Origin of the sequence: Paenibacillus sp. GCM10012306 (assembly GCF_042649265.1) — a bacterium.
In the GTDB taxonomy this organism is placed as follows: domain Bacteria; phylum Bacillota; class Bacilli; order Paenibacillales; family Paenibacillaceae; genus Paenibacillus_AQ.
The window spans coordinates 258568-316238 of sequence record NZ_JBHRYW010000005.1; the positions used below are offsets into that span (position 1 = coordinate 258568).

Here is a 57671-nt window from a genome sequence, read left to right on the forward strand (position 1 = left end):
TTATCTCTACCGTCATTTCCCGGAGCAAAAATTCCATGTCATGGCTCGGGCGGAACGATTCATCTATGTGTCGCCCAAGGCTTTTCTGAACAGCAAATAGAACGATCAAATGTAATAGATAAGATAATGAAGCGGAACCCCCTCGAAGTAGTGAGGGGTTTTTTGCTGCGGTTACAAAAAGCGAGGAGGATCGAGGGGGAAGTTTGGAACTGTAGGAGCGCTATCTAATCTGGTTTCGATTTACATAGAATAAAAGTCACATAATCCTGAGCCACAAACCTTTATAATCACTAAGGTTGACCTTTAAAAGGTACTTATTATTTTGCAGGAGGACTTGTGAACATGAAATATAAATCCTTGGAGCTAGACAAACCGTTGACATACGAACTGGAGGGGCTGGAAGTTGGGGTCACCTCCAACTGTAATTTCCGCTGTGATTACTGCTGTGCTTACAACCGAAATGACGGGCAAAGTATTGATGGCAAGGAAGTGATTCGGATTCTGGAAGAACTGCCGGGGCTCAAAAGAGTACGTCTGTCCGGCGGTGAAGTGACGTTGAAATTTCAGGATTGCGTAGACATTGTCGCCTACTGTGCTTCCCGGGGGATTCAGACGCAGCTGAACTCCAATGGCAGTCTGCTGAGTGCCGAACGAATCAATCAATTGGTGCAGGCTGGATTGACCACCATACATATTTCCTTCAACTTCACTACGGCGGAGGCCTTTTCCAAGTATTATAATATCCACCCTAGTATCTATAAGAAAATCAGAGAGAATATCAGCCTTTTCGCGGCCACCCCGGTGGACACTGTACTGGAGACGCTGCTATTCAGCGAAACGCAGGATAACATGAATGAGATCAGCGATCACGTCTATGATATGGGGGTACGGACTCATGAGATTCAGAATAGCATCATCATGGGGCATACTGGCTGGAAAGCCATCGCTGCTCGGGAGCAGCTTAAGCAGGCCGTGAACGATTTGATTTCTCGTAAAAAAGACGATACCACGCTGTACTTTACTTGCATGGACCGTTTTATGGAGGAGATGGGCTTTCAGGAACAGCCGGGCGTGTATTTCCCGCACTGCATTGAGGGCAAAAAACAGCTCCATCTGCATGGCAATGGCGATATCCTGATCTCCGAACTCTGTCATCCAGTTATCATTGGCAACATCTATAATGGAACTGCGCTCAAAGATCTGTACAGCAACATGCCAGGACCACTGGCTCAATTTCTGGATAAGCAGCCTTGTCCAGCTAGGGATGCTTTGTTTCCCCAAGGTGTCTAAAGAACCGGATGATATTCCATAAGGTAGGATAAAAGACCAGGCAGGTCGGTGGAAAACACCGCCTGTTTTTTCATTAATTTAAACTTTGAAAACATTAAAATTTACATTTCGACAAAATATGATCTATTTTACTGTATTTCGACTTTATATATTCATTAATATGGACCCAAATCCGATAGTAATGGTAATAATAATGACTGCAACTATTGGATTCCTTAAAAGATTAGATCATGCCGGGAAGGGTGTCGAGTACGATGAAGATTCGAATAAAATTATCGATCATGCTAATTGCAATAACCCTATTTTCCACTTCAGTAATGGGTATATTCGCCTACAACAAGTCAACCCACACGATACTCAATCTTACAGAATCTTCAATGGAGCAAGTCACAGACAACAAAGCAGAGAATATTGAAATTATGATCGACAAGGAAAAGAAAAGTGTTGCACTGGTTGCCGGACAGACAGAAATTGCCGAACTGCTTCTAAAAGCAGGTAAAGGAGACATTCAGACCGGCGACCCTTTGCAGAATAAGGTGAACACTAGGCTGCAGGGCCTGGTGAAAGACGCCGGCAATCTGGAGCATATGTTTGTGGTCGATATGAATGGGACAATCGTCGGAGACAGTGACACAAAATTGCTAGGAGTTAGCGTGGGGGATAGAGCCTATACGAAAAGCGTACTGGCCACCGGTGAGCCGGTAATCAGCGAAACGCTGAAATCGAAATTAACGGGTGCCTTTATCATTGCTTTTGTCCACCCGGTGAAGAGTGACGGCAAAATGGTCGGGTTCATAGCCTCTGCCGTAACGACTGATAGCATCACACAATATTTGGACAACGCCAAAGCAGTTAATGCCCCGTCTTCTTATGCCTACCTCGTAGATGAGACAGGAATTATTCTCTATCATCCCGATAAGAGTAAAGTAGGAACCGCTGTGGAGAACGCACAAGTCAAATCTGTCGTAGAGCAAATCCAGGCTGGGGTTATACCAAAGGACGCTTCTGTGGAATATGTCTATAATGGTGTGCAGAAGAAAGCCTCCTTCACGGTGCTGCCAGATACTAAATGGACACTGGTATTAACGGGTGATATTCACGAAATCAAGCGACCAGTTGAAGCAATGACGAGGTTTATTTTGCTGCTTGGGCTGGGAATTCTGCTAGTCACTTTGCTCACTGGATTATGGCTGGCTCGTAGAATCTCGTCTCCGATTGTTAAGCTGACCGATATGATTAATCAGACGGCCAAGCTGGACTTGAAGTACGATGCACAATACGAGTATTTGGTTAAAAATAAGGATGAGACAGGTACCATTGCCAAGGCGATGTTTGAGACACGTGTAGTGCTTCGGGAGATGGCTGGCAGCCTGATTGCGATTTCGACCAAGGTGCTGGGCAACGCCGAGACTCTGGAGAAGCTATCGGTTGAGGTGCGTGAGAATGCGCATGATAATTCGACTACTGCTGAACAGCTGTCAGCGGGTATGGAGGAGACGGCAGCTTCGACCGAGGAAATGACGGCGGCCATCCATGAGATTGAGACCCATGTACATATGATCTCCGGCAGAGCCAGAGAGGGTGCAGAAGTGTCCAGCCAGATTACGCAGCGGGCGCTGGAACTCCAGCATGATGCGATGTCATCGACAGATAAGGCCAAAGCGATATATGAAACAGTACGTACCGATATGGAAAAAGCGATCGAGCGCTCCCACGCGATTGCGGAGATCAATGTACTGACGGATACGATTCTCTCGATTACAAGTCAGACGAATCTCTTGGCCTTGAATGCGGCGATTGAGGCTGCTCGTGCGGGAGAAGCGGGCAAAGGGTTCGCGGTTGTAGCTGGGGAGATCCGCAAGCTGGCCGAGAAATCCTCTGCCACGGCAGCTGGTATTCAGAGCGTTGTGCAGAATGTGTATTCTTCTGTTGAACAAATGAAAGATAACTCCGAGGCCATTCTTGCTTTTATCGACCAAAATGTTCTGGGGGACTACGGGCGGCTGATAGAGGTCAGCCAGCGCTATAATACGGATGCTCAGATGGTCAACGAATTGATGCATCAGTTCGAATCTGCCGCGGATCACTTGAGTGAAGGAGTCACGAGTATTACCGTTGCAGTGAATCAAGTGGCGGCCACAGTGAATGAAGGCGCGGTTGGTGTGCAGGATATTGCAATGAAAACGGCGGATATTGTGGAAAAGAGTTTTGAGGAAGCCGCAATGGCGGATGCTAACACACAGAGTGCCAAAGAAATGCTGGTTCTCGTTGAGAAATTTAAAATTTAGAACAGGCTGTTATATAAGAGAAATGGAAGAAGTAACAGATAGCGACAAGGCGTGAAAGTTGTTCTTGTAGCACTTGATGGGTTGTCGACTAGGTGTATTCTCTGATGAGATGTTCAGCTGTTTAAAAATAATGTGCACAAAAAAATGTGGAAAAAATGATGCGAAAACAATAGTGCGAAAACAATAATCCGACAAATAGAACATGGAGGTGCTCAGGAGATTCCTGACCCCGCCATGTTCTATTTGTGGTCGGCGCTCCCCTTTTTGGGCAAGTGAGCGCAAGGCAGGACAAGGTATGGGGAAGGAATAGTAAAGGATGGGCAAGGGATAGGCGAGAAATAGGTAAGAAATGGGCAAGTGATGGGGAGGGAATGAGTAAGGGATGAGTAAGGGATGAGTAAGGGGCAGTCAAGGGATAGGTAGCTAGAGCCACTCGGCCTTCAAGCGTTGCGAATCCGGTAAAAGCAAAAGAGGATGTCATGCAGCGCTTAAATAACAGGAAAAACTCCCGTTAATTGTTCGGAAATAGCGTGCTTCCCAAAAATAACTGGAAAAACTCCAGTTAATATCGAGGATACCCATCGATTTTCTTACAAGGTAGAAAATTAACTGGAGAATTTCCCGTAATTCGAGCAAAACCCTTGAAAGGGGAGAATTAACGGTACTTTTTCCTGTTAAATCTAAGCCTAGCTCAAAGCCAGCTTCAAATGTACTGCCTATTTGAAGAGGATCGTACCCTTTTGAGATACCCCCTTCTAATGAAAAGCTTATGCTGGTCTGGTTTCCGATGATTTGGAACATACTGTTAGCATAAGTGAGCATGTGGGCTGTCTTCACTGCACGGCAGACAGCGTGTACGCCGCGTTCTGGACAAGGGGTTGAAAGAATGTATGGGGTAATGCTAGTTGACGATGAGAAAAGTGTTCGCAGCAGCATCAAGACCAAGATTGACTGGAAGGCTGCGGGGTTTGAGATTGTGTCAGAGGCGGGAAGCGGGAGTGAGGCGCTCAAGCTGTTGAAGCGAAAGCCCTTGCCCCAGGTAATCATCTCGGATATGCGGATGCCACAGATGGACGGAATCGAATTCATCAGGATATGCAAGGAAAAGTACCCTGGTCTGCGGACAGTGGCGTTGTCGGGGTACTCTGACTTTGAGGATCTGCGGGAAGCCGTCAGACTTGGCGTGAAGGATTACTTGCTGAAGCCAGTTGCACGCGATGAATTGAATGCACTGCTTGCCAAGCTTGCGGTTGATCTTTACGAAGGACAAGGCTCTGCTCAGCCTACAAGGCTGAAAGCGAAATCTGTTGTACGAAGCGAGCAGCTATGGCTTCTGCAGGAGGACCATCTACTGCAGCTTGTGAAGGGGGAATGGTACAGCACAAGAGCTGTGAGGGAACGGCTTACGCAGCTGGGAATGGCGCCACTTGCCGGGAATGACCTGCGGGGACAGTTTGTGACAGTGGAGATGCATCTTCCGCCTATATGGGCAAAAGAACGGCAAGAACGGCGTGACTTGCTGTACCAAAGTTTTCAGAGGCTATGCCGTGAGACGGCGGCCAGGTGGAAAGGCGTTTATCCGTTCAGCGATCCGGGGAACCCCGCCTTAAAGTATTTCCTGATCGCTCTTAAGAAGGAGGCGGCAGATGAGGACAAGGCTGCCCGGTTCTTGCAGGAACTGCGAAAGACCTCTGGAGCAGAGTTGATGCTTGACAGTGCAGCAGGGATCGGAATGGAATTCAAAGGATTGAAGAACCTGAAGAATGGATTTGCATCGGCTTTATGGAACTGGGGACTGAGCAGGGAGCGCGATGCTGATTATAGGACAGATCTCCAGGCACTGCCGACATTCTCCCCGGGAACGGAACGAAAACTGGCAAACAGCATTGAGCATTACAAAATGCAGGCTGTCCGTGAGCAGCTGACGGAGATTTTTGAAGGTAAGGGTGTAGAAGAAGAGCGCTCTGCCGATGAGCATACCTTTCTGGCGCTACGAATTCTGCTGCTGCTGGTGGCTCTAGCTGGAAAGTATGCTTCTGGCGGTTCCTCGCTGCAGAAATATCTATGGAATGGACAGTCACTATTTTCGGGTCACCCCTCCGGTGAATGGTTACTGGAAGCGCTTAGCGAAAGAGCCCAGCATCTGATAGAGGAAGTGAAGAAGACTGAAGACCGGGACGGAGTGTTTTTGGTCGAGGCAGTCAGAAAGTATGTAGAGGTTAATTATGGTTACGGATTGAAGCTTCCAATACTAGCGAATAAGTATCATATGAATGAAGCAGACTTGTCACGACTGTTCAAGCAGCATGTCGGTTCCACATTGAACGACTATGTGGGTAGTGTGAGGGCAGCGAAGGCCGAACCATTCCTTCAGGAGAACGTACTGAAGCTATCCGATATTGCTATGACCGTTGGTTATGCCAGTCCAGATGAGTTCAGTATTGCCTTCAAAAAGCATTATGGCAAGACTCCCAAAGAGTACCGGGAGCGCTATTTCAAGATGCGTTCTGAGGCATAGGAAACTGGTTAGGGATCAAACCATCTCTATGGTTTGCAAAAATATATAGCAATCAGCGTAAGAGGTACAGGAGAAGTTCCTGTATCTCTTGTTGCTGTCGCTGGTCCCAAATGGTGGAACTACGAAAGTACCCCTAAGTATCATGTCCATCAGCTCAGCAATGTTTGGACCCCCAGCGGCTATCTCATGCAGGAGTGAGATCCGCAGGAACCTAGATCAGTTCATGAGCACCAGATCAGTTCGTGAGCACTAGGTCAGTTCATGAGCTACTAAGAGCAGCTATTTGGTGATTAAGTAGATGGCTTCATCCGGCGCAACGGTATATTCGCATTGCTCTTGCATATCCTTCAGCCGTACAATCCCTTCGCTAACTTCATTCTCCCCGATGAGAATCACATATCGGATGCCTTTGGTCGAGGCGGAAGCCAGCACCTTTTTGAGCTTACGTTTCCCGGTTTCAATTGTGGTACGGATACCTTCCACACGAAGCTGTGCTGCGGTGAGCAGCGCCTGCGCCATGGTATCGTCACCTATGGGGATAATCATGACTGAGGCGTTATTCTCCTCCATCGGACGTTCACCAAGGAGGGCCATAATCGATTCCATGCCAAAAGACAATCCAACCGTCGGGTACGCCATATCCTCCCGTTCAACCAGCTTTCCAATGATGGCGTCATATCTTCCGCCACCACCGAGACTGGAAGTGAAGGTGCCGGAGGCATCGAAAATCTCATATACCGTACCGGTGTAGAAGGAGAGGCCTCGAGACAGGAACGGATCGAACTGACAGGTCTCCTGCAGCCCTATCTTCGAGATCAGGGTCTGAAGGGAGAGTACCTCTACAGCGCCAGGTTGTCCGGTCAAGTTATACTTGCTACACAGTTGTTCAAAATCAGGATTTTCCATCCCGATCAATTCGAGAATGGCGGCGGTCGTATCATCGTTAAGCCCTTTGTCCGTCAGCTCACTCCTCACGCCAGCTGCGCCGACTTTTTGCAGCTTGTCTAGAGTCAACATCACCGATAAGCTGTCGGAGGCTGGGACGCCAAGGGCCTCCAGAATTTCACCCAGGAAGCGCCGGTTGTTCCATTTCATCACGACAGGGATCTCCAGCCTGCGGAAGACTTCGTTTGCGAGCTGCATCAGCTCGGCTTCTGCCTCCGGGCCGGAAATGCCGACGACATCGGCATCACATTGCAGGAATTCCCGTAGCCGTCCCCGCTTGACCGGACCGTCGCGGAATACTTTGCCGATCTCATAACGCTTGAAAGGCAGTTCAATTCCAGGATTCAGGGCAATCACTTTGGCGAAGGGAATGGTTAGGTCATAGCGAAGTCCTAATCTGCGTTCTCCTTGATCGCTGAGTTGATACATCTCTTTCAGAATCTCATCGCCCCCGGCGTACTTTGAGGTCAGCAGCTCAAGCTCGTTCAGCAAAGTAGTATCCATAGATTCATAATCATATAGTGCAAACTGTTCTTCGAGGAGGGCTTGAACTTTTTTCCGCAGCCGTTGTTCTTTTCCGAAGTAATCGTAGGTTCCTTTGACATTTTGCATGGTTGGCAGCTCCTTTGAATTGGCATAGTCATAAATTTAAAGAACAAAAAAACGCGCCGGACCTCTTGGTCCTGCGCGTTCGCATATGCCGCAGGGAGGCCAAACGCGAAAGCGTTAGCCCGCCCTGAATAGTTACAGGGGTGCTAACGCTGTTTGTAATAATGATGGAGTTGATTCAATATGAGGTTCGTTGTAGTAAGACACATGGTGAATCATCTCCCTTTCTTCGTAATTACAGCAGATTATAACGGATAATGTTAGGTCTTGCAAGTCAATACTTTTGATGTCGTCTCAATTAAGGTAGGCGAATGGCTGTGTGTAAGCTATAATGAGACGTCCATGTGAATCAACTTCATCATGCAGATTTCAATCCCGATAGGTGAAATATCTAGTTATACCTAAACCATGTACAACTAGATATCGATGATTAGACGCTCACTTATGGATTTATGAAATTGATTCATTGTACTATTATTTATAGCGAAAAGGGAGCGTACCCATGAACACCTCACACATTATTTCCCGCACAGAGGATTTTGTACAGGAGCAATTGGGCCAGGATACGACGGGCCATGATTGGTGGCATTCCGATAGAGTCAGAAATACCGCCTGTGCCATCGCGGCGCAGGAACAGGCAGACCCTTTCATCTGCGCCATGGCGGCACTGCTACATGATGTTGCCGACGAGAAATTGAACCCCTCCAAGAAAGCCGGAATGGAGAAGGTCCGCAATTGGCTTCTGTCCTGCATAGACGATCGTGGACAGATTGAACATATTCTCGAGATCATTGACACGATGTCTTACAGCGGTGGTGGGGGCGAACCGATGAAAACGCTGGAAGGGCGGGTCGTGCAGGATGCGGACCGTCTGGATGCACTTGGTGCAATCGGCATTGCCCGCACGTTCGTGTTCTCGGGTGCGAAGGGGCGCCCAATGCATGATCCCGGCCTGCCTCCGCGCGAGGAATCGCTGAAGGCGGAATACCGGGATTACAGTAAAGGAACGGCGGTTAATCATTTTTATGAGAAGCTGCTGAAGCTGAAAGACCTGATGAATACGCCTTACGGGCGTAAGCTGGCCGAGGAACGTCATGGGTTTATGCTTCATTTTCTAGATGAGTTCTACAAGGAATGGAATGCGGGCAGCTAGCTGCTACTTGGGTAAAGAAGAGGTTGAATGATGAGCGGATTACAATTTAAGGATTATGAACTACAAGAAGATATTTTAAAAGCGCTGGAAGCACTCTCCTATGCCACGCCTACAGAGGTACAGAGCAAGGTTATTCCCGTGGCGTTGACAGGGCAGGATCTGATCGTCAAATCACAAACTGGCAGTGGAAAAACAGCTGCCTTCGGTATTCCGGTCTGCGAACTGGTGGATTGGGCAGAGAATAAGCCGCAGGCGCTGATTCTGACGCCTACACGGGAGCTTGCTGCGCAGGTGCAGAATGACATTACCAACATCGGGCGCCTGAAGCGGATCAAAGCGGTAGCCTTGGTCGGCAAATCGCCTTTTGCCCCGCAGAAGATAGAGCTTACACAAAAAACGCATGTCGTCGTGGGGACACCAGGACGCGTGTTTGATCATATCGAGCGAGGCACATTGCCGCTGAATCGACTGAAATATCTTATTATTGACGAAGCGGATGAAATGCTTAACATGGGCTTTATTGAGCAAGTGGAGGCGATTATCCAGAAGCTACCGCAGGATCGGGTGACCCTGTTATTCTCCGCAACCTTGCCGGACAAGGTTAAGAACCTCTGTCGCAAGTATATGAATGAACCAGTGGATATTGAGATTCAGGCCAGCGGCATCACCACGGCGACGATCGAGCATGCGCTTATTGAAGTGAGACCGGCAGCCAAATTCTCGCTGCTGAGCGATCTTCTCACGGTGGAGAACCCGGACAGCTGCATTATCTTTTGCCGGACCCAAGAGCAGGTGAATGATCTGTTCCGCGGCCTGGCTGATCTGGAATACCCGTGCGACAAGATCCATGGTGGCATGATGCAGGACGAACGGTTTGAGGTTATGAATGCTTTTAAGAGAGGGCAGTTCCGTTACCTGATTGCCACCGACGTAGCCGCGAGAGGAATTGATATCGAGAATATCACTCATGTGATCAACTACGATATCCCGTTGGAGAAAGAAAGCTATGTTCACCGGACGGGCAGAACCGCTCGTGGAGGCAAATCGGGTAAAGCCATCACTTTTGTGACGCCGAATGAACATAAATGGGTGAAGGAGATTGAAGACTATATTGGCTTCAGTATTCCTGTGATGCCGGTTCCTTCTGAGGATGATGTGGTAGCAGCGCAGGAAGCGTTCGGGAAGAAGATCAACAGGCAGCCAGTGCGCAAGAAGGACCGGAGCGAAAGCTTAAGCAAGGACATCATGAAGCTGTACTTTAACGGCGGCAAGAAGAAGAAGCTCCGGGCGGTGGATTTTGTCGGCACGCTGGCTAAGCTCGATGGGGTGACTGCTGAAGATATCGGAATCATCACGATACAGGATAATGTAACTTATGTGGATATACTGAACGGCAAAGGTCCACAGGTGCTTCAGGCTATGCGGGAGACTACCGTGAAGGGCAAGCAGTTGAAAGTGCATATCGCGAAAAAATAAGCGCTGTACTGGTATTCCATAAGGTCAAGCTGGTCCTGGGCTATAGCCAGGACATCGTAATTTGACATCTGCGGAGGCTGTCTGTTTCCTGATCATTGTACAAAAAAATAGGTTAACCAGAAAGCTCTGGTTAACCTATTAAACCGAAGCTGTCCCGCGTTCCTGAAGATAACGCTGGGACAGCTTTTCTTTTGAGTAAAAGTTAATACTCTGTTGCATCTACTGAGTTATTGAACGTTAGGCGTTGAACTGCACCTGATGCAGACGGCTGTAAATTCCACCGGCATGAACCAGTTCATCATGACGTCCTTGCTCGGCAATACCGTCTTCGTTAACAACGATAATTCGGTCGGCATTCTTGATCGTCGTCAGGCGGTGGGCAATGACCAGGGTGGTCCGACCCACGGACAGCTCACTCAGTGACTGCTGGATTGCGGCTTCTGTCTCTGTATCAAGTGCAGAGGTGGCTTCGTCGAGAATCAGAATCGGCGGATTCTTCAGGAACATTCTCGCGATAGCCAGCCGCTGCTTCTGTCCACCGGACAGCTTCACGCCACGCTCGCCGATCACCGTCTCCATGCCCTCCGGCAGATTCTGAATCAGCTCTTCCAGATGGGCCCGGCGAGCGGCTTCCCAGATCTCAGGTAGCTGGGCATCGAGCTTACCGTAAGCGATGTTCTCGCGGATCGTGCCGGAGAAGAGGAACACATCCTGCTGTACAATCCCGATTTGCTTACGCAACGAGTTCAGCTTCAAGTCACGAATATCGATGCCGTCGACGGTAATCGCCCCTCCGGTGACATCATAGAAGCGGGGCAGCAGGCTGCAGATGGTTGTTTTGCCCGCACCGGAAGGACCGACAAAGGCAACAGTCTCTCCGGCCTTGACGTTCAGGCTGATACCCTTCAGCACTGGCCGCTGATCATCATAACCGAAGGTGACGTTCTGGAAGGCGATGTCACCGCGCAATGCACTAACCTCCACCGCATCCGGCTTGTCGCTGATGTCCGGCTCGGTGTCTATAATCTCCAAATATCTTTTGAAACCGGCGATGCCTTTGGGATAGCTCTCAATTACGGCGTTGATCTTCTCAATCGGGCGGAAGAAGACATTGGACAGCAGGATGAAGGCAACAAACTCACCGATAGCCAGTTCGCCCTGGATAAAGAACCAAGCGCCGCTGATCATCACCAGGATGGTAATGAGGCGGGTCATCATATAGCTGACGGACAAGCTTTTGGCCATGATTTTATAGGCTAGCAGCTTCGTGCGACGGAACATTTGGTTGTCTACTGCGAACAGCTCTTTTTCATGATCTTCATTAGCAAAGGATTGTACCACACGGATACCGCCGACATTGTCTTCAATGCGCGCATTGAAGTTGCCGACGTTGCCGAAAAGCTGGCGGTAGGTAGTGGTCATATTCCGTCCGAAGTAAATAATAACCCAAGCCATGATCGGGACGATGACGAAGGTAATGATGGCGAGCTTGAGATTGATGTCTGCCATCAGGATAAAAGCACCAACTAAGGTCATGACCGCGATGAAAATATCTTCCGGGCCATGGTGCGCCATCTCGCCGATATCATTCAGGTCGTTGGTAATCCGGCCGATCAGATGGCCGGTTTTGTTATTATCAAAGAAACGGAAGGATAATTTCTGAATGTGCTCGAACATTTTTTTGCGCATATCGGTCTCGATATTAATTCCCAGCATGTGTCCCCAATAGGTCACGATATACTGCATCACTGTATTGAGAGCGTAGATCGCCAGAAGCGCAACGCAGGCAATAAGGATGAGCGGCCAATTCTGGCCTGGGAGCAGGTCGTCTATAAATTTATTAACGGCCACTGGAAATGCAAGTTCGAGCAGCCCCGCGCCGACCGCGCAGGAGAAGTCGATGATGAACAGCTTTCTGTAGGGCCGATAATAGGATGCAAACCGACGGATCATCTTTCTTCACTCTTTTCTTTTATTTAATATATATAAGACGAACTTAAGATTTGAACGTATGGCTCGGTCGTCACTACGGTGGAATGTTTGGACTTCCGGTCGCTGTTATCCCCAGATTTCTTCTTTATAACCGCCTCTAGCGGTTGAAATCTGGCGATAAAGGCGAGCGCTTCGCTCCTCCAGTTCCAAACTTCCCCCTTCGTTCCTTCTCGCTTTTTGTTCTTTATCTTTTATTCATCTTATATAGGTGGGTTTATAACTGGATTAGCAGGTATAATCTCCATTATTAGGATACTAAAGAGGCATCTTTGATTTGTCAATGCTGTGTTTGGCGTGCACAAAGCGTATAATAGGTTGGGTTATGATCAATTCCTGTCAGGTTTGTGACCTGCGGGTATTTTTTTGGTCCCAAGGAGGAAATAACATCATGAACACAAGACAAGAACAAACAGCCACCGGCGTTAAAAAATCGGCATCCCGATCTCGAATGGACAACTGGCTGCTTATTCTGGGAATCATAATTGTAGCTGCGGCCCTGCGGGCTCCGTTTACTTCCGTTGGTCCGCTGGTCAAAACGATCCGTGACGATCTGGGCTTATCCAATACAGCAGCAGGGGCGATCACTACTTTGCCGCTACTGGCCTTTGCGTTGCTGTCCCCGTTTGCCCCCAAGCTGGCTCGCCGGTTCGGCCTGGCTAATGTGCTGGTTGCGTCAATGCTGCTGCTATCGATAGGTATTCTGATTCGCTCATCTGCGGGAACTGGAATGCTGTTTCTTGGCACGGCTATTCTTGGACTTTCTATCGCCGTCTGTAATGTATTGATGCCTGGGTTAATTAAAGGTAAATTCCCGCATAATACCGGATTGATGACCGGCATTTACTCTGTATCCATGAATTTGTGCGCCGCAATCGCTTCTGGTATCAGTGTACCGCTGGCTAGCGGGACCGGACTCGGCTGGAAAGGGACGCTGGCCATCTGGTTTGTCATAGCGGCTCTGTCCACGCTACTCTGGATTCCGCAAATCCGCAATCTCGAGCAGCGTTCCCCGGGAGCCGCTTCAGCTTCTGGCGGGAATCTGTGGCGCTCCAGTCTGGCGTGGCAGGTTACAATTTTCATGGGCCTGCAATCGCTGCTCTACTATGTTCTGATCGCCTGGTTCTCCGTGATTCTTGTGGAGCGGGGGATGACGCTAAGCCATGCCGGCTGGATTCTGTCTATTATGCAGCTTGCCCAGCTTCCGTTCACTTTTTTTATCCCCCTTCTGGCTGGACGCATGAAAAGTCAGCGCAGTTTCGTTATCGGCATCTTTGTTCTCTATATAGTAGGGATTGGAGGCGTGTGGCTGGGCAGCCCGTCATGGATGCTGCTGTGGGCCTGTTCCATCGGGATCGCTGGCGGTTCTTCCTTCGGGCTGGTGATGATGTTCTTCAGCCTGCGGACACGGAGCACACAGCAAGCCGCTGAGCTGTCAGGCGTGGCCCAATCCATCGGCTATGTGCTGGCGGCAGCTGGACCCGCTCTATTCGGTTTATTGCATGACCTGACCGGTAGCTGGAGCTTGCCGCTGATCCTGCTGCTTGGCGCCAGCGTAGTGCTGCTATTGGTGGGACTTGGCGCGGGAAGCAACAGATATGTTGGCGACTCTGAATTGCGTATTGTGGACAAGCAGTCCTAGTGCAGCACCTATAATAAGGTAAAGCCGCCGGAACTCCCGGCGGCTTTGCTGTACTTATAGTGATTTCAGAAGCGCTCTACTACAGGCAATAGGCCTTCATCGTAATCTCAATGTTGCAGCATTCCTTGGATCAGTCCGGTTTCCGTTCAGCCTCTATTGTGGAGCAAACGATCCGCAGTAGCAAGGTAATGTTTATATAAAAGAGTTTTGTCTACCGCTTATAAGCCAGCACGCGAATTCTGCGGTAATCCATGACCCAGCGTCCCTCTTGGAACAATGTCGGTTTAAGTGCCTCTTCCATCCGGGAGATCACCTCTGCACGTTCAGCAGGGGAGAGGACCTTCAGAATTCCGTTGGCAAAAGTGTTCAGCCATGTCGCAAAGCCCTGCTCACCACCCTCCAGCGGTGTCGGACGGTCGAAGCACAGGGCGAAGTCCACGGTGAACCCGTGACGCTCCAGCAGGGAGGTATACTGCCCCGTACTTGGGAAATACCAGGGCAGGCGCTGCTTGTCGCTCTGGCCAATTGCAGCAAAAGCACGGGGCAGTCCGGCGACAATGGACGCAATATTGCCCAGCGCGCCGAACTCTACGACCAGACGTCCGCCTGGACGCAGGCTTGCGGCGATGGATGCGGCTGCACCATCGGCATCCAGCAGCCAGTGAAGGGCTGCATTGCTGAAAATGGCGTCAGCAGCTGGTTCCGCCACATAGTTCTGCCCGTCTGCTTCAATAAAGGTCAGCTCCGGGTACTTGCTGCGTGCCGTTCTGATCATCTCGGCAGAAGCATCGATACCAGTGACGGCTGCGCCATGGGAAGCTATCGCCGTAGCGAGATCACCAGTACCGCAGCCCCAATCGATGATCCTCTCACCAGGCTGAGGTTGAAGCAGATCGATTAACGACTCGCCAAACTGTGAGACAAACGCCATATCTTTATCATAGGTACTGGTATGCCATAACTGATTCATAAGTGAAGCTCCCTTCGTCGTGAAGTCTTGCTTCTGTTGTATCATATAGATTCCTTATAAGTGAAATATATAGAATGGATAGAGGTGATTGGTTTTGCCTATATTCATTCTATGAATCTAGAAGATGAATAATTTTTTTAAAATAAAGCTTGCAATTTCTTCAGGAAAGGAGTATATTCTTAATTACGGTGATTGATTCGCTGGTTGAAACAAATCAGATTCAATCGCAGTATACATAATATGCGGTCGTGGCGGAATTGGCAGACGCGCACGGTTCAGGTCCGTGTGGTAGCAATACTGTGGAGGTTCGAGTCCTCTCGACCGCATTACATTATCGTTAAAGGCTCACAAACTTGCTCTTGTAGCAATTTGTGAGCCTTTTTATTTTTCGAAAATTCAAGGTACTGTTCATGCAGCTTTGTAATTGGTGAACAGATTCAATTCTTGAATGAATCTATCGAACTTTTCAATTATACATTCTGACAGGGGTATTCTAATATGGATAATAACCTACTTTTTATATAGGAATTGTTCAATATAAGGGATGAGGATGCTGCACTGGAAGCGAAATCTGTATATTCTGTGGCTGGGACTTTTTTTCAATCATATGGCATACACCTTATCGGTCCCGTTCTTTCCTCTGTTTCTGCAAACAGATCTGAACATCCATAGTGGACTGGAAGTCTGGTCTGGCGTATCGATTTCGATTAGCTTTCTGATCAGTGGCTTATGTGCCCCATTTTGGGGCTCGCTGGCCGACAAATACGGTAGCAAGTCAATGCTGATCCGTTCAGGCGTGGGACTGGCAATTGCTCATATGGCGAATTATTTTGTCTATGATCCCTATACGTTTATTGCGGTGCGGATTTTTCAGGGACTTATGGCCGGCTTCACCCCTGCATCCATTGCATTGGTTGGTACGAATACGCCTGAAAAGCATGTGGGGTATGCACTGGGCGTCATCTCGACCTCCACCGCTGCCGGAGGGATTCTTGGGCCTCTTGTGGGTGGCGTGCTCAGCCATTGGATCGGACTACGGGGCTGTTTCATTGCATCGGGAGTGATTACGCTTTTGTCGGCTCTTATGGTTCTATGGGTAAAAGAATCGCGCGAGCACCACACTGCGGTGCATTCGAGCATCCTGGATGATTTGAAAAAAGCGGCCTCCAATCCTGGTCTGATGCGGATTTATGCTCTGATTTTACTCGTCTCGACTTCCGTGCTGATTATCGAACCTGTGCTAACGCTTTACGTTGTTCAGATTGGCGGAGACATCAGTAATGCGACACTTAGTGCAGGCATTGTCTTCTCGGCGATCGGTATTGCTACGGTAATTATGGGGCCTCGTTGGGGAAAAATTGGCGGCAGAATCGGATACGAGAAAACGTTGTTTATCGGTCTCTTGGGCGGCGGGATTGGCAGTCTTCTGCAATTGACAGCCTATAACCTGATTTATTTTGGAAGTCTGCGCTTTATCTATGGGCTATTCTTCGCCGCGGTGTACCCTGCTATGAATGCACTGATCATCAAATATGCCGACAGCGATTTTCGGGGCAGAGCTGTCAGTCTGAGCCAGACCGCCAATCAATTCGGAATTGTGCTGGGGCCGCTAATTGGCGGTTTTCTGGGCGGATGGGTTGGGATTCCTGTTGTATTTCTCCTTACGGCTGTTGCGCTCCTGGGGGCAGCATGGACGGTTAGAGTGCAGGAATTTAAGCAGGGGGATCGAACAAAGCTGGGCATTGCGGGCGACCCTACTCGCAGTAGCTTGAACAAGTGAGCACTTTATCCGTTATCAAGAATGATCAATATAAACCACTATACGAGGAGGAGTTAAACATGCAGAAAAGACAATTGAAATTGGGGGCAGTCTTGCAGGGGGTTGGGAACAGTGTCTCCTTTTGGCGGCATCCAGACATTCCGATTAACGCCAGTGTAAGTCTGGATTTCTACAAGAAGCAGGCGCAGAAGGCAGAGGAAGGGAAGTTCGATCTGCTTTTCGTTGCGGATGGTCTCTATATCAATGAGAAATCTAATCCGCATTTTCTGAATCGTTTTGAGCCATTGACTATACTATCTGCGTTGGCGGGCTTCACTTCGAATATTGGACTGGTCGCTACACTATCTACTTCATACAGTGAACCGTTTACGGTTGCGAGACAATTCGCTTCTCTGGACCAAATAAGCGGAGGAAGAAGCGGTTGGAATGTGGTGACCTCACCACTGGAAGGATCGGCGCTGAATTTTGGCAAAGGTGAGCATCCGAACCATGCTTTACGCTACGAAATTGCGGAGGAGCACTTGGCGGTAGTCAAAGGCTTGTGGGATTCATGGGAGGATGATGCCTTTCCCGGGGATAAGGACAATGATGTTTTCTTTGATCGAACCAAGCTGCACACACTGAATCATAAAGGAACACACTTTTCAGTGCAGGGGCCGCTTAATGTAGCACGTTCCAAGCAGGGGTACCCGGTCATATTTCAGGCAGGCTCTTCCGAATCCGGTAAGGATTTGGCTGCCAGATCAGCCGAGGCCGTATATACAGGGCATGAGACGCTGGAAGAGGCAAGGGAGTTTTATAGCGACGTCAAGACAAGAGCGGCGGCGTATGGACGCAAGGCAGAGGATATCCTGATTTTCCCCGGCATTGGTCCGATCGTTGGCAGAACAGCAGAAGAAGCCGAGCAAAAGTATCAGGAAATCGCGGGGCTGGTCAGTATAGATCAGGCGCTGAACTATCTAGGACGTTATTTTGAACACTTCGATTTTTCAGCGTTCCCACTGGATGAGCCCTTCCCTGAAATCGGTGAGCTCGGCAGTAACAGCTTCCGTAGCACAACGGACAAGATTAAACAGCAGGCCAAAGAGCAAGGATTAACCTTGCGCCAGGTGGCACTGCAGGCCGCTACACCAAGAACATCGTTCATCGGTACACCGGATCAGATCGCTGATCTGATCCAGGAATGGTTTGAAGGTGGGGCTGCGGATGGCTTCAACATTCGTACCGTTGTGCCGGGTGGGCTGGCGGACTTCGTGGATCTGGTCGTTCCGGTCTTGCAACAGCGGGGGATTTTCCGTACTGAATACGATTCGGATACCCTTCGTGGCAACCTGGGGCTTAAGGTTCCGGCCAACCGCTATACACTGGAGGCAGTGAAGTAAATTAAAGAATAAAGATATTCCATTCAAGCAAAGGAGCTGTACATGGCGGTTATTTATAGGGTTGATCAGGTTTGGCAATTGTCCGGCGTCTATGAAGTAAGAATCAAAACCTCGGTTAAAGGGCAAGGATTCTCAAAGGAAGGAGAATTCGATGAGGTTTATGGTAAACCATATCATTACATATTGCTAGAAGAGGATGATGAGCCCATCGCTACTGCACGCATTAACCTGGAAAACGCAGGGTATGCGAAGATCGAAAGAGTCGCTGTGATTCCGGAGTCTCAGGGTAAAGGCTATGGTCGGCTTCTCATTGAAGCCGCAGAGAGCTGGATCAGAGAATTGGAGTTTCAACGAATTGTAATTACGAGCCAACAACAAGCGGTAGGATTCTATGAGAGCTTAGGTTATATAGCCAAGCCTGAAATAGAAATCAAGTCCAATATTCCGATTGTTTACACGGAGAAAGAACTTCAGAGATAAGAATGACAGAGGGGGGGCAGCCCTCTCTTTTTTTGACAAGCCCCTCAATATAGAGTAATATCCACATGTGATTGAATATGAACCTGCACCCAAGACTCTCTCTTTATAGGGAGAGCTTTTTTTGTATTTTACTTATCAGGAAACAGGTTAATAGGGGTGGAAAGCGTGAATACTGCTGTTCGTAATCATGTATTGATTGTTGAAGATGACGATAATATTAGACGTTTTATTTCGATTAATTTAATCAATAACGGCTTTGTGGTAAGTGAGGCGGCATGCGTAGGAGAAGCCTTGGAGAGCTTCACAAGCAATCATCCCGATGTTATTGTTCTGGATATTATGCTGCCGGATGGTAACGGCTTTGAAATCTGTCGGGAGCTAAGAGAGCAGGACCCTGGGGTTATTATTGTTTTTTTAACCGCACGTGGACAAGATCTGGACAAAATCAAAGGACTTGAAATCGGCGCTGATGATTATATTGTCAAGCCGTTTAATCCGTTAGAGCTGGTGGCACGAATCAAGGCCATCTTGCGCCGGACAGAAGCCGTTGCAAAACCGCAGAGGCTTGTTCTTCAAGCCGGACCGCTTCGGATGGACCTTAATGCCAATAAGGTGTTCAAGCATGATGTTCCAATTGAATTAACGCCGAAGGAATTCCAAATGATCAGAACCTTTCTGGAACATCCCGATACCGCACTCTCCCGAAATGAATTAATGAATCTCGTATGGGGTGAGGACTATATTGGCGATCCTAAAACAGTAGATGTTCATGTACGCAAATTGCGCGAGAAGATCGAAGATGACGACTCCAATCCGTATTGGATTGAAACGGTATGGGGACTAGGCTATCGCTTTAGGAAGGACGGCTGAAGGGATGGGGATTCAGAAAAGATTAGTAGGCAGTTATCTGGTAGTCATTTGCCTGACGGTGCTCATTCTGGAGATTTTTCTTAATGTATCCGTAAGATACTACTATTTTCACAATATAGAGCGAATCCTGATGAATCAAGCGGAGCTATCCGCTTCTTTTTTTCAACAGTATTTTGCCGAGGAGGATCTGGAGAAGCAATCGGAACGTTTATTGAAGGGATTTTCCAATAATTCCGAGGCGCAGGTGCAGATTATTGATTCATCGGGTCGGCTTTTGCAGGATTCGAACGGACTTCAAGGCGATAAGGTTATGACTGGGGATGTGCAGTCAGCGATTCAGGGTCAGCCTGGTACTTGGAGAGGGAAGGACCCTGTGACCGGGGAGGCTATTTTAGCGGTCGCCTATCCTTTACAGGCCAATGAAATCATCGTCGGGGAAGTCAGGTTTATTACGTCCTTAACAGAAACCATACATACAGTGGAGCAAATTGCATTTTTACTAATCGGTGTCGGCATGTTGGTGATTGTGATTGTGACGATTCTCGGGTTGTTGCTGTCCTGGACCATTACGAGATCCATCAAAGATCTTAAACATGCCGCAGATAAAATGACCGAAGGAGATTTCAGCATAAGAGTGCAGAAGCGTTACCAGGATGAGCTGGGTTCCTTGGCGGATACGCTCAATATGATGGCGAGTCGTATTTCGCAGAGCGAACAGCTTAAGAATGATTTTATTTCGTCCGTATCTCATGAGTTGCGCACCCCGTTAACCTCGATCAAAGGCTGGGCCATCACATTGAAGGCGAATGGGGGCGAGAGTCAGCCTCTATTGCAGGATGGGCTTGATATTATTGAGTCAGAAAGTGACAGGTTAACGCATATGGTTGACGAGCTGCTTGATTTCTCCAAGCTGGATAGCGGTAGAATAGTCATACACCTCGCATCAGTAGAGCTGACAGAATTGCTGCAGCATATCGGGAGGCAATTGGCCCCAAGAGCAGCCCGGCAAGGTATCTCACTCGAAGTAAACGTTCAGGAGTCACTGCCTGTCATTCAAGCAGATGAGAATCGTCTCAAGCAGGTCATGATTAATCTCATTGATAATTCACTCAAATTCACTCCCCCCTCAGGTGAAATCCTGATTGAAGCCCATAGTGCTCCGGGAAAAGTAGTGATTACCGTAGAGGATACTGGTTCAGGGATCGCGGAGGCCGATCTAGAGAATGTACTGCACAAATTCTATAAAGGCGATCCACATGCTGCAGGCAGCGGACTCGGTCTGTCCATATCGGATCAAATCATTAAGCTGCATCATGGTGGATTGAGAATTAGCAGTGTGGCAGGAGCGGGAACCCGGGTACAAATAGAACTTCCAGTATAAATGAACGCAAAGTTTAACTATTTCATAACCACTTTAATCCCGTCCGCAGATAAAATATGTAAAGAGCGGATAAGCGAGGAGTCGATGATCCTAGTGTCCAGCAAATTCATTAAAGCAGGTGTCATGCTGACAACATTATGGTTGCTTGGCGGATGCCGGGTTCCAGCAACACCTATAGATATGATTAAGCCTCCTTTATCCGAAGCGAGCAAGCAGCGTTATGATACCAGTCAGGAGCTGATCAAACTGCTGCCGGATAAGGCGCAACTGGTCACCCCTTTACAGGGCCAAGAGGGTCATGATGTTTCTTTTGGAGATATGGATGGAGACGGAATTGATGAAGCTGTGGTTGTCTATGAAGACAATAAAGAGGCGGGTAAGCCGTTAAAAGCCGCACTGTTCAAGCAGCATAACGAGGGGTGGAAGGTGGTCTCAGAGATCCAGGGTTTTGGTTATGGTCTGGAGTATGCCGGATTCTTGGATTTAGATCATGATGGCTTTAACGAGCTTGCCCTGGGCTGGTCATTGGGTGAGGCTGGAAACGGCCTGGATGTGTATAAGTTAAGTGAAGACAAGTTAAAGCTGTTCTCCAAAAAGGCCTATCACGGGGAACTCAATCTGAAGTAATTTATTGGTGAATAGTGGCTGGCGTGGTGGAGGTCATCTATGATTTGAAACTTAAAATAAGAGGTCGCCCGGATTTCACTCTTTTTTTCTTAACTCTGCTGCTGGTTGGCTTTGGTCTGATTATGATCTTTAGCGCCAGCTATCCTGCTGCTTTCATAAAACATGCTAGTCCGTGGCACTACGTCATGAAACAAGGCGTATTTGCGCTTACCGGATTATTTGTGATGCTCATTTTTATGTCTATTCCTTTTTCAGTGTGGAAGAAGGCTTCACCGATCCTGCTCGCGTTCTCCTTACTGACACTTGCTCTCGTCCTAATCGGAGGGGCGAACATTAATGGTGCAAGACGATGGTTTGTGCTGGGCGGTTTTAATTTGCAGCCGTCGGAGTTCACCAAGTTAACGGTTATCGTATATTTGTCGGCCATCATTAGCAGAAAAGGGGAGCGAATCCGCAATTTCCGCAATGGCTTGCTTCCCATTATCATGGTCATCGGCACGATTCTGCTGCTTATCATGAGACAACCGGACTTTGGAACTGTGTTGATCCTGTTCTTTATTGCAGTAACGATCCTGTGGGTCGGTGATGTTGACCTCCGTCATATGTTCTTGCTAAGCCTGGCTCTCGTTCCTATGTTTATTTATCTTGCGGTTAGTAAAAGTTATCGTCTTGAGCGCGTCAGCGCTTTTCTGAATCCGCTAGATGATCTGCAAGGCTCGGGCTATCAGCTTACACAGTCATTCTATGCTTTGGGTAATGGAGGCCTTACTGGTACAGGGATCGGTCAAGGTGTGCAGAAGCTGTCTTATTTACCGGAGGCTCATACCGATTTTATCTTTGCCGTGATTGGCGAAGAGTTGGGGTTTGTCGGCACATTTCTGCTCTTCGTCGTATTTTTTCTGTTTATTTGGCGAGGGTTTATTACTGCAATAAGGAGTAGCGATCCATTCGGTCTCATGCTGGGAATGGGCATTGTGATGATGATATTTATTCAATTCCTCCTGAATGTTGGATCTGTAATTGGCAGTCTGCCGATTACGGGTGTGCCGCTCCCTTTTATTAGCTATGGGGGATCATCGCTCATGTTGTGTTTGGCCTGTACAGGTATTCTCCTTAGCATTTCAAGAGATAACCATAGAAGACGTCAAGAAAGCTCTAGAAATTCAACAAAATAGAGGTTGCCATATGTTTATCACCAGCAAATTTGCAAAACTGGATCTATCCACACTTATTCTTGTAACATGTCTCGTTTCCATTGGGAGCATTGCTATTTATGGAGCAACAGCGGATACACATCTAGCGGGACTTCAAATTAACTATCTATATTTATTTGGTGCATTTTGCATTCCGATGTTAATGATCGCATTGATTGATTATAAAATTCTAATGGGCAAGCTGGCCTACCTTCTCTATGGAATGAGTATAGGGATGCTTGTGTTGGTCAAGTTTGTTGGAGAACACATTAACGGCGCTTCCCGGTGGCTTAGTATTGGGAGCTTTCAGCTTCAGCCGTCGGAGTTGGCGAAAATCTCCACGGTGCTGCTGATTGCTCATGTGCTCGGAAAACGAGAGGGGAAGCAGCTCCGTTTCATTCAAGATTTATTACCAGTCTGTGGAATTTTTGTGCTCCCGTTCGTCTTAATCTTGCAACAACCAGATTTAGGTACGGCGCTGGTTTTTGTCGGGATATTACTTAGCATGCTTTGGGTTGGCAATATCCGTGCGATATATATGATTCTGATCCTCGGTACGATAATCATTTCGGTCGGGACAGTATTATGGCTATACAATGCTAACTTTGAATTGCTATCCAAGTTTGTCAAGCCTCATCAAATGTCCAGGATTCAAGTCTTCCTGGATCCAACCAGTGATCCTGATAAATCATGGCATGTTAAAAATGCGATGACAGCGATCGGATCAGGAGGGTTGTCTGGAGGTGATGGAGTTTATGTAAGCAGAGGCTTCATTCCTTATGCTTATTCAGATTCTATCTATGTAGTCATCGGGGAGAATTATGGCTTTATAGGTTCGGCAGTGCTGCTGCTTCTGTATTTATTGCTCGTATATCGGATGATCTTTATCGCTATGGACAGTAGAGATCGTGCAGGGTCCTATTTGGTTACCGGCTTTATCGCCATGTTAATCTTTCAGGTTTCCGTTAATATCGGTATGCATATTGGTTTGCTGCCCCTGACGGGTATTTCATTACCATTTATCAGCTATGGAGGCAGTTCACTGCTCAGTAATATCCTTGCGATTGGTTTAGTACTAAGTGTTAAAGTTCATAAGGATGAAGTCTCCATTGAACCATCTGAGAATTAGAAGACAGGTTTGAACATCGGGTGTATACAGACGCTAATGAAGTGGAGTGGAGGGAATTATGTCTAGAAAGAGCAAAAGCAAGAGTAAAGGCAAGTGGAGCACGACCCGTAAAGTTGTGACGAGTATAAGTCTTGTTATCGGCGCTCTTCTCCTTGGAGCTGGGGCGTATGTGGGATACCTATATCAAAAGACGGATACGGCCATTCAGCGCATGTCGGCACCGGCAGCAGTCGTTCAGCCTTTGGCTCTTCCAATGGAGAGCGATAATAATAAAAAGGAAAACATTGAGCCGATGATCTTTCTGCTCGCCGGTGTAGATAGCCGGGATGGGGGTGGCGGGGTGATGAATACGGATGTGCTGATGCTCGTCAGCTATAATCCGGAGACCAGGTCCACCAGTCTGCTATCACTACCGCGTGACTTGCTGCTTAAGCCCAAATCTTTGCCTTCCCGCAAAGCCAATTACTATTATGCCTACCACTATATTAAAGATAAGTCGCAGGCTATCCCTAATACAAAGCAATTTTTTAGCGATCTATTAAGTATTCCCATTGATCATATGGTCGTGGTGAATTTTGATGTGTTAAAGCAGACGGTAGACTTGCTGGGTGGATTGGACATTGATGTCGACATGGACATGAAGTATATCGATACTGCAGATGGGACGAATATCGATTTAAACAAAGGTTTGCAGAAGCTGAATGGTAAGCAGGTGCTGGACTTTGTGCGGTATCGCAAATCGAATCAAGGCACCGGAGAATCCTCCGACTTTGCACGTAATGATCGGCAGCAGCAAGTCATCAAGCAAATTATTGACAAGCTGGGTGCTTTTCAAGGGATTTCCCAATGGGGAAGAGTGCTCGACATTATCGGCAATAACGTAAAGTCAGATATACCGGGAGAGGAGCTCCAGCAATGGGTGTTCAATTTCCCGAAGATTAAACCGGAGCATATTCGTTCATTACATATGGATACTGTTTGGAAAAGCCCTTATGTTTACGTGAAAAAAGAGGATTTACAAGCGGCGCTCACTACCCTGCGTGATGAAGCTGGTATAAGTACTAGCGGTTCATTCAACTTAAAAGCAGTGGGCACGATGGATTAATGTTAAGTTGATGCTTCACAGCTTGTAGTGTATCGAGAAACCCGATCATTTTGATGATCTCGGGTTTCTTTTTTTGGTAGTGAAAAAAAGTAATTGACTTACGATAATTATCCTAATATTATTATAAATATCATTAAGATAAATAATTTTATTAAAAGTGATGGGGGATATTATTTTATGAGTATTTTATCGATTGTATTGCAGTCCATCTTGGCGTTGGGCTTCCTTATGTTCGGTTTCACGAAGTTTGGTTCGAAGCAGATGGTGGAAGAATTCAAGCGTTACGGACTTCCCGCAGCGTTCCGTATTTTTACAGGTCTGGTTGAATTGGCGGGGGGAGTATTCATGGCCATCGGGATCTGGAAAGAGCAATTTGCGGCTATCGGTGGAATAGTCGTTGTGGTGACTATGATCGGGGCTGTTGCTACACATGTTCGCGTGAAGGATCCTGCCTCCAAGCTGGGAATGCCTTTGGTATTATTGATTCTCGGGCTTGTGGTATTATTTATAAATTGGGGGGCGTTAGTCGGCTAAAAACGTTCATAAATCCCCCTTTAGTTGTCAACAAAGGTGGTAATTGAAATGAATTTGGATAATGAACAAAACGAGCTCGACCTGCGATTGCTCAGGGTATATATGAAATCCGCGCAATCTGTAGGCGACCTCATGAAGAAGGATATCAGCAGGTATGGAGTGGATATCGGGGCCTTTCATATTCTAGAGTTTCTATATAATAAAGGTCCCCATGCTATTCAAAAGATCGGCGAAAAATTCTCTATCCCAAGCGGAAGTGTGACCTATGTAGTGGATAAGCTGGAGAAGAAGGGGGTTATTCAACGGGAAGTAAGCGCAGAGGACCGAAGATTGGTGATAATCAAGCTGACAGATGACGGACAAGCCCTTTTTGATGATATTTTCCCCAAACATACGCAGACTATAGCTGATATGTTCTCTGTATTGACGGATGAGGATAAGCATCAACTGACGGAATTGTTAAAGAAGCTGGGCTTACAGGCTGAAAGCAAATTAAAGTCCTGAGGGACATTCGGATAAGGAGGTGATCCATTACCTGCAAGGAGCGCAGGCGGCACAGGTTATCAGGAAAAAGCTTTTTAGAAGCTGCACTTTATAAATATAATAGACAAAGGGAGAGAAATTAAAATGGCAAATGTATTATTCGTGAAGGTAAATGATCGTCCGGCAGAACAAGCGGTAAGTGTGAAAATGTATGAAGCATTCCTGGGAGCGTACAAAGAGTCACATCCACAGGATGCCGTGACAGAACTGGATCTATACGAAGCAAACCTTCCTTACTATGGCAACACCGCCATTACTGGACTATATAAAATTAGCCAAGGCTGGGAGCTGACACCGGAAGAAGCATCCTTGACTGCAACAGTGAACGGTTATTTGGACCAATTCCTTGCTGCTGATAAAGTTGTTATTGCGTTCCCACTGTGGAATTTCATGGCACCTGCACCGCTCATCACTTATATTTCCTATCTTGCACAAGTAGGGAAGACATTCAAATATACTTCCGAAGGTCCGGTTGGACTGGCAGGAGACAAGAAAGTTGTATTGCTGAATGCCCGCGGCGGAGTATACTCCAGTGAGCCGATGTCTGCTTTGGAATCCGCTGTGAAGCCAGTGAAGACTGCACTGGGTATGTTCGGAATTCAAGCTGAAGAGATTATTATTGAAGGTCATAACCAAAACCAAGATCGTTCGGCAGATATTATTGCTGAGGGATTGGAACAAGTAGCTAAAGTAGCTGCAACATTCTAATGGAATGACATAACAAGCTCCCAAGCTTCCTGGCTTTTTGCCAGGGAGCTTGTTTCATTTAAGAGAGCTTACATAAGAAGCATCGAAGTGCAATTAACGGCATTTTTGTACCTTAAATCCTCTTCAGCTAAGGGTTTGAGAGGATTAGGTGCAATATTGTACCTTAATTCTTCAAGGATACCCCGTTCAGCGGGATTTTTCGAAAAATAAGATACAGAAATACCCTTATTCCCCTCTTTTTCCTATTTTGAAGAAAAATAAGGTGCAAAAATGCTGTTAGTTGGGGAGGTATCCCCTCTGTTTCACTGTTAAGACGACTGGTGAAGGGGAATAGGCCACTTCTTCCACCCCGCGTACGTCTCCCGGAACATGGTGCTTAGCCCAAGGCGGTGGTCAAACCTCATAGTGGTTGAAATCTGTCGATAGTCTATATTTTGATGCTGGCTTTCCTACTGGAAAGCTTTCAGGCGAGCTTAATGTCATATTGCATCAATCCCCGCATATGCTTTTAGGAACTCCTATTATAGAAACGGAGGATGCAAATGACCTTTGATTACATTAACTACTGGGAACAAACATATAAGACAGGCGGAAACTCGGGATCTGGATCTTACGGTGTGCTGGCAGAGTTCAAAGCTGCGGTTGTCAACGCCTGCATTGAGCGCTATAACGTTAACGAAGTGATTGAATTTGGCTGCGGGGACGGGCATCAGCTGGGATTAATCAACTATCCGCGGTACATTGGACTTGATATTTCATCGGAATCCGTACGGATATGCCAGGAAAAATACGGCGATGACCCGACGAAAGCTTTTGCTACGTACCATCCGCTGACTTGGACGGGAGGTCAACAAGGATTGCAAGCCGATATGACTGTCTGTTTAGATGTACTTTACCATATCATTGATGAAAACCACTTCCAGGCAACACTGTCTCATGTGCTTAATGCGTCACGTGATATCGTTGTTATTTATTCCAAACTCGATACCGGTGATGATGAGCAGATCATTTATACGATCAAAGACCGGGACTTACTGAGCAGGCTCGCGCAGTTCGGCGATTTTCAAATTGTAGAGCGCATCCCGCAGTTGTACCCCGATATCTCCTCTGCCAGCTTTGTCATTTTACGCAGAAAAAGCGCAATTGCATAAATGGTAGATGATGAAATGCAACGATTCGATCGGGGCATCATCAGCTCAATGATTAGGGAAGGACAATATATAAAACCGCTGGATTACAAGAAGCCAGCGGTTTTTGGGTCGTATGATATTAGGTCGCTTTGAGCGGGAGTCCCTTTGAGTAGTCAGAAAGGTGGCCTGCTCAGACGATTACTACGCGTCCACTCGCTTAAAGCTAACTAGCCCCGCTTTAGGAACCGCTACTTCAAGCAAGCCACTACCTATTTCCACGATCTCAGAGCTGATAATTTGTCCGCAGCAGTCTTTGACCTGCAGCTCATAGCGAGCAGGGGAGAGGCTGCTTCTAATTACTACCCGTTCACTGTAGGTGCCGTTCACGATAAACAATTGAGTAAAGTCCTGCTCTACAGGCACAATAACATCAGCATAGATGGCGATGACCTGAGTGTCGTCCTTACGTGCAGTCACGAGCGGGTACAACAGCTCCGGTTGTTGCGGAGACAGCTCGCCTCGCAGCAGCACATCGCCGTGTTCTCTGCTGAATGCTAGCCAGAAACGCAGCATGGACAGATATTCCTGGTCAATGTCGTTAAGACGCAAAGAAATTTGCGGTACGGAGAAGATTACATTGACCAATTGCATCGCCGCGCTCTCCACAGGTTCATTGTGGTTGAACATGATCATGTCGGAATGCACAGCTGTATTTCCGGACAAGAGTCGTAGGTCCAGTGTACGGACCCGGTTTTGTATGGAGTCGTTAGGGCAGTCGTTGGCACGGAACATGTTGCCGTATTTTCGCATCAGCGGGCCGATATAGGTCTGACGGAATTCGATGAGAATATCCGGTTTGATAGCTCTAAGACGTTCCATGACATCGGAGAGTAGACGGTCTACAGCTTCAGGTACCGACTCATGATCCCGGCCTTCTGCTGTACCCTCCTGTTGATCTGGACTCAAACGGAAGCTATCCACGAAATCCAGCTTGAGGCCGTCAATGTCCCAACCGATAACGGCTTGTTCATAGGTATTGATCAGGTATTCCCGCACATCCGGGTATCGTGGGTCCAGCACGCCCGCGTTCAGCTTCTCGTCAATCCGCAGGAGCTTGTCCTCGAACTGGCCCCATACTTTGCTGGACTTGCCCACGAACGGGACGGAGTACCAAAGCATATATTTCAGCCCTAGCTTATGAACGTTATCGACATGCATCTTCATATCTGGAATCTTGCCGCCATACACTTCCCAGTCACCCGTAAAGGCATAACCACGATTGTTATCATCCGTCTGCCAGCCGTCATCGACAATGATGGTGTCACACCCGAGCTCCTTGGCCAGCTTGGACTGCTCCTCCAATTCGCTTGCGGTCAGCTCCTGGTGATACGAATACCAGGTGGAGTACATAGGGCGGAGCGCCACATCAGGAACTTCGGCTGGCTTATAACCAGGAAGGGTTTCCCACCATGCAGTTACCTCCTCCAGCGCTTTATTGTAAGCAATATCTCTGCGGTCGATCCGTAGAGTGGCTTCATAATGATCGATCTTCGGCATGGCTTCTTCAAATAAGGTAACAGAACACAGGAAGGTTGAATCTTCTTCATGGATACCTGCTTTTATAGATACATTGTTCAAAGCATCGGTAAAAGCGAAGGTCATGCGGTTCCGTCCGTCCAGATTGTATAGGGAAGCCACGGGTGCCAGGGAAGTGCTCTTTGATTGGAAACCGTCACCCCAATCCACCTGAAACGCTTTATTGCGATCCGTTCCTGGATGCCATAAGGAATGAACGTCTACGGCAGGGATGGACCACTCAATAGAGCACACTGGCGGATATTCTTTCTGTGCGGCCTTAAGTTTAATATGAACCAGGAACAGATTTTCCGTAACAGTCTCGATTTCAATTGTGCTGTCGAACAAGGGACTGTCGCTGACGACAGTGACAGTGGGACAAGTGTTGTTGATTAAAGTTTTCATAATGCCTCCTGCATGCAAAAATAGATAATGGGCTAATATTCACTGTTTAGAGTATAGTGTTTACGAAACATATAGTAAACAAAAACTTTAAAACGGTTATTTTCAATCAGGGTAATCTTATTATTAGGTCAGATACTTATGTGAAAGCGATGACAAATAGGTATTGTCAAACGTTTTGAACTTTGATATATTGTATTCACGCATTAGTTCACTAATGTTTAGTAAACATAATACATTTTGATTGGCAAATGCTTGGCGGAATTATAAAATAACCATAAGGGGTGTTTCCCAAATATGAAGTGAAAAGGTGATTAGTCGTGGCAACTATTCGTGATATCGCAAGTCTGGCTGGTGTATCTCCATCCACAGTTTCCCGAGTGCTGAACGGAGATCGTTCCCTTTCGGTATTGGAAGAGACAAGAAGAAAGATTCTTTCCGCTGCGGAGCAGCTGCAATATAAAGGAAGTCAGCGGCGTCAGACCAGTCAGGCGGCGCAGTTGAAGGATTATAAAATCGGACTCGTGACCTTCTGTTCCGAACAATTTGAATCGGAGGACCCGTACTACCTGTCCATCAGGCTGCAGATCGAGAAGGAATTCAATCAGTTAGGCCTGCATATTACGCGGACAATCCGCTGGGTTAATCATGACTCATATGAAAGCCTTTCCGGATTGGATGGTCTCATCGTAATCGGGAAGTTTGAGTTTGATCCTTATAATCTGTTCTTTAGCCGGATTCAGAATGTCGTCTTTGTCGATTACTCTCCGGATGAGAATCGTTTTGATTCCGTTGTGGTAGATTTTGATAAGGTTACACGAACGGCTTTGGATCATCTTACCGGACTTGGCTATACTAGGATCGGTCTGATCAGTTCTCGTGATTTCATTAACCGTTTTGGTTCTAACTCCGGGACGGATTCTGTGGACCAGCGGCAAAGCAGCTTTGAAGCTTATATGAAGCAGAAGGGACTGTACCTGCCAGAGCATGTCCACATCGGCAATGATTTCTCCATGTCTACCGGATATCAACTCATGCAGGCAGTGATCGAGAAGCAGGATTTGCCGGAAGCTTTCCTGATTGGTTCCGATCCAATGGCCATTGCCGCCGGAAGAGCGCTGAAGGAAGCTGGTTTGAAGGTGCCTAGAGATATCGCGTTGGTTGGTATCGATGATATTGAAATGGCCTCTTATGCCAACCCGCCATTGACTACGGTGAAAATCTATACCGAGCAAATGGGGCAGAGCGCAGTGAAAATGCTGCTCGAACGCATCGGGGGCAGAGAAGTGCCCTTAAAGATTGTGCTTCCGTCCAAGCTGATGATCAGAAGCAGCTGCGGTGCGGAAATTCGGTCATCAACTAGTTAACATACTTAGGGGGAATACATGATGAAAAAGTGGTCTTTGATTGTTTTATCTCTACTTGTTGTAATCGCCTTATCTGCCTGTTCCGGCAACGCGGGGAGCGATAGCAGCTCTTCGAATTCAGGGGGAAATAGCGGGGCTGCCAAAGGGAAGATCACGTTTGCTTTCTGGGGAGCTCAGAGCGAAGCTGATGCGATCAAGCAGGCCATTGACAACTTCCAGAAGACTTATCCTGATATTAAGGTAGAGAGTCAATGGATTCAAAAGGACTATCTGACCAAGTTGCAGACGATGATTGCCGGAGGAACTACCCCCGATGTCATGCTGATCTCCGGAGGGGATTTGCCGGGTTTTGCGAACGCTTTCCAGGAACTGCAAATTGATAAATCGCTGTTCAGCTCGCCTTCCTTTGTGGATTCCATGAGCGTGGATGGTAAGGTATATGCCGAGCCTTTCATTATCAAACCAAAGGTAATGGCCATTAACGTGGATCTTTTTGAGAAGAATAATATTCCGCTTCCAAGTCAAACCGTGCCGATGACTACTGAGGAATTCAAGGACATTTCCAAAAAGCTTACTTCCGGTGAGGGAGCGAGCAAAATTTTCGGTTCGGAGCCGCTGTGGCTCGGCAACTGGATCTATTCGTTCGGCGGCCAGTTCTACACTGATGATCTGAGTAAGTCAGCACTTGATTCACCGGAAGCGATTGCAGCTGCCGAATATATTGTCTCCACCAAACAAGAGGGCATCGTACCTAATGATAGTGAGAAGCAAGGTCAGAACATGATGAACTGGTATCTGGGCGGCAGAATCGGCATGTTTACCGACTTTGGTCCTTGGTACCTGCCGCAGATGGCAGATGTACAGAACTTTAAATGGGATCTCGTGCCATTCCCTGGCAACGGCGGTTCCAAAGAAGTTAACGGATTGGCGATCAGTAAGAACAGCAAGAACGCAGAAGCGGCCAAGCTTTTCATTGATCATATGACTCAAAACGAAGAGGCACAAAAAATCATCGGAGGCAACAAAAATGCTTACGGAGTGCCGGTTATCGCTAGTGCTACAAGTGCATTCGAAGCTGTAGCTCCTAACAAGAACTTGCAAGCCTTCGTGCTTGCCGCTGAGAAGCAGCATACACAAGAAGCTCAGAAGAGTACCAATGAGATCAACAATGAGATGAAAGCCATCGACGATACTACGCCGATCGGAATCGGCACTAAGGATGTTAAGGAAGTATTCCCGCAGGTAGCTGAGAAGATCAACAATATTTTACAACAAAACTAACGGGAGCATACTTATGAATGGATTAGTAGAAGGGATCTACAATTTCTATGAAGGAATCGGGATGCCGGCAGCATTGCTGCCGCTTCTCCCTTTTCTGACTCTTATCGCGGTTGTGTTTGCCATTATTTTTGCTGTTACAAGACTGCTGGTGAAGAAAAAAATCATGCATACCAAAACGGCGAGCTTCTACATGTTCGTTTCGGTCTGGGTGATCGGCTTCCTGCTGTTTACGGTAGGTCCGATGATTTTCTCCTTCTATATCAGCTTCACCAAATGGGAAGTTGTCAGCGATCCGCAGTGGATAGGGCTGGGCAATTACAAAATGCTGTTCAAAGATACATTGTTCTATAAATCATTATCTGTAACGTTCTATTACACGCTGGTAAGTGTACCGCTGCAGGTCATTCTGTCATTTGCGATAGCGATTCTAATGAACCTGAAGCTGCGTGGCATTTATATTTTCCGTACGATTTATTATCTTCCTACCCTGGTGCAGGGTGTTGCACAAATGGTGCTGTTCATCTGGATCTTTAATCCCAATGTCGGCCTTGTCAATTCACTGCTGCGTTTGGTAGGTGTTGAAGGACCCGGCTGGTTCTCCAGTCCGGACTGGTCGATGCCTGCGGTCATTATTATGAGCCTCTGGACGGTCGGCGGTAACATGATCATCTATCTGGCCGGATTGTCGGATATTCCGCAAAGCTTGTATGAAGCGGCCGAGATTGACGGTGCCACTGCTGCGAGAAAAGTATGGCATGTGACCCTGCCACAGATTTCACCGATCCTGTTCTTCAATGCGGTAACAAGCATGATCGGGGCATTCCAGACCTTTACCCAAGGCTTCATGATCAACGGGGGGCCGGATAACTCCTTGCTGTTCTATGCTTATTATCTGTATCAAAATGCTTTTATGTGGTTCAAAATGGGCTACGGATCAGCGCTGGCCTGGGTACTCTTCGTGATTATTCTGATATTCACCGCAATTGTATTCCGCAGCAGTGCTTTATGGGTGTACTACGAAACAGAGCAAAACGGAGGGAGGAAGCGTCGTGTCCGTCAAAAAAGAGCGTAATTCTACCAAGAAAAAGGTGCATTGGCTGGCCTATCTCCTACTTTTAATCGGGAGCGTAGTGTTTCTATATCCCTTTATCTGGATGGTCTCTGCCTCACTGCGGAGTCTGGAGGAGCTTGCTGGCTCCGGGATGAGCATCTGGCCGGAACACTGGCGCTGGGGCAACTATGCCAAGGCACTGACGGCCTTTCCGTTCCCGCAATATCTGCTTAACACTGTGATTACAACCATCTTGCCGATTATCGGTACGGTTCTTTCCTGTTCGCTTGTCGGCTACGCTTTCGCCCGGTTTAAGGTGAAAGGAAGCGGGTTCCTGTTCGTACTGGTTCTATCGACCATGCTATTACCTGGTGAAGTTACAATGATCCCGCAATTTATTCTATTCAAAAAGCTGGGCATGCTGGATACGCTGTACCCGCTGATCGTTCCTTCCTTCTTCGGCTCGGCGTTCTATATTTTCTTAATGCGCCAATTCTACTCCCGATTGCCTGTTGGTCTCGAAGAAGCAGCGATTATCGACGGTTGTGGTTATTTTAAAATCTGGCGCACGATCTTCCTGCCACTGTCCAAGCCAGCCTTGATGGCTGTCGGTGTTATGGTCTTCATGGGCTCCTGGAACAACTTTATGGGACCGCTGATTTATATCAACAGTGATAAATGGAAGACACTTACGCTGGGATTGGCCGGATTCCAGGGTACTTATGCTACGGATACCAACTTGCTGATGGCTGCGGCTGTCGTCATTACATTGCCATGTATTCTACTGTTCTTCTCAGCACAAAAAGCATTTATGGAAGGTCTGACCTTCTCGGGTTCCAAGGAAAGCTAAGCTAATATAGAAAAAGGACAGGAGTGACCTTAGTATGACGCATGAGAGAGAAATCAAAGCCAAAGCTGGTGCTGTAACTTTTCAATCCTCCGATAAAGATCTGAATGAAGGTTTTGTCTGGGCCAAACGCCAGGCACTTGAATATGCTCACTTCGGTGAAGATGCCGTTGGGCTGTGGTACGAAGCTGCATTGCCTGAACGAGAGGCATTCTGTATTCGTGATGTGATGCATCATAGCACTGGAGCTGCGGTACTGGGGCTTCGATATCATACCAAAAATATGATCATGCGTTTTGCCGAGAATATTGCGGAATCACGGGACTGGTGTACGTACTGGGAAATTACGAAGGATAACGTGCCAGCCCCCGTTGATTACGAGAATGACGATGATTTCTGGTACAATCTTCCGGCAAACTTCGATATTATCCATACCAGCTGGCGTCAGTATGAGTGGACAGGCGATGACTACTACTTGAATGACAGTCAGCTGCAGAAATTTTTTCAACTAACATTACATGAATATACTAAGACTTGGGACAAAGATGGCGACGGAATTTTGGAATATTACCCGGAATACGGTCGTAGAGGTCTGGCTACCTTCAATGAAGCTGGACTTCACCCGCTACTTGGCGGGGACATGATCGGCTCACAGGTTGCCGGGTATCGATCATTCGCTCAGTTGGCCCGTCTCAAAGGTCAAGCTGAAGTAGCTCAGCAGTATACTGACAAGGCAGACGAGCTGGAACAGCGTTACGAGAAGGACTGGTGGAACGAAGGGGAGGACCGTTTCTATGGTGCGATGCTGCAAGATCGGTCATTCGTAAAAGTCTACCATGCCGAGGGCAATTTCCTCCCGCTCTATTATGGCTCCATCGGGAATCGTGAGAAGCTGAACAAGGCGCTGGAGGATGTCAAAATCCATCGTGTAGCTAATGTCGAGGGCAAAACCTACCTGCCGGATATTTTCTACCGGTACGGCGAGAACGAAGAAGCCTTCACGGAACTGAAGGAGTTGGTGGACCCAGCTCTGGATCGCCGGGATTACCCGGAAGTGTCCTATTGTGTGATTGGTTCTGTGGCGGCCGGACTGATGGGAATCGCTGGCGACGGAGCGTCCGTAATCAGCACCCTGCCAAGACTGGCGCAATCACTAGAATGGGCGGAGCTGGGAGATGTACCGATTCTCGACCGCACTATTACAGTAAAACATAATAGCAACGCCGAGAGTGCAGTGACGCTGCAATCCGGGAAGCCTTTTGTCTGGAAGGCGGCGTTCCCTGGTCATGTCGATACGCTCTACTATAACGGTGCGTCTGTAGCTGCGAAGCAGGAAACTACAGTAGGTGGAGAACAAGTCAGCTACATTACCGTTGAGATCGCAGAAGGCGAGACACATGCGGTGTCTGCTATGCCACAAGGTTAAATCTTTAAACTACAGGTTCTGGGCTAGAGTTGATTGGAATCAAGACAAGCCGGTCAGATACGCTCTGTACAGGATTGTTGGGATGGTACAAGGCTTGCTTGGACCAGTGAGGACAAAGTACAGTACTATCTCTGACTAGTGAGAAGATGGTACAAGGATGGCTGGCTAGTGAGGACAAAGTACAAGGTTGGCTCAGGCTAGTGAGGCAGAGTACAAGGCTGTCTTAGACTAGTGAGAAGATAGTACAAGGCTGTCTCAGGCTAGTGAGAACATAATTTAAGGCTGGCTCTCTGAGCCAGCCTTTCTGCATGAGTGGTGTGAAGAGGGGGAAAGGGGGCGGGAGGCTTCGAAATAAGAGCAATTTGGTACCTTAATTTTCATCAGAAACTATGAATTTGGTAATTAAGTGCAATTTTGTACCTTAAATATTCCAAAATATCCAGATCAGTGTGCTTTTTCGAAAAATAAGATACAATAATGCGCTTATTTCCCTTTTTTACCTATATTGAAGAAAAATAAGGTGCAAAAATGCTGTTAGTTGGGGAGGGAGCCCTCTTTTTTACTGTTAAGATGACTGGTGGAGGGGACTATACCGCTTCTCGTGGTTGAAATCTGTCGACAGACAGATATCTAAATTAAGGTACATAATTGCATCTATTTCCTAATCGCACCTAACTTCTTGATGCTGCAAACTTCTGCGCCTGGGATAACCGTATAGAAGTGAGAAAAAAAGCCTCAAATCCCACTTGAATGTGGATTTGAGGCTTTTGCTGGTAGGCGGACACATATGGATGTTGCGGGTCCAAACTGGCCCGGGAGGCCGGGATGCCGCCATTCAGCAGAGGACATGCCAGTCATGAACATGTGGTCATGAACATGCAGTCATGAACATGCCGGTCATGAACATGCCGGTCATGAACATACTGCCGTAAATATGCAGCCATGAACATACTGCTGTAAATATGCAGTCCTAGACACGCAGTAGTAAACATGCGGTCAGCAAAATGTGCAACAGAGGCGCTGCCGAATTTTTTTATGGAAGCACGTTGCCAGCAGCGCGGTAGATCTCGTACCATTCTTCTTTGGACAAGGTGATGTCCGTAGCTTTGGCGATATCGCGCAGGCGCTGAGTGTTGGTGGTGCCGACAATCGGCTGCATTTTAGCCGGATGTCTCAGCAGCCAAGCGATAGCAATAGCTGTATCGGCGACACCTTTTTCATCAGCCAGACGATTAACGACCTGATTTAGCTCAGGGTACTTGTCGCTGCCCAGGAATATGCCTTCAAAGAAGCCGTACTGGAATGGCGACCATGGCTGAATGGTCATGTCATGCAAACGGCTGTATTCCAGGATGCTACCATCATGGTCGATCGAAGCCGGGTTGGCCATGTTGACATTGAAGCCAGTGTCGATCATGCCTGTGTTGGTAATACTCAATTGCAATTGGTTGAACAGCAGCTTTTGCTTAACATTTTTCTTGAGCAATTCGATTTGCAGTGGCTTCTGATTGCTGACACCGAAGTGCTTAACCATGCCTTTTTGCTCCAGAATGTCGAAAGCTTCAGCCACTTCTTCTGGTTCGAAGAGGGTGTCCGGACGATGCAGCAGCAGAACATCCAGATAATCGGTTTTCAGGCGCTTCAGGCTGCCTTCTACAGAACTCAGGATATGTTCCTTGGAAAAGTCGAACAGACCTGGGCGGATGCCGCATTTGCTCTGGATCAGGACTTGGTCACGCAAGCCAGGGCTCTTCACAAGCACATCGCCGAATACTTCCTCAGCTTTGCCGCCAGCATAAATATCGGCATGATCAAAGAAATCGATACCCACTTCCAGCGAGGCGTGGATATGTTCCTCCGCTTCCTTCGGGGACAAATCCGCAATCCGCATACAGCCCAGGGAAATTTGGGAGACTTCCAGTGTGCCGTTTCCTACATTTATTTTCTCTGCCATTTCAAAAGTCACTCCTTCATTTGATAGCTTCATGATAAATTGTAAACCTTAGAGGTTACTAGAAGGCAATAGTTTTATGTTATATTATTATCATTGGATCTGTAAAACAACCCTTCGAACCTGTAGCGACCTAATTTAGTGTTAACCACTGATATTGTGTTTGAGGCCTATATAGTAGAAGAGATTTTTTTGATGATTAAGTTGTGCCGGAGCAAGCGGCAGAAATGGAGTTAGCCCATGGGATACAGTATCAAGACCATCTCGCAAAAAAGCGGATTAAGCCCATATACGTTGCGTTATTATGAGAAAGAAGGCGTGTTACCTCTGGTCGCCAGAGACGAGAACGGCAATCGCTGTTTTCACGACGAAGATATTGACTTGATCTCTCTGATTTGTTGCTTGAAGGATACAGGAATGCCGATTGCGGAGATCAAACAGTTTGTTGCCTTGTCCAAAGAGGGCGGCGGGACTCTGCCGGAACGGCGGAAGCTGCTGATGGAGCACAAACAGGAGATTGACCGCAAAATTGAGTTTTTCCAAGAGTTTTCTAAAAAGATCGATCACAAGATCGCTTACTTCTCTTCTTTGGAAAATGAAACATCCTCCCAGCCTGAGCAGCAGGCAGAGGAAGAAGTGAACTGAACAAGCGAACTGAACAAGAAATCTCAATCCGTAAACAGCCACATTAGGAAATCCTTGGCCGATTAGAAAACGCTGCCTTTAGGTCTTATGGCATAATTTCTGATAGGCACTTTTCTAAGTAATATGGTCATAATCACCCTGTAGATGTAATGACAATTTCATGCAGTTCAAGATTGGCGATGAAACGAATCTTGCTATGTTGGGCATTTATCGGGACTTTCGCCGCGGTTTCTGTCCGAAGCCATAGAGTGGATTGTACGAGGCTGGGTTGCCTTGCTATCCCTAGTCATCTTGCAATTCAATCGAGTTGTCATCATCTGATCGCTTTACCGTCCCCTAAATTAATTCATTGGCTCCCTTGAAATATTCAAGGGAGCTTTCGTTTTTTTGGATTCAATACATTTAGGCCTCAACTATCAGGCTTATTTACCGAAATAAAGGTATACTGGAATTAAAATTTGGCAATTACGTTTGTCGTCCCCATTCTTTAGAGGAGGCTCCACCAGTGCATGACTTTATTTTTAAGCAATTGTATATGCAGTCTTCCAGCGGCATCGCGGTAGTCTCTGTGAAAGAGGGGACTCTTTTGCATTCCAATCCTGCGCTTTGCGAAATGCTGGGATACATAGAAGAAGAACTTTTAAATAGACATTATTCCAATTTGGTATATAAAGACGATTGTGATATCACAGAACTGGATCATCTGGTGAATCGTCTTCTTCAAGGGTCCGGATCTGCGGTTGATCTGGAGGTGCGTCTGTTACGCAGTGATGACTCGATCATCTGGGCCTCGCTCCATGTGTTCCTGATTCACGGAGAATCCGGAGAGGGTCCGCTGTATCTGGTCGCCGAGATGACGGATATTACAGAGCGTAAGCATGCGGAGAAACGCAATCTGGAGAATCAGCAATTGTACAATCTTATAACCCTTAATACACCGGACATGATCTCTTATGGTGAGCCGGACGGTACGCTATATTATGTGTCACCTTCGGTGAAGCATTTGCTCGGCTATTCGCCGCAGGAAATGCTGGGGAACAAGAGAATCGATTATTATCACCCCCAGGATGTCCGTGAGATGATGGAAGAAGACAGGGTGTATGGAGATAATGAGGTGTTTGTTCGCAGAGCCAGGCATAAGGATGGCCGATATCTGTGGATCGAAAGTACCTTTCAGGTCATGCGCAATGAAGAGGGTGAGGTTGAGAAGGTACTCGCCATCGCCCGTGATATCACAGAGCGCAAGAAATATGAGGATATGCTGGCCACGGCCCAGTGCCTGGCGGGCATGGGTTCCTGGGAATGGGATGTTGTGAACAGCACCCTGACCGTCTCGAAGGAGCTGCGTTATATTTTTGGCTTCAGGGAGGACTACGGCAATCATTCGCTTTGTGACCATAAACAGATTATTTCCTGTATCAAGCCAGAGGACCTCACGAAGGTACTGGGCTTGCTTAGAAAGACAGTGAAGGACGGAACTGGCGGCGAGTCGATTTTCCAGATCATGACGAATGAAGGGGAAGTCAAATTTATTGAATCTCACTGGCAGGTCACACAAGATGAAGATGGCAAGGCGCTCCAGATCAGTGGAGTGGTGCAGGATGTGACGGAGCATCGCCGCATGGAAGCGCAACTGCGAGAGAGTGAACGGAATTACCGTCTGATTTCGGAGAATTCTCTGGACTTTATTACCCGCTATGCTGCGGATGAACACGTAACCTACTTGTATGCATCCCCGATCTGTCAGGCTATGCTGGGCTACACCCCTGAGGAAATGGTCGGGACTCCCGGCATAGCCTACATTCATCCTGAGGACGCGGATCGGGTACAAGCTTATCTACATAGATGCATGAACGGCGAGAAGCTGGAGCCAGTAGTGTTCCGCTTTCGCCGTAAAGACGGGTCTTATATCTGGACAGAAACGACCTTCCGTTATATCTACTCTGATGACGGAGAGGTATCCGAGCTTGTCGGCGTGACCCGCGATATTGCCGAACGGAAGCAGTATGAAATGAAGCTTCTGGAAAGTGAAAACCGCTATAAATCCCTGTTCGAATACAATCCGTCGGCAATCAGCGCCATGGATCTGCAGGGCAGAACCCTCTCTGTCAACTCAAGCCTGCTGCATCTTACGGGGTACTCTCATGACAATCTGTTGTTGTCCGAGTTCACCGAAGTGGTCGATGAGGATGAATTGGACAATGTTCTTCTGCGCTTCGAGCTGGCTTCGGGCGGAGAGGCGCAGACCTTCGAGAGCCGTCTCATTCACCGGGATGGGCATGTGGTCGAAGTGAGTGTTATCTACGTGCCGATTATGGTCAGTGGTACAGTGGCGGGTGTATTCGCTATCACCAGCGATATTACGGAACGTAAGCGTCACCTGGAGCAGATCGAGAAGCTGAGCTACGAACATGCGCTGATTCTAAACTCCGTCTCTGAAGGGATCTTCGGCGTGAATCTGGCTGGCGAGACGATGTTCATTAATCCGGCCGCTGCGGGAATGCTCGGATATGAGCCGGGAGAATGGTCGGCCAGTAATCATTTATTGACCATTCAGCAGACCTGGCTGGACGGCGAGCCGTATTCCGGCAGCCAGAAGACGCTGATTCAGGCCTTGTCGGAGAACGTTACATACGAAGAGCGGGAAGGTGTGTTCTGGCGGCAGGACGGTTCCAGCTTCCTGGTGAAATACCGCCTGACTCCACTCTTTGACAACGGAGAGCGCAAGGGAGCGGTTGTCGTCTTCCGTGATATCACGGAAGAGAAAGAGATCGTACGTGCGAAGGAATCCGCTGAAGAGGCGGACCGGGCTAAATCGGAGTTTCTGGCCATTATGAGCCATGAGCTACGGACCCCGATGAATGGCATTATCGGCATGGCCGACTTGCTCACAGGAACAGAACTTAATGAGGAGCAAAGCTATTACACGCATATTATTAATAAAAGCGGTGAGGCCCTGCTGCATATTCTGAATGAGGTTCTCGATTTCAGCAAAATTGAAGCCGGGATGATGACCTTAGAACCGCGACCGCTGGAGCTTGCCCAGGTGATCCAAAATGTAAATGAAGTGTTCTATCCCAAAGTGAAAGAGAAGGGGCTGCTTCTGACAAGTGCACTTGATCCAGCGCTGCCGCCGGTGGTTGTCACCGATGAAGCGCGTTTGCGGCAGATTCTCGTCAACTTGGTGGGGAATGCAGTGAAATTTACGGAGGAAGGGGATATCCGCATCTCCGTGAAGCTTCACGAGCGGCTAGAGTCCGGACAAGTTGTCCTCAAGTTCTCCGTAGAGGATACAGGGATCGGCATTCCGCCGGGGAGTCAGGGACTTCTCTTCCAATCCTTCTCCCAACTACATCCTTCTATCAATCGGAAGTATGGTGGAACGGGTCTGGGACTTGCGATCAGCAAGAAACTGGCTGAGTTGCTGGGTGGTGGAATCGGTGCAGTGAGTCGGGAAGGCGAAGGCTCCGAGTTCTACTTCACGGTACAAGTCACCTTGCCGGGAGAAGAATGGCAGCCGGAGTCTCATAGTAACAGCCTGACTGAACAATCCCGGCATGCTAAGCCCGCTATCTTGGGAGGCGAACTGGCTGGGAACAACTACGGAGGCAAATACGGGCCGATGTCGATTCTGGTCGCTGAGGATCATCCGGTGAACCGCCAGCTGCTGCTGGCTTACCTGAAGAAGCGGGGGTACGCAGCGGATGTGGCCCAGAACGGCGCGGAAGCAGTGGAAGCGGTGCTTTCTCGCTCCTATGATCTGGTGTTCATGGATATTCAGATGCCCGTGATGGATGGAATAGAGGCCACAGGGATTATCCGCGAGCAACTGGGGCTTAGCCCGGTGATTGTTGCCGCAACCGCTTTTGCTCGAAAAGAAGACAAGGAAATGTGCATGAGAGCAGGCATGCAGGATTTCATCTCGAAGCCACTTCACGTTAAGGAATTAGACCGTGTGCTGCGTGACTGGTCGGCCCGGATTCGCAGTGGCGCTTAAAGAGTAGTAGAGTTGAGGGGTGCAGAATGTTTGCGTGTTGACAAATCTCAATCCACTAACTATATTTAATTTGTTCGTAATCATTACGTATTTTAAATTTTAAATAGGCCAGTGAGAGGGATCAACATTGCAAAAGATGAAGCGCGGCGATTTTATAATCATTCTGCTGGTGCTGCTTGCAGCTGGCTCCATCTATGGAGTCAAATGGTTCAATAGCTTGAATGATCATTACAAGCAAGGGGATCTGATGGCCCTGATTACAGTGGACGGCAAGGAATACAAGACCGTACCGCTGACCAAAGAAGAACAGATTATCGATATCAAAACCCAATTTGGACACAACACGCTCAAGGTGTTCGATTATGGAATTCAGATGATTTATTCAGACGCACCGCTGCGGATTGCGCTGGAAATGGGCTTCATCTCCAGGCCCAAGCAGCAGATTATCTGCATACCGGCCCGGATTATGGTTGAGGTCTTTAACCCGAACAAGTCCGTAGGCGATGAAGATGAGCTGGATGCTATTATCTAATGCTCTTGCCAGCGGCTTGTAGTTTTGCCCACTCTGCTACAGAGTCGGGACTGGTATAGATATAGGGTGTCGAGGGCCGCGGGATAGGTGTGATGGACACCGCGGTGATTTGCACAATATCCTTGCCTTTGTACTTCCCAACATGAAGCTTGCCCCGGACCTCTACCCAGGTGTCTGCGGGCAGGCTTTTTTGCGTACCGGGGTTCACCATAATCCCAAACGGTGTGGCATCGGCGGTGCAGCACTGCACCAGAAAGCGGCTCAAGGCAAACGGGCCTTTCGTAATCGTGGTGTTCTCGCGGTAGACAAAACCGGATACGACAATATCTTTGCCTTCAAAATTCTGCTTGTATCGGTCTATTGCACCGAAAGTTTCAGAGAAAATAGCCGGATATACCGGAATTACAGGCTGACTGTACAACAGCTTCGCTAACTGGGCGAACTCTGCTTCAAAAGGGTCGTTGCTGTCAAATTGAACCTCGCGATCCGGTTCCTTTATGTTATACGTAAGCTCAATCCCCTTCACAGATGCAGCCAGACTTCCCAGTGGCCTATCGGACAGCAGGAAGCCAAACAGCAACGGGAGAAGAAACAATCCGTACAGAAATATGCTTCTGATGCCCCACCGAGGAAGACGATGGTCGCAGTCGCACAAGGCAGCCCCTCTGCCGAACAGCGCTTGTACCGCCAGGCTGAGCGCCATCAAGACCAAGGGGATGGGGCAGAGTTTGATCCAGCGTGCCAGCTTGGGCGCCACATAATAATGCAGGGCATCCTGCTGTACCAAATGACCAATATAAAGGGCAAAGGCCAGTAGAAGCACTGCCCTGAGCAGATAATGGAGCCGAATGTTCCGGGCTTCATTCAAAGTCCTTCCCTCCTAACTACAACCATCCTGACATCCATACTGCGCCGATAAACACTGTTGAGAAGATGAGGAAGAACAGGAATAAGGCAAAGCGAGTTTTGAATAGCGATAGCAGCATCATAGCGTTTTTAAAATCAAGCATAGGACCCAGCACCATAAAAGCCAGCAAGGAACCTGCCGGAAAAGAATGCAGAAAGGTCGAGGCTACAAAGGCATCCGAGGTGGAGCAAAGGGAGAGCAGGAAGGCTAGTCCCATCATGAAGAAATAAGATCCCAGTGGTCGTCCGCCGATGGCGGCCAGACTGTCCTGTACCATGAAGGTCTGGATACCAGCTGTCAACAAACAGCCGATAATCAAATATTTTCCCATTTCAAAAAATTCGTCGGAGGTGTGTACGAATACGGCAGCCATTTTGCCGCCACGCGCACTTTCATGATGATCCACCCCATTCTCCTGCCGGACGGACAGACGGAGGGGGGACTTTGCATTGGTGAAATAAACGATCAGGCCGATGATAAAAGACACTGCGAAGGCCAGGCCCATGCGGGCATAAGCCAGCTCCGGATGGGTACGGAAGGCGGTAATTGTAGCCCCGTATACGACCGGATTCAGAATCGGACCGGAGAGAATGAAGACGATTGCTACATACACAGGCATGCCTTTATGCATCAGACGGCGCACCAGCGGAATCATACCGCATTCGCAGACCGGGAACAGCACGCCCAGCAGACAAGCGAAGAGAATGGCGGGTACAGGACTACGCGGGATCCAGCGCGAGATCATTTCGTCCGGCACGAACACCCGAAGCAGGGATGACAGCACAGCCCCGGCAAGCACAAATGGCAGTGCCTCCAGCAGAATGCCGATGAAGCTTGCTTTGAAATAATGGAGATATGCATTATCCAGCAGCTCCAGATGACCCGGCAGCCATACGATGCCAAGAATAAGCAGGAAGGCTGCGGGCAGGAGCAGCGGGAATATTTTTACCGGTGAAAAAGAGCTCAAGACCGGAACAAGGCGGACCAGCGTTCGGTCAGCAGACTTTCATTCAGATTCAGTCCGATGCAGACTACATAAGGCAGACCGGGATAACTGGAGGCTTCCCAAGTCGTCCGCATGCCAGCATATTGAACAAGCTGGACGGGCTCATCGTCCGACAGGATCACATGGCCTTTGGCGCGCAGCAGGCTGTCGCCGCATTCTCGAAAGAAGGCTTCGAACTGTTTTCTGGCCAGCTGGACTGGCGTACCTTGGGGATAAGTCAGTGTCAAAGCAGCGACCTGGGAATAGGAAGACTCCTGCGCAGTGTCATGTTCCTTCAATGCCGTTCCACCGGTGTCCGGAAGGACCCTGGTCATTGAAGCGCTTTTGAAGGTTTGGGGCGCGCGCTGCGGTGCCGGAGTGCGAGGCTCTCTAGGCGTGATACCGGCCAGCAGGGGCGCCAGATTGATTTTACTATAGTGAGTGTATACGATATCTGCCTCTGTGTTCTGTTTGCGTACCGCCTTCTCTATCTTCCATAACGTCTCCTGCTCTACGAGATCGCTTTTGTTCACGATAATAAGATCCGCTGCAACGATCTGTTGGCGAAGTGTGCGTACAAGCTGTCGGTCAGCGGACAGCCGGCTGTTGTATTCCAGCGTATTCTCTGCATCCAGCACCGTAGCGGTATAATGCAACGTAAGGCGGTCTCGCAGAGGTGTTTCCAGCAGCGTATGGGCGATTTCTTCCGGATTCGCTACACCGGTCAGTTCTATGAATATGGCATCCGGACGTCTTGCCAGCAGCAGTTGAAGAGATTCTCCAAGCTCCTCCTTGCGGCTGCAGCATATACATCCGTCCAGCAGCTTTTCTACAGTCATTCCGGTATGCTCCTGCAAAATATAACCATCCACATCCCGTTGCCCCAGTTCATTCATTACAATCCCTGGATTCAGACCCCTCTGTTTGCTCTCTTGCAGCAAGGACAATAATAGTGTGGTTTTGCCGCTTCCGAGAAAACCACTGAGTATGATTACCGGTATCTTCATTTTTCTCACTCCTGCCTCATTCTTTGTAACAAGAATCATAGATTCATATTTCCATCTCTATGTCATAGATGTACTGGAAAGACCACAAATCACAGACTTTAGAAATTTTGCGTTGTAGTTGTTGACATCTGGTGAATAAAGCGTGTATGATTTGTTAATCGTAATAATTACGATTTAAGAAAGGGATGAATGAGATGAGAGTCACCGTAACTTTGGCATGTACAGAAACTGGCGATCGCAATTACACCACAACCAAGAATAAGAAGAATCACCCGGAACGGCTGGAAATGAAAAAGTACAGTCCTCGTTTGAAAAGAGTAACGCTGCACCGTGAGACTCGATAAGACGGTTCATAGCACAACCTTAATTTTTGATCCCTGAAAGGAGCAACACCCATGACAAAAATTCCTGTGACTGTACTCAGCGGCTACCTGGGTTCAGGCAAAACGACACTGCTGAATCATATTCTCAACAACCGCGAAGGCTTGAAGGTCGCTGTTATCGTCAATGATATGAGCGAAGTCAATGTCGATGCTAATCTGGTGAAGTCGGGCGGGGCGCTGTCCCGCACGGAGGAGAAGCTGGTGGAAATGTCCAACGGCTGCATCTGCTGCACCCTGCGTGATGATCTGCTACGTGAAGTGGAGAAGCTGGCATTGGAAGGACGCTTTGATTATATTCTGATTGAATCCTCTGGGATCAGCGAGCCGGTGCCTGTTGCCCAGACCTTTACTTATGAAGATCCTGATCTCGATATTGACCTTACTACACTGGCCCGTCTGGATACCATGGTTACCGTGGTGGACGCCAACCGCTTCTGGCATGATTTTGCTTCCGGCGACAGTTTGCTGGACCGGGGAGAAACTGCTGGTGAAGGTGATGTCCGCGATATCGTGGATCTACTGATTGACCAGATTGAGACCTGTGATGTGCTGCTGCTGAACAAATGCGATCTGGTGGAGGAAAAAGAACTGAACAAGCTGGAAGCAGTACTTCGCAAGCTTCAGGCTACAGCCAAAATCATCCGTACCGTCAACGGTGCTGTTGATCCCAAGGAAATTCTCAACACGGGCCTGTTTGATTTTGAGAAAACAAGTCTGTCCTCCGGCTGGATTGCCGAGCTGAACAAGGAGGAGCATACGCCGGAGACCGAGGAATATGGCATTAACTCCTTCGTGTACCGGCGTAGAACGCCGTTCCATCCGCAGCGGCTCAGCTTCTTCTTCAGCAATTGGCCCGAAGAAATCGTGCGGGCCAAGGGCTTCGTGTGGCTGGCGGCCAAAGGCGATATTGCCGGCAGTCTGAGCCAGGCCGGCCCGTCGATTCAGTTCGGGCCGGCAGGATACTGGCTGGCATCGATGGCGAAGGAACAGCAAGTGGAGGTATTGGAGAGTGAGCCTGAGATTAAGGCCAAGTGGGATGAAGAATGGGGCGACCGGCTCAACGAGATTGTGTTCATCGGCGTTGGCGCAGATCGCTCGGAGATCGAAGCCCGGCTGGATCGCTGCCTGCTGACTGCTGAAGAAATGAAGCAGGACTGGACAACCTTCAATAACCCGCTGCCATGGCCAGCGGAGCAATTGCTTGCTGCGTCTGCGGAATAGCAGGAGCAAGGTCTTAATGAAACCGGAATCCGAATGGGAATTCCGGTTTTTTTCTGCTCAACGCAGGATCTATATTAAGTGAAATTAAGATTCAAATAGAAGAGCAGGCGTTATTCTTGTGGAGTCAGAGCTTAAGCTTAAAGTCGTAAATATTCTAAACCTAGCAACCCCAGTACCCCCAGTAACCCGAGTAACCCAGTAACCCCAACAACCCCAACAGCCCAGCGCCCGAGCAAGCCCAGCAAGCCCAGCAAGCCCAGCAAGCCCAGCAAGCCCAGTAACCTCAGCAAGCCCAGTAAGGCCAGTAAGCCCAGTAAGCCCAGCAAGCCCAGCAAGCCCAGCAAGCCCAGCAAGCCCAGTAACTCCAGTAACCTCAGTAACCTAGTAAGCCCAGTGCCCCAGTAGCCTCAGTAGTCCCAGTAACCCCAGTAAGCCTCAGCAAGCCGAGCAAGCCCAGTAACCTCAGTAACCTAGTAAGCCCAGTACCCCAGTAGCCTCAGTACCCTCAGTACCCTCAGTACCCCCAGTAACCTCAGCAATCCAGCAATCCATGAACCAACCAAATCCAGTACCCGTCTTCATCAGAATTAGAAATAACTCGACTCCCCAAACTAAGAGCATTTTTGCACCTTAATTTCCTAAAATATAGGTAAATGAAGGAAATAAGGGCATTTTTGCACCTTATTTTTGGAAAAATCACCCTGAAAGGCTGATTTTGAGAGATTTAAGGTACAAAAATGCCTCTAATTGGCTTTTCTACCTTTGGTTGCGGAAAATTAGGGTGCAAAAATGCCCTTAATTACATTTCGAAAAGCCATTGTCCCCTAAAATATCAACTTAATTGCGTTAATCCTCGCTTTCTACAACGTGTCTTTTTAAAACGTTCTATATAGCCAGAACCTCCCGAAAAGGGGAAAGATTAATCGTTGTTTTTACGATTAATTTTATTATAATGGTTTACAAATCGTAATTATTACGATAATATCATAAAAGTTAAACGTAATAATTACGATTATAAAAAATATTACGATTATTAAGATTCGATTTTTTTGATCGTAGAAGCGATTCAGAGGGGAAGTTGTCTTACCATGATTTTGTCATCTATGCAGAATGTTGTGTTCGGCTATGGGAATGAACCTGTGATAGATCATATTTCGCTGGATATCCATAGTGGAGAGTTCATTGGGATTACCGGGCCGAATGGTGCGGCCAAGACGACGCTGCTTAAACTAATGCTTGGTTTGCTTCGTCCGTGGAGCGGTACGGTTACGCTGAATAAAGAATGGGCTGGGAACGGGAGCTTGACTATCGGCTATGTTCCCCAGCAAGTAGCATCCTTCAATGCGGGGTTTCCGAGCAAGGTGATCGAACTGGTCCGCTCCGGCTGCTATCCAAGGCTGGGTCTGTTCCGGCGATTCACCGCTGAGCAGGAAGACATTGTGAAGCGCAGTCTGGAACAGGTAGACATGTGGGAGTATCGGAACCGCAGGATCGGCGAGCTGTCTGGTGGGCAAAAGCAGCGAATCTGTATTGCCCGCGCGCTGGCTCAGGAACCACAAGTTCTGGTGCTAGATGAACCAGCTACCGGTATGGACCTGGAGAGTCGCACGGGTCTGTATCAGCTCATGCGCCATTATGTCAGCAAGCATGGACGGACCGTAATCATGGTTACGCACGGCCTGGAAGAGACAAGCCCTTATCTGGACACTGTCATCAGCTTGGAACGAAAGGAGAATGAGGGCTGGAAATGCTTGGTTACGAATTCATGCAGCGCGCATTTTGGGCCGGAGGCCTGATAGGCATCATTGGCCCGCTGCTCGGTGTTTACCTGATGCTTCGTCGTCAAGTGCTGATGGCGGACACATTGTCACATGTCTCCCTCGCGGGAGTTGCTCTCGGCTCGGTGCTGCATCTCAATCCGGCGCTCAGCGGATTTGCCGTGGCTGTCATTGGCGGCCTTGTCATCGAGCAGCTCCGTCGTTCATACCGTACATACAGCGAGCTTCCGGTGGCCATTATTATGACCTCGGGTCTGGCGCTGGCAGTTGTACTGATGAGCCTGAAACAGAATCTGAGCAAGAGCTTTAGCTCTTACCTCTTCGGGTCCATCGTGGCCGTTAGCGACACTCAGCTGCGGATTATTGCGGTGGTGGCGGCTGTGGGTCTTGTATTCTTCATCGTGCTGCGCAGGCCGCTCTATAACCTGACCTTTGATGAAGAGACTGCGGCCATTGGCGGCGTGCATGTCGGATTGTTGTCCTTTTCCTTCGCTGTGCTGACTGGAATGACTGTTGCTGCAGCGATGCCGGTGGTTGGCGTTCTGCTGGTCTCCGCGTTGATTGTGCTTCCGGCTTCCATTGCTCTGCGAATTGCCTCCGGGTTCACCGCTGCGGTTCTAATCGCGATTGGCACAGGACTGGTCGGTGTTTTCAGCGGCCTGACGACTTCCTATTACATCAATACTCCGCCCGGCGGTACGATAGCTTTGATTTTACTGGTCTTTCTTCTAATTGCCATTGCTATACAGAAGCTGATCCGACGCCGGAATCGCAAGAAGCATTCATAGTTCATAACAATCTCTGTTCAAGAAAAGGAGTCTACCTTCATTATGAAATTAAATATCCGTCACTTAGCTGTTCTGTCCCTGTCCTCCATACTGATTGCCGCTGGTTGTGGTAACAACAATACATCAACTAACGCAGGAGCCTCTGCTAATACATCTGCCGCAGCTACTGCTGAAGCCCCTACAGCGACAGCGGCCCATAAGCTGGACATTAAGGTTAGCTTCTATCCGATGTATGAGTTTACGAAAAATATTACTGGCGACCTCGCAGATGTGGAAGCCCTCATCCCGCCAGGGATCGAGCCGCATGATTGGGAGCCAACGGCACAGGATATGGCCCGAATCACCAAGGCTGATGTGCTTGTCTATAACGGAGCCGGCATGGAGAGCTGGGTCGATCAAGTGCTGGACAGTGCCTCAGGCAGCAAGCTGGTCTCCGTCGAGGCCAGCAAGGGCCTTGATATTATGGAGGGAACTGAAGAGGAAGAACATGAGCATGGGGAGGATGAGCATGGTCATGACCATGGAGAAGGGGAGGAACATGACCATGGTCATGGAGAAGGCGAAGATCATCATCATGATCATGGCGGGCTAGATCCTCACGTCTGGCTTGCCCCGGCCTTAGCGGTCAAAGAGGTGCGGAACATTGAATCCGCGCTGGCGGCTGCTGCCCCAGAGCACGCGGAAGCATTTAAAGCCAATGCCGATGCCTACATTTCCAAGCTGGAAGCCTTGGATCAGGAGTTCAGGGAAGCTACCAAAGAAGTCAAGCGCAAGGACTTCATCACTCAGCATGCGGCCTTCGGTTATCTTGCCAAGGAATACGGTCTAACCCAGGTGCCGATTGCTGGACTGTCCCCGGAAGAGGAGCCTTCTGCAGCAAAAATGGCCGAAATCGTGAAATTTGCCAAAACGCATAACGTGAAGACGATCTTTTTTGAAACCTTAGTTTCCTCCAGTGTAGCAGATACCATTGCTAAAGAAATTGGAGCCAAGACTGCGGTGCTGAATCCGATTGAAGGCCTGACTGAAGAGGACCGCAGCAATAATCTTGATTATCTGGGCATCATGCGCCAGAACCTCGAAGCACTAAAAACAGCGCTGAACGAATAAGGAAGGCATACAATCATTGAAAGGGTGAGCATTACATGGCAAAAAAATCGAAAGTGGTTAAAGAGTTGAAGAGACAGGAAATGGTGGCTAAATACGCGGAGAAACGAAGAGAGCTGAAGGCCAAAGGTGACTATCTGGCCCTGCAAAAGCTGCCGCGCGATTCCTCTGCCACCCGCCTCAAGAACAGATGTGAGGTGTCCGGCAGACCGCGGGGTTATTTGAGCAAATTCAAAATTTCCCGGATTGTCTTCCGTGAACTGGCTTTGAAGGGGCAAATCCCCGGCATCACCAAATCAAGCTGGTAATTTCAGTTGATGCCACGGCAGTTAGGCTTATTTTATCAAAAATGGCGGCTCCCAAAAGGGAGTACGCCTTTTTTGTTATGGCTTGGAGAAAGCGTGAATTATATAATAGAAGAAACGTGTTTACCTGTCATATTTAGGAGGCGTTCCAGCTTGAGCTATACCGATACGTTCATCCGCGTTGCCGAAGGCTGTCCAGTGGAAATTTGCATTCTGCCCGTATCCTCCCGTCCGCTGCCAGCTATGCGCAAGAAACGTTCCCCGCAAGAACCTAAGGATACACTATTGCACGAACCTACGCACGAACCTAAGCGCGAACCTGCGCATGAGCATATCCAAGCACGAACATAGCGAACCTGATATCCTTCTAAGAAAATAAAAGCAGGGCAGCGATCGGCCACCTACATAGCGGTCAGATCCTGCCCTGTTATTTGTCATTCAACTATACGTACTTACCTTGCCCTGGCACGGCCAGTTCTTTGAAGAAACGGCACAGGTGAGCGATTTGGGAGGAGAGCTCCTTGCCATACATGGGCGCTCCATGTCCACTCAGCACGATCTGTGGGTCCAGTAGACCCAGCTGACGGACCGATTTCTCGGCCTCTTCCCAGTCTGTGGTGAAATAAGCAGGGGGACCGTGGACCTCCTGGTCCTGCTTGATCACGTGAAAGGCAGATTCCTGCTTGACGGTTAGAAAAGCATCCCCGGCAATCAGGACCTTGTCCTTATCCCGGAACAGGGAGATATGTCCCGGACTATGGCCGGGACTGTGTACCCATCTCCATTCGTTAGCACCGGGAATGCTGCCATCCACCGGCAGTGGAACCACCCGGGTTCCAAGGTCAATGCCGCGGTAAGGATACAGCGGTGCCGCCATGGACATCAGGCCACCCCCGACGGCGGGATCAGCAGGGGGGTAGTCCTCTTTTCCCGTCAGATATGGAAGCTCTAGGTGATGTGCATAAACCGGGACATCCCATCTTTCGAGCAGCTCCTTGAGGCCCCCGACATGATCGAAATGCCCATGCGTCAAAATAATGGCACGAGGAGGCCTGCCGAAGCGTTCCATGGCGGTATTGTGGACACTCCCGGCATACATGCCGAGGCCTGTGTCCACCAGCATCCAGTCCGCTGACTTCAGTTCTATAAAAGCAATATTCACAAATAATGTACGGAGTCCAACAACCCCGGGAGCTACTTCCCAAAGCTCCGTGTGCCCGGAAGCTAGCATACCGCTAAAATTCATAGTGCGCCTCCTGATTCTTTTTTCGAGTTAGAGCAAGTAGCCTTTGTCTTAGCATTGCCCTAATGTATCCAAAATAAAGAGGGAGCGGCAAAAAAACCTTTCATTGTTCATGCAGGGCATGACAAGAAAGGTCCTGTGTTGATCGTTGTCCTCGCCTATGTAATCTGGCTGCTTATTCCGGTTCACAATCGGCGAATAAAATATTTCGGGGAATTCGGAAGAATGCTTCCGCCTTCTCCTGCAGGGCCGGGCTGGGCAGATGACTGAAATGCAGCCATTTGCGGAACGTTCCGGGATGGACACCGATCCAGATGCTGACATCTGTGACGGAAAGATCATAGACCATGCACAGCCCGGTCAGAATCGTGTTGCTGGAGGGGGAGTGAGACGACGTTCGTTTCATGTACCGGGAAGGTGTTGGCTGGCAGAGAATCGGACTTTGCCGCAGCAGAGCTTCATTGAACAAGACATGAGGTGGATATCCAAGAAGACGACAGACCTTCTCTAAGTTTTTCCGGGAAGGAATACGGCCTTCGTACACCCAGGCGCTGACGCTGCGCGAGGAAACAGGGAGTTCTTCGGCAAGACGTGACAACTTTATGTCTTTAGCCATCAGGATGGCGAGCAGGACCCGGTTGCGAATCTGGCTGCGCTGTGGACGACGGAATCTTTTCACTCGAACGCCTTGTCCAAGATATTTGCGGTTGATCAGAGACCACGCCTGGATATTATGAGAGTCTGGTTGATTATTAGGCATACTTCCTCCGATGTTTAAGATAGCTCCGAAACGCTTTAATTACCTTGAAATACCACGATGTCGGAGGCTATAAGAGTAGTAAAATGCAATTGATTGAATGATATAAGTCTAGCTGTTTAATAGGCCATGCATTGCTATTGCTCCACTTAATACTGCTTATGGGGTGAACCACAGTGACTCAGTTTCTGGGGAGCTTTTTTGGCCTTCTATGACTTTAACATTTCAAATATGGTTTCGTCTAGATGAAATGAGGTCATGGAACTTTTTGACTTGAACACTCTTTTTCGTGACCTCATTGCTTTCGGAACTACGGGTCTTATGATATATTTTTAATATTCAACGAACAATTAATAGAGACAGGGAGCGAATAGAATGATAAAGCATATTGTGTTTTTTAAATTGAAAGACCGGTCGGCAGAAAGTGTGGAGGCAACGGCGGTCGTACTGCGGAACATGGAAGGAAAGATCCCACAGCTGCTTTCAATTGAGGTCGGCACCGATATCATTCATTCAGAACGTTCCTTTGATTTGGCTCTTGTAACCACTGTGGCTTCTCTGGAGGATTTGCAGGCTTATCAAGTTCATCCGGCGCACAAAGAGGTTATTGCCCATATCAATGAAGTTAAAGAACTGTCCATAGCTGTAGATTACGAGCTGTAAGATTACCGGGTCTGTGAGTGTAACGTATACTACAATATACCGGAAAGCGGTGAAGGCATGCGTGAGCTGGAATATCCGATGGAAGCGTTAACTTATCTGGTTGTATTTCTTGCGGCCTGCTTTATTATGTTCTTCTGGCTGAAGCGCCGCGGCCGGCGAAGCAAGTAGAATACTTGGGCGTAAGGTCTTTGGAAAGACTCCGAAAGGAGTTTTTCTTTTAAATTATTTCTCGCTGAAACGGATACCGTCCTTTAGAGGACGGTAAAGCCGTTTCTGTTTGATTCTGTAACTATAACCGATTTGGAGGGCTTGCTGTGTATTATGTCAACCGACAACAAATCGAAACTATTCTGGGGCAGATTCCCGATATAAATTTCGGCCTGCGGACGGCCGCGGATTCCTGGGACGGAGGAACATTGATTGGTCTTGTACAGGAGCGCTGTCTTCACCTGGCCATCGAGGTCGTCACGGATGTTGGAAGCTGCCTGATTGACGGATTCATCATGCGCGACGCAGGAAGCTATGAAGATATTATTTCCATTATCCACGAGGAGAAGGTCTTCAGTGAAGACGGGTTGTTTGATACGCTGATTCAGTTGGTCGGGCTGCGTAAACCGTTGGTTCAGGACTATTTCGTATGGGATCGCAGTGTACTGCACCCGTTAACGCAAGAGCTACCTGGGGCGCTTGAACGATTTGCAGCAGAGGTTCACCAGTATTTGGATCAGGAACTGGGGGCCAACGTGTTGAAATAATGAGGGAACAGCCAACCTCGGAAGTATATGTCTAGGTCGTCGCTGCTATCGCTGTTGGATGGCGTCAAGGTAGTCAAGACAGGTATTGTAAAAAAAGTTGCGCCAGTCAGTCACAGGACGAACTCCCTCTGCTTATGATAAAGCAGAAATAGGCACTTGCCCGGTAGGGCGGGGAGGAGGAGAAGCCATGGACGGCTGGCTGGCTGCGGTCTTGGTGACCGGGATGAGTGTTCTGGTCACTGCTACCTTGCTGTTGACCGTATCTGTCATGAAGACCTTGGCTGCGCTGAGTGAGATGGTGACCCGCCTGGGGCAGGTCGGTACCTCGCTTGCCGCCGATACTGCAGAGACTCTGCAGCGGACGGCGGCCGCAGCGGAGACCGCCGAAGCAAGACTAAGGGAAATGGAGCCGCTTGCGTCGGGGCTGGCTTGCGTTGGAGAATCCTTGAGCGAGGCTGGAGGACAATTGAAGACGCTGAGCCGCAAGACAGCAGCTTCTGTGAATCATGCGCTGGAGCGAGCCAGGGAGCGTAATGAGCCTGGAATGGATCATGCTCTGCGCGCCCTGGATGCCGGGCTGACCCTCTGGACAGCCTGGAACAAGCGCAAATAGCCTGGATATGTCTTGTTCGGAACCGGAGTACATCTTAAAGTAGAAGGAGAGATTACAAGATGAAAAAAGATTCGAAAAACTTGTTGTGGGGTATTGTTGCGGGAAGCGTCATCGGTTCGGTAACCGCTCTGCTCTTTGCTCCTAAGCCTGGGAAAGAGCTGCGGAAGGATATTGCCGACGGCGCATCGGCTACATTGGAGAAGAGCAAAGAACTGGCTGCACAGGTAGGTGATAAAAGTACAGAACTGTACGGAAAAGCCAAAGATGCAGTAGGTAATGTGGTACACGAGGTGCGGGAATGGAGTAAACAATATACCGAAGCCGATGAACAGGAGAAGCCTGCAGTTAGCGAAAGTATTACTGTTGCTCAGGATACTGAAGAAACTGCGGAGGCGGCCGGTATTGTAGATGCTGTAGACGCAATAATTACTGAAGAAGCAGTAGAAGCAGTAGAAGCAGTAGAAGCAGTAGAAGCAGTAGAAGCAGTAGAAGCAGTAGAAGCAGTAGAAGCAGTAGAAGCAGTAGAAGTTGAAGAGGCTGTGATCACGGCTGTTGTAGTCGATGAAGTTGCCGTAGCTGCAGAGACTGAAAGTGTTGTTGCGGAGGTTGAAGCTATCTCCAACGACGGCAGTGAGTCTGCCGTTACCAATGAAACCGGGAGCAATGAGACGGTGTAAATAAAGAACTTCTTTACCCGTAAATGATCTGAAATCATAAGGGTGATATCATTGAGTAGAGCCGGTTTCCGCAGGGGGCGGAGAGCGGCTTTTCTATGACATAAGAATGCAGGAATGCTCATCAGCTTTAACAAACTGCCTTGAACTACGGCCTGAAATGGAGTAATATCTGCAATTGGGGTAACAGATAGGTACCTTTTGTTTTCGCCTTACATAAGCTACACAAAACAAGTAGAAGGAAGCGGTGTGTTCGTGCAGCAAGCTATTGCAATATTGGATTCAGGTGTGGGAGGATTGACGGTTGCCAAGGAAGTGATGAGACAGCTCCCAAGGGAGAAAATCATTTATTTCGGAGACACTGCCAGAGCCCCGTACGGACCCCGTTCGACCGAGCAAGTGAAGTTGTTCACCGAGCAAATCGTAGATTATTTGATTCAGTTCAATCCTAAAATGATCGTCATCGCCTGCAACACGGCCACGGCGGCGGCACTTGATTATATCTCGGCCAAAGTTAACATTCCAGTGATCGGTGTTATTCACCCGGGTGCCCGGGCAGCGATCAGTGTCACCAAGAGCGGTCAGGTCGGTGTAATCGGTACCGTTGGAACGATCGGAAGCGGAGCGTATACAGCTGCGTTGCAGCAGTTGTCTCCGTATGTCCAGGTAGTCAGTCAGGCATGTCCGACTCTTGTCCCGCTTGTGGAGCAGGGAATGTTCCGTTCGGATGAAAGTCAGGAAGTTGTAGGCCAGGCATTGGAAGGCATCAGGCACAGCAATATTGATACTTTGATTCTAGGCTGCACTCATTATCCTTTTTTAGTGGAACCTATCGGAAAAACGATGGGAGCAGGCGTCAAGCTGATCAGCTCAGCGGACGAGACGGCCCGGGAAGTAAGCACCATTTTATATGACAAAGGCAAGCTGGCCAGCGGAGACGAGAGTCCTATTCACCAATTTTTTTGCAGCGGGGATGCAGAGATGTTTCAGAAAATCGCCCGTGACTGGCTTGGAGAGCAGATCAAGCGAACACCCGTCGTATGGCAGGTGTCCACGCTGTAGTTATGTTTGCCGCAGCTTGGAACAAGGACAACCTTCAGGATTCCTGAATCGGTCGACAACTAAAAACGGGTATCGCCTTCTTGGGCGATGCCCGTTTTTTTCATACCATGTATCTAAAGCGGCTGCACGAAGTTTCCCAGTGTCCTCATGTGGGACAGCTGGAGCTGCATACAATAGAGCAGAGGGCTGTGTCCCGCTGCTATCCGGGTCACGCCCGGGTGAACGTCTATCAGCGGGCAACGGCAAATCATGCCGAGAGGATGAGGCATATGCAGCAATACATTGCACGCAGGGGAGATACCGTAAGCCGAATTGCCGCCATGCATGGACTAACGCCGAAGCATGTCATTCAAGGTAACCCATGGGCATCCAGACAGCCGTACCTGTATCCCGGACAGATTCTGTTCCTCCCCTCCGCGCCCCGCAGAAGATATGCGGTACAGGAAGAGGATCATGAGCAGAAAATATCGGCTTTGTTCGGAGTCAGTCCGGAGGCGCTGGAGCAACTGAATCCCGGCTTCCTGTCTGGACGCTGTTGTATTCCCGGCAAGGTGCTAGTGATTCCTCCACCGGAGCCGCAGCGCATTGTCTATCTACGCGGAGAATA

The 57671-nt window shown here is 48.5% G+C and carries 53 protein-coding genes and 1 tRNA gene (2 of these 54 only partly in view); 42 read left to right on the top strand and 12 right to left on the bottom strand.

Features of this window, described 5'->3' with window-relative positions; genetic code table 11:
* The 3 genes from ACFORK_RS13845 to ACFORK_RS13855 form a co-directional block, all read left to right on the top strand.
* Positions 1 to 100, top strand: partial view of an MBL fold metallo-hydrolase gene (locus ACFORK_RS13845; RefSeq protein WP_379199775.1) — the end only. Its footprint begins 752 nt before the window's first position; 100 of the gene's 852 nt are visible here — the last part of the coding sequence; its start codon lies beyond the left edge, outside the window; its stop codon occupies positions 98 to 100.
* 242 nt (positions 101 to 342) lie between these two features.
* On the top strand, positions 343 to 1290 hold the full coding sequence (locus tag ACFORK_RS13850; RefSeq protein ID WP_379199777.1) for a radical SAM protein: 948 nt from the start codon (positions 343 to 345) through the stop codon (positions 1288 to 1290).
* A 254-nt stretch (positions 1291 to 1544) separates the two neighbouring features.
* On the top strand, positions 1545 to 3578 hold the full coding sequence (locus tag ACFORK_RS13855) for a methyl-accepting chemotaxis protein (RefSeq protein WP_379199779.1): 2034 nt from the start codon (positions 1545 to 1547) through the stop codon (positions 3576 to 3578).
* Positions 3579 to 4055: 477 nt separating this feature from the next.
* Here the strand turns inward: ACFORK_RS13855 and ACFORK_RS13860 are convergent, their stop codons facing one another.
* Positions 4056 to 4379 (bottom strand): hypothetical protein, encoded by a 324-nt coding sequence (locus ACFORK_RS13860; RefSeq protein WP_379199781.1) that lies wholly within the window; start codon positions 4377 to 4379, stop codon positions 4056 to 4058.
* An 85-nt stretch (positions 4380 to 4464) separates the two neighbouring features.
* Here ACFORK_RS13860 and ACFORK_RS13865 point away from each other — a divergent pair, with 85 nt between their 5' ends.
* Positions 4465 to 6096 carry a response regulator transcription factor gene (locus tag ACFORK_RS13865; protein WP_379199783.1) on the top strand — a complete coding sequence of 544 codons (1632 nt, stop codon included), beginning with the start codon at positions 4465 to 4467 and terminating at the stop codon, positions 6094 to 6096.
* A 279-nt stretch (positions 6097 to 6375) separates the two neighbouring features.
* On the opposite strand, the gene ACFORK_RS13870 is transcribed toward ACFORK_RS13865, so the two are convergent.
* Entirely contained in the window at positions 6376 to 7653 is a 1278-nt protein-coding gene (locus tag ACFORK_RS13870) for a histidine--tRNA ligase (protein ID WP_379199785.1), read from the bottom strand.
* A gap of 499 nt (positions 7654 to 8152) precedes the next feature.
* Between ACFORK_RS13870 and ACFORK_RS13875 the strand changes: the two genes are divergently transcribed.
* Together ACFORK_RS13875 and ACFORK_RS13880 are read left to right on the top strand one after the other, a co-directional pair.
* Positions 8153 to 8803 carry an HD domain-containing protein gene (locus ACFORK_RS13875; protein WP_379199787.1) on the top strand — a complete coding sequence of 217 codons (651 nt, stop codon included), beginning with the start codon at positions 8153 to 8155 and terminating at the stop codon, positions 8801 to 8803.
* A 30-nt stretch (positions 8804 to 8833) separates the two neighbouring features.
* Positions 8834 to 10279 carry a DEAD/DEAH box helicase gene (locus tag ACFORK_RS13880; protein WP_379199789.1) on the top strand — a complete coding sequence of 482 codons (1446 nt, stop codon included), beginning with the start codon at positions 8834 to 8836 and terminating at the stop codon, positions 10277 to 10279.
* 237 nt (positions 10280 to 10516) lie between these two features.
* Here ACFORK_RS13880 and ACFORK_RS13885 read toward each other — a convergent pair whose 3' ends face one another.
* Positions 10517 to 12232, bottom strand: a complete 1716-nt coding sequence (locus ACFORK_RS13885) for an ABC transporter ATP-binding protein (protein ID WP_379199791.1) — start codon at positions 12230 to 12232, stop codon at positions 10517 to 10519.
* Positions 12233 to 12659: 427 nt separating this feature from the next.
* Here ACFORK_RS13885 and ACFORK_RS13890 point away from each other — a divergent pair, with 427 nt between their 5' ends.
* Positions 12660 to 13910 carry a CynX/NimT family MFS transporter gene (locus tag ACFORK_RS13890; RefSeq protein WP_379199793.1) on the top strand — a complete coding sequence of 417 codons (1251 nt, stop codon included), beginning with the start codon at positions 12660 to 12662 and terminating at the stop codon, positions 13908 to 13910.
* Between the two features lie 211 nt (positions 13911 to 14121).
* Here ACFORK_RS13890 and ACFORK_RS13895 read toward each other — a convergent pair whose 3' ends face one another.
* The gene (locus tag ACFORK_RS13895) at positions 14122 to 14880 is read right to left on the bottom strand and encodes a class I SAM-dependent methyltransferase (RefSeq protein ID WP_379199795.1); all 759 of its coding nucleotides are present in this window, start codon (positions 14878 to 14880) and stop codon (positions 14122 to 14124) included.
* 242 nt (positions 14881 to 15122) lie between these two features.
* Between ACFORK_RS13895 and ACFORK_RS13900 the strand changes: the two genes are divergently transcribed.
* The 14 genes from ACFORK_RS13900 to ACFORK_RS13965 all read left to right on the top strand — a co-directional run bounded on the left by ACFORK_RS13900 (position 15123) and on the right by ACFORK_RS13965 (position 27763).
* A tRNA-Leu gene (locus tag ACFORK_RS13900) sits at positions 15123 to 15206 on the top strand.
* A 224-nt stretch (positions 15207 to 15430) separates the two neighbouring features.
* Positions 15431 to 16660 (top strand): MFS transporter, encoded by a 1230-nt coding sequence (locus ACFORK_RS13905; RefSeq protein WP_379199797.1) that lies wholly within the window; start codon positions 15431 to 15433, stop codon positions 16658 to 16660.
* Positions 16661 to 16719: 59 nt separating this feature from the next.
* Positions 16720 to 18042, top strand: a complete 1323-nt coding sequence (locus tag ACFORK_RS13910) for an LLM class flavin-dependent oxidoreductase (RefSeq protein WP_379199799.1) — start codon at positions 16720 to 16722, stop codon at positions 18040 to 18042.
* 42 nt (positions 18043 to 18084) lie between these two features.
* Positions 18085 to 18522, top strand: a complete 438-nt coding sequence (locus ACFORK_RS13915) for a GNAT family N-acetyltransferase (RefSeq protein ID WP_379199801.1) — start codon at positions 18085 to 18087, stop codon at positions 18520 to 18522.
* 165 nt (positions 18523 to 18687) lie between these two features.
* Positions 18688 to 19392: a response regulator transcription factor gene (locus tag ACFORK_RS13920; protein WP_379199803.1), complete on the top strand. Its 705-nt coding sequence runs from the start codon at positions 18688 to 18690 to the stop codon at positions 19390 to 19392.
* A gap of 4 nt (positions 19393 to 19396) precedes the next feature.
* Entirely contained in the window at positions 19397 to 20773 is a 1377-nt protein-coding gene (locus tag ACFORK_RS13925; protein WP_379199805.1) for a sensor histidine kinase, read from the top strand.
* A gap of 93 nt (positions 20774 to 20866) precedes the next feature.
* Complete coding sequence (locus ACFORK_RS13930) at positions 20867 to 21400, top strand: hypothetical protein (protein ID WP_379199807.1); 534 nt, start codon at positions 20867 to 20869, stop codon at positions 21398 to 21400.
* A gap of 44 nt (positions 21401 to 21444) precedes the next feature.
* Positions 21445 to 22575 (top strand): putative lipid II flippase FtsW, encoded by a 1131-nt coding sequence (gene ftsW / locus ACFORK_RS13935; RefSeq protein ID WP_379199809.1) that lies wholly within the window; start codon positions 21445 to 21447, stop codon positions 22573 to 22575.
* Positions 22576 to 22585: 10 nt separating this feature from the next.
* Positions 22586 to 23722, top strand: a complete 1137-nt coding sequence (locus tag ACFORK_RS13940; protein ID WP_379199811.1) for an FtsW/RodA/SpoVE family cell cycle protein — start codon at positions 22586 to 22588, stop codon at positions 23720 to 23722.
* Positions 23723 to 23780: 58 nt separating this feature from the next.
* The gene (locus ACFORK_RS13945; RefSeq protein WP_379199813.1) at positions 23781 to 24827 is read left to right on the top strand and encodes an LCP family protein; all 1047 of its coding nucleotides are present in this window, start codon (positions 23781 to 23783) and stop codon (positions 24825 to 24827) included.
* Positions 24828 to 25004: 177 nt separating this feature from the next.
* On the top strand, positions 25005 to 25361 hold the full coding sequence (locus ACFORK_RS13950) for a DoxX family protein (protein ID WP_066372027.1): 357 nt from the start codon (positions 25005 to 25007) through the stop codon (positions 25359 to 25361).
* A gap of 48 nt (positions 25362 to 25409) precedes the next feature.
* The gene (locus ACFORK_RS13955) at positions 25410 to 25865 is read left to right on the top strand and encodes a MarR family winged helix-turn-helix transcriptional regulator (protein ID WP_379199816.1); all 456 of its coding nucleotides are present in this window, start codon (positions 25410 to 25412) and stop codon (positions 25863 to 25865) included.
* Between the two features lie 123 nt (positions 25866 to 25988).
* Positions 25989 to 26612, top strand: a complete 624-nt coding sequence (locus ACFORK_RS13960; protein ID WP_379199818.1) for an FMN-dependent NADH-azoreductase — start codon at positions 25989 to 25991, stop codon at positions 26610 to 26612.
* 542 nt (positions 26613 to 27154) lie between these two features.
* Positions 27155 to 27763: a methyltransferase gene (locus ACFORK_RS13965; protein ID WP_379199820.1), complete on the top strand. Its 609-nt coding sequence runs from the start codon at positions 27155 to 27157 to the stop codon at positions 27761 to 27763.
* A 180-nt stretch (positions 27764 to 27943) separates the two neighbouring features.
* Here ACFORK_RS13965 and ACFORK_RS13970 read toward each other — a convergent pair whose 3' ends face one another.
* Positions 27944 to 29722: a glycoside hydrolase family 36 protein gene (locus ACFORK_RS13970; protein ID WP_379199822.1), complete on the bottom strand. Its 1779-nt coding sequence runs from the start codon at positions 29720 to 29722 to the stop codon at positions 27944 to 27946.
* A gap of 317 nt (positions 29723 to 30039) precedes the next feature.
* Here ACFORK_RS13970 and ACFORK_RS13975 point away from each other — a divergent pair, with 317 nt between their 5' ends.
* The 5 genes from ACFORK_RS13975 to ACFORK_RS13995 are packed head-to-tail and all read left to right on the top strand — an operon-like array spanning position 30040 to position 35691.
* Positions 30040 to 31086: a LacI family DNA-binding transcriptional regulator gene (locus ACFORK_RS13975; protein WP_379199824.1), complete on the top strand. Its 1047-nt coding sequence runs from the start codon at positions 30040 to 30042 to the stop codon at positions 31084 to 31086.
* Positions 31087 to 31107: 21 nt separating this feature from the next.
* On the top strand, positions 31108 to 32367 hold the full coding sequence (locus ACFORK_RS13980; RefSeq protein WP_379199826.1) for an ABC transporter substrate-binding protein: 1260 nt from the start codon (positions 31108 to 31110) through the stop codon (positions 32365 to 32367).
* Between the two features lie 13 nt (positions 32368 to 32380).
* Complete coding sequence (locus ACFORK_RS13985) at positions 32381 to 33439, top strand: carbohydrate ABC transporter permease (protein WP_379199829.1); 1059 nt, start codon at positions 32381 to 32383, stop codon at positions 33437 to 33439.
* A complete protein-coding gene (locus ACFORK_RS13990; RefSeq protein WP_379199831.1) occupies positions 33417 to 34268 on the top strand; it encodes a carbohydrate ABC transporter permease in 852 nt (283 codons plus the stop codon). The genes ACFORK_RS13985 and ACFORK_RS13990 overlap by 23 nt, the downstream gene beginning before the upstream one ends.
* A gap of 34 nt (positions 34269 to 34302) precedes the next feature.
* A complete protein-coding gene (locus ACFORK_RS13995; protein ID WP_379199833.1) occupies positions 34303 to 35691 on the top strand; it encodes an MGH1-like glycoside hydrolase domain-containing protein in 1389 nt (462 codons plus the stop codon).
* Between the two features lie 1033 nt (positions 35692 to 36724).
* Here the strand turns inward: ACFORK_RS13995 and ACFORK_RS14000 are convergent.
* Positions 36725 to 37645 carry an aldo/keto reductase gene (locus ACFORK_RS14000; RefSeq protein ID WP_379199835.1) on the bottom strand — a complete coding sequence of 307 codons (921 nt, stop codon included), beginning with the start codon at positions 37643 to 37645 and terminating at the stop codon, positions 36725 to 36727.
* Between the two features lie 237 nt (positions 37646 to 37882).
* On the opposite strand from ACFORK_RS14000, the gene ACFORK_RS14005 reads away from it, so the two are divergent.
* The 3 genes from ACFORK_RS14005 to ACFORK_RS14015 all read left to right on the top strand — a co-directional run bounded on the left by ACFORK_RS14005 (position 37883) and on the right by ACFORK_RS14015 (position 42816).
* Positions 37883 to 38287, top strand: a complete 405-nt coding sequence (locus tag ACFORK_RS14005) for a MerR family transcriptional regulator (protein ID WP_379199837.1) — start codon at positions 37883 to 37885, stop codon at positions 38285 to 38287.
* A gap of 505 nt (positions 38288 to 38792) precedes the next feature.
* Positions 38793 to 42284, top strand: coding sequence for a PAS domain S-box protein (locus ACFORK_RS14010; RefSeq protein WP_379199839.1), 3492 nt, complete (start codon positions 38793 to 38795; stop codon positions 42282 to 42284).
* A 136-nt stretch (positions 42285 to 42420) separates the two neighbouring features.
* Entirely contained in the window at positions 42421 to 42816 is a 396-nt protein-coding gene (locus ACFORK_RS14015) for a NusG domain II-containing protein (protein WP_379199997.1), read from the top strand.
* On the opposite strand, the gene ACFORK_RS14020 is transcribed toward ACFORK_RS14015, so the two are convergent.
* Genes ACFORK_RS14020 through ACFORK_RS14030 form a run of 3 tightly spaced genes read right to left on the bottom strand, consistent with a single transcriptional unit; the run spans position 42809 to position 45715 of the window.
* Positions 42809 to 43684, bottom strand: coding sequence for a TIGR03943 family putative permease subunit (locus tag ACFORK_RS14020; RefSeq protein ID WP_379199842.1), 876 nt, complete (start codon positions 43682 to 43684; stop codon positions 42809 to 42811). The two genes, ACFORK_RS14015 and ACFORK_RS14020, sit on opposite strands and share 8 nt — an antisense overlap.
* Before the next feature lie 16 nt (positions 43685 to 43700).
* A complete protein-coding gene (locus ACFORK_RS14025) occupies positions 43701 to 44690 on the bottom strand; it encodes a permease (RefSeq protein WP_379199844.1) in 990 nt (329 codons plus the stop codon).
* Positions 44687 to 45715, bottom strand: a complete 1029-nt coding sequence (locus ACFORK_RS14030; RefSeq protein ID WP_379199846.1) for a CobW family GTP-binding protein — start codon at positions 45713 to 45715, stop codon at positions 44687 to 44689. The genes ACFORK_RS14025 and ACFORK_RS14030 overlap by 4 nt, the downstream gene beginning before the upstream one ends.
* A 194-nt stretch (positions 45716 to 45909) precedes the next feature.
* On the opposite strand from ACFORK_RS14030, the gene rpmG reads away from it, so the two are divergent.
* Both rpmG and ACFORK_RS14040 read left to right on the top strand, forming a co-directional pair.
* Complete coding sequence (gene rpmG, locus ACFORK_RS14035; protein ID WP_083205233.1) at positions 45910 to 46059, top strand: 50S ribosomal protein L33; 150 nt, start codon at positions 45910 to 45912, stop codon at positions 46057 to 46059.
* Between the two features lie 51 nt (positions 46060 to 46110).
* On the top strand, positions 46111 to 47319 hold the full coding sequence (locus ACFORK_RS14040) for a GTP-binding protein (RefSeq protein WP_379199849.1): 1209 nt from the start codon (positions 46111 to 46113) through the stop codon (positions 47317 to 47319).
* A gap of 137 nt (positions 47320 to 47456) precedes the next feature.
* On the opposite strand, the gene ACFORK_RS14045 is transcribed toward ACFORK_RS14040, so the two are convergent.
* Positions 47457 to 47672, bottom strand: coding sequence for a hypothetical protein (locus ACFORK_RS14045; RefSeq protein WP_379199851.1), 216 nt, complete (start codon positions 47670 to 47672; stop codon positions 47457 to 47459).
* A gap of 735 nt (positions 47673 to 48407) precedes the next feature.
* On the opposite strand from ACFORK_RS14045, the gene ACFORK_RS14050 reads away from it, so the two are divergent.
* From ACFORK_RS14050 to ACFORK_RS14070, 5 genes are all read left to right on the top strand, one after another.
* A complete protein-coding gene (locus ACFORK_RS14050; protein ID WP_379199853.1) occupies positions 48408 to 49115 on the top strand; it encodes a metal ABC transporter ATP-binding protein in 708 nt (235 codons plus the stop codon).
* Positions 49061 to 49885: a metal ABC transporter permease gene (locus ACFORK_RS14055; RefSeq protein ID WP_379200000.1), complete on the top strand. Its 825-nt coding sequence runs from the start codon at positions 49061 to 49063 to the stop codon at positions 49883 to 49885. Before ACFORK_RS14050 ends, ACFORK_RS14055 begins: the two co-directional genes overlap by 55 nt.
* A 42-nt stretch (positions 49886 to 49927) precedes the next feature.
* Positions 49928 to 50995, top strand: a complete 1068-nt coding sequence (locus ACFORK_RS14060) for a metal ABC transporter substrate-binding protein (RefSeq protein ID WP_379199855.1) — start codon at positions 49928 to 49930, stop codon at positions 50993 to 50995.
* Between the two features lie 35 nt (positions 50996 to 51030).
* On the top strand, positions 51031 to 51300 hold the full coding sequence (gene rpsN, locus ACFORK_RS14065) for a 30S ribosomal protein S14 (protein WP_379199857.1): 270 nt from the start codon (positions 51031 to 51033) through the stop codon (positions 51298 to 51300).
* 150 nt (positions 51301 to 51450) lie between these two features.
* Positions 51451 to 51648: a hypothetical protein gene (locus tag ACFORK_RS14070; RefSeq protein WP_379199859.1), complete on the top strand. Its 198-nt coding sequence runs from the start codon at positions 51451 to 51453 to the stop codon at positions 51646 to 51648.
* A gap of 91 nt (positions 51649 to 51739) precedes the next feature.
* Here the strand turns inward: ACFORK_RS14070 and ACFORK_RS14075 are convergent, their stop codons facing one another.
* Positions 51740 to 52543 (bottom strand): MBL fold metallo-hydrolase, encoded by an 804-nt coding sequence (locus ACFORK_RS14075; protein WP_379199861.1) that lies wholly within the window; start codon positions 52541 to 52543, stop codon positions 51740 to 51742.
* Positions 52544 to 52715: 172 nt separating this feature from the next.
* Positions 52716 to 53300, bottom strand: a complete 585-nt coding sequence (locus ACFORK_RS14080; RefSeq protein ID WP_379199863.1) for a helix-turn-helix domain-containing protein — start codon at positions 53298 to 53300, stop codon at positions 52716 to 52718.
* A 372-nt stretch (positions 53301 to 53672) separates the two neighbouring features.
* Between ACFORK_RS14080 and ACFORK_RS14085 the strand changes: the two genes are divergently transcribed.
* The 6 genes from ACFORK_RS14085 to ACFORK_RS14110 form a co-directional block, all read left to right on the top strand.
* Positions 53673 to 53960: a Dabb family protein gene (locus ACFORK_RS14085; protein WP_066371957.1), complete on the top strand. Its 288-nt coding sequence runs from the start codon at positions 53673 to 53675 to the stop codon at positions 53958 to 53960.
* Positions 53961 to 54274: 314 nt separating this feature from the next.
* Positions 54275 to 54715, top strand: a complete 441-nt coding sequence (locus ACFORK_RS14090; protein WP_379199866.1) for a DUF86 domain-containing protein — start codon at positions 54275 to 54277, stop codon at positions 54713 to 54715.
* Positions 54716 to 54902: 187 nt separating this feature from the next.
* Positions 54903 to 55328 (top strand): hypothetical protein, encoded by a 426-nt coding sequence (locus ACFORK_RS14095; protein ID WP_379199868.1) that lies wholly within the window; start codon positions 54903 to 54905, stop codon positions 55326 to 55328.
* A 59-nt stretch (positions 55329 to 55387) separates the two neighbouring features.
* Positions 55388 to 56005: a YtxH domain-containing protein gene (locus tag ACFORK_RS14100; protein ID WP_379199870.1), complete on the top strand. Its 618-nt coding sequence runs from the start codon at positions 55388 to 55390 to the stop codon at positions 56003 to 56005.
* 252 nt (positions 56006 to 56257) lie between these two features.
* A complete protein-coding gene (racE, locus tag ACFORK_RS14105; protein ID WP_379199872.1) occupies positions 56258 to 57064 on the top strand; it encodes a glutamate racemase in 807 nt (268 codons plus the stop codon).
* 269 nt (positions 57065 to 57333) lie between these two features.
* Positions 57334 to 57671, top strand: partial view of a M14 family zinc carboxypeptidase gene (locus ACFORK_RS14110; protein WP_379200002.1) — the beginning only. The gene runs 877 nt beyond the window's last position; only the first 338 of its 1215 coding nucleotides appear in the window; it begins with the start codon at positions 57334 to 57336; its stop codon lies beyond the right edge, outside the window.

What these genes read in the sequence shown, in the direction of transcription:
- ACFORK_RS13850 (WP_379199777.1), top strand. Translation starts at nt 343, where the DNA reads ATGAAATATAAATCCTTGGAGCTAGACAAACCGTTGACATACGAACTG.
- ACFORK_RS13855 (WP_379199779.1), top strand. Translation starts at nt 1,545, where the DNA reads ATGAAGATTCGAATAAAATTATCGATCATGCTAATTGCAATAACCCTA.
- ACFORK_RS13860 (WP_379199781.1), bottom strand. Translation starts at nt 4,379, where the DNA reads ATGTTCCAAATCATCGGAAACCAGACCAGCATAAGCTTTTCATTAGAA.
- ACFORK_RS13865 (WP_379199783.1), top strand. Translation starts at nt 4,465, where the DNA reads ATGTATGGGGTAATGCTAGTTGACGATGAGAAAAGTGTTCGCAGCAGC.
- ACFORK_RS13870 (WP_379199785.1), bottom strand. Translation starts at nt 7,653, where the DNA reads ATGCAAAATGTCAAAGGAACCTACGATTACTTCGGAAAAGAACAACGG.
- ACFORK_RS13875 (WP_379199787.1), top strand. Translation starts at nt 8,153, where the DNA reads ATGAACACCTCACACATTATTTCCCGCACAGAGGATTTTGTACAGGAG.
- ACFORK_RS13880 (WP_379199789.1), top strand. Translation starts at nt 8,834, where the DNA reads ATGAGCGGATTACAATTTAAGGATTATGAACTACAAGAAGATATTTTA.
- ACFORK_RS13885 (WP_379199791.1), bottom strand. Translation starts at nt 12,232, where the DNA reads ATGATCCGTCGGTTTGCATCCTATTATCGGCCCTACAGAAAGCTGTTC.
- ACFORK_RS13890 (WP_379199793.1), top strand. Translation starts at nt 12,660, where the DNA reads ATGAACACAAGACAAGAACAAACAGCCACCGGCGTTAAAAAATCGGCA.
- ACFORK_RS13895 (WP_379199795.1), bottom strand. Translation starts at nt 14,880, where the DNA reads ATGAATCAGTTATGGCATACCAGTACCTATGATAAAGATATGGCGTTT.
- ACFORK_RS13905 (WP_379199797.1), top strand. Translation starts at nt 15,431, where the DNA reads ATGCTGCACTGGAAGCGAAATCTGTATATTCTGTGGCTGGGACTTTTT.
- ACFORK_RS13910 (WP_379199799.1), top strand. Translation starts at nt 16,720, where the DNA reads ATGCAGAAAAGACAATTGAAATTGGGGGCAGTCTTGCAGGGGGTTGGG.
- ACFORK_RS13915 (WP_379199801.1), top strand. Translation starts at nt 18,085, where the DNA reads ATGGCGGTTATTTATAGGGTTGATCAGGTTTGGCAATTGTCCGGCGTC.
- ACFORK_RS13925 (WP_379199805.1), top strand. Translation starts at nt 19,397, where the DNA reads ATGGGGATTCAGAAAAGATTAGTAGGCAGTTATCTGGTAGTCATTTGC.
- ACFORK_RS13940 (WP_379199811.1), top strand. Translation starts at nt 22,586, where the DNA reads ATGTTTATCACCAGCAAATTTGCAAAACTGGATCTATCCACACTTATT.
- ACFORK_RS13945 (WP_379199813.1), top strand. Translation starts at nt 23,781, where the DNA reads ATGTCTAGAAAGAGCAAAAGCAAGAGTAAAGGCAAGTGGAGCACGACC.
- ACFORK_RS13950 (WP_066372027.1), top strand. Translation starts at nt 25,005, where the DNA reads ATGAGTATTTTATCGATTGTATTGCAGTCCATCTTGGCGTTGGGCTTC.
- ACFORK_RS13955 (WP_379199816.1), top strand. Translation starts at nt 25,410, where the DNA reads ATGAATTTGGATAATGAACAAAACGAGCTCGACCTGCGATTGCTCAGG.
- ACFORK_RS13960 (WP_379199818.1), top strand. Translation starts at nt 25,989, where the DNA reads ATGGCAAATGTATTATTCGTGAAGGTAAATGATCGTCCGGCAGAACAA.
- ACFORK_RS13965 (WP_379199820.1), top strand. Translation starts at nt 27,155, where the DNA reads ATGACCTTTGATTACATTAACTACTGGGAACAAACATATAAGACAGGC.
- ACFORK_RS13970 (WP_379199822.1), bottom strand. Translation starts at nt 29,722, where the DNA reads ATGAAAACTTTAATCAACAACACTTGTCCCACTGTCACTGTCGTCAGC.
- ACFORK_RS13980 (WP_379199826.1), top strand. Translation starts at nt 31,108, where the DNA reads ATGAAAAAGTGGTCTTTGATTGTTTTATCTCTACTTGTTGTAATCGCC.
- ACFORK_RS13985 (WP_379199829.1), top strand. Translation starts at nt 32,381, where the DNA reads ATGAATGGATTAGTAGAAGGGATCTACAATTTCTATGAAGGAATCGGG.
- ACFORK_RS13995 (WP_379199833.1), top strand. Translation starts at nt 34,303, where the DNA reads ATGACGCATGAGAGAGAAATCAAAGCCAAAGCTGGTGCTGTAACTTTT.
- ACFORK_RS14000 (WP_379199835.1), bottom strand. Translation starts at nt 37,645, where the DNA reads ATGGCAGAGAAAATAAATGTAGGAAACGGCACACTGGAAGTCTCCCAA.
- ACFORK_RS14005 (WP_379199837.1), top strand. Translation starts at nt 37,883, where the DNA reads ATGGGATACAGTATCAAGACCATCTCGCAAAAAAGCGGATTAAGCCCA.
- ACFORK_RS14015 (WP_379199997.1), top strand. Translation starts at nt 42,421, where the DNA reads ATGAAGCGCGGCGATTTTATAATCATTCTGCTGGTGCTGCTTGCAGCT.
- ACFORK_RS14030 (WP_379199846.1), bottom strand. Translation starts at nt 45,715, where the DNA reads ATGAAGATACCGGTAATCATACTCAGTGGTTTTCTCGGAAGCGGCAAA.
- rpmG (WP_083205233.1), top strand. Translation starts at nt 45,910, where the DNA reads ATGAGAGTCACCGTAACTTTGGCATGTACAGAAACTGGCGATCGCAAT.
- ACFORK_RS14040 (WP_379199849.1), top strand. Translation starts at nt 46,111, where the DNA reads ATGACAAAAATTCCTGTGACTGTACTCAGCGGCTACCTGGGTTCAGGC.
- ACFORK_RS14050 (WP_379199853.1), top strand. Translation starts at nt 48,408, where the DNA reads ATGATTTTGTCATCTATGCAGAATGTTGTGTTCGGCTATGGGAATGAA.
- ACFORK_RS14060 (WP_379199855.1), top strand. Translation starts at nt 49,928, where the DNA reads ATGAAATTAAATATCCGTCACTTAGCTGTTCTGTCCCTGTCCTCCATA.
- rpsN (WP_379199857.1), top strand. Translation starts at nt 51,031, where the DNA reads ATGGCAAAAAAATCGAAAGTGGTTAAAGAGTTGAAGAGACAGGAAATG.
- ACFORK_RS14075 (WP_379199861.1), bottom strand. Translation starts at nt 52,543, where the DNA reads ATGAATTTTAGCGGTATGCTAGCTTCCGGGCACACGGAGCTTTGGGAA.
- ACFORK_RS14080 (WP_379199863.1), bottom strand. Translation starts at nt 53,300, where the DNA reads ATGCCTAATAATCAACCAGACTCTCATAATATCCAGGCGTGGTCTCTG.
- ACFORK_RS14085 (WP_066371957.1), top strand. Translation starts at nt 53,673, where the DNA reads ATGATAAAGCATATTGTGTTTTTTAAATTGAAAGACCGGTCGGCAGAA.
- ACFORK_RS14095 (WP_379199868.1), top strand. Translation starts at nt 54,903, where the DNA reads ATGGACGGCTGGCTGGCTGCGGTCTTGGTGACCGGGATGAGTGTTCTG.
- ACFORK_RS14100 (WP_379199870.1), top strand. Translation starts at nt 55,388, where the DNA reads ATGAAAAAAGATTCGAAAAACTTGTTGTGGGGTATTGTTGCGGGAAGC.